Annotated in this window: 52 protein-coding genes and 1 pseudogene (2 of these 53 only partly in view); 34 read left to right on the top strand and 19 right to left on the bottom strand. The window is 56.9% G+C overall.

Annotated elements, in window-relative coordinates; all coding sequences use genetic code 11:
* On the bottom strand, positions 1 to 574 hold the start of the coding sequence (locus tag ACNT1W_RS19825; RefSeq protein ID WP_259191010.1) for a glycosyl hydrolase family 18 protein. The gene continues 926 nt to the left of window position 1, outside the view; the window shows 574 of its 1,500 coding nt (coding positions 1–574); its start codon is at positions 572 to 574; the stop codon falls past the left edge of the window.
* Positions 575 to 870: 296 nt separating this feature from the next.
* Between ACNT1W_RS19825 and ACNT1W_RS19820 the strand changes: the two genes are divergently transcribed.
* The 5 genes from ACNT1W_RS19820 (at position 871) to maeB (ending at position 4,732) form a co-directional block, all read left to right on the top strand.
* Entirely contained in the window at positions 871 to 1,197 is a 327-nt protein-coding gene (locus ACNT1W_RS19820; protein ID WP_012146187.1) for a phage holin, lambda family, read from the top strand.
* Positions 1,187 to 1,588, top strand: coding sequence for a M15 family metallopeptidase (locus ACNT1W_RS19815; protein ID WP_012146186.1), 402 nt, complete (start codon positions 1,187 to 1,189; stop codon positions 1,586 to 1,588). Before ACNT1W_RS19820 ends, ACNT1W_RS19815 begins: the two co-directional genes overlap by 11 nt.
* Positions 1,585 to 1,968: a hypothetical protein gene (locus ACNT1W_RS19810; RefSeq protein ID WP_419246047.1), complete on the top strand. Its 384-nt coding sequence runs from the start codon at positions 1,585 to 1,587 to the stop codon at positions 1,966 to 1,968. Before ACNT1W_RS19815 ends, ACNT1W_RS19810 begins: the two co-directional genes overlap by 4 nt.
* Entirely contained in the window at positions 1,949 to 2,122 is a 174-nt protein-coding gene (locus ACNT1W_RS19805) for a hypothetical protein (RefSeq protein WP_037424075.1), read from the top strand. The genes ACNT1W_RS19810 and ACNT1W_RS19805 overlap by 20 nt, the downstream gene beginning before the upstream one ends.
* Positions 2,123 to 2,452: 330 nt before the next feature.
* Entirely contained in the window at positions 2,453 to 4,732 is a 2,280-nt protein-coding gene (gene maeB, locus ACNT1W_RS19800; RefSeq protein WP_012146184.1) for an NADP-dependent oxaloacetate-decarboxylating malate dehydrogenase, read from the top strand.
* Positions 4,733 to 4,785: 53 nt separating this feature from the next.
* Here the strand turns inward: maeB and mmuM are convergent, their stop codons facing one another.
* Positions 4,786 to 5,724 (bottom strand): homocysteine S-methyltransferase, encoded by a 939-nt coding sequence (gene mmuM, locus ACNT1W_RS19795; RefSeq protein WP_112362331.1) that lies wholly within the window; start codon positions 5,722 to 5,724, stop codon positions 4,786 to 4,788.
* A complete protein-coding gene (gene mmuP, locus ACNT1W_RS19790; RefSeq protein WP_012146182.1) occupies positions 5,714 to 7,123 on the bottom strand; it encodes an S-methylmethionine permease in 1,410 nt (469 codons plus the stop codon). Before mmuP ends, mmuM begins: the two co-directional genes overlap by 11 nt.
* 192 nt (positions 7,124 to 7,315) lie before the next feature.
* Between mmuP and ACNT1W_RS19785 the strand changes: the two genes are divergently transcribed.
* The 5 genes and pseudogenes from ACNT1W_RS19785 (at position 7,316) to ACNT1W_RS19765 (ending at position 13,656) form a co-directional block, all read left to right on the top strand.
* A complete protein-coding gene (locus ACNT1W_RS19785) occupies positions 7,316 to 8,167 on the top strand; it encodes a ChaN family lipoprotein (RefSeq protein ID WP_261131848.1) in 852 nt (283 codons plus the stop codon).
* Between the two features lie 102 nt (positions 8,168 to 8,269).
* Positions 8,270 to 9,070: a TonB family protein gene (locus tag ACNT1W_RS19780; protein ID WP_419246046.1), complete on the top strand. Its 801-nt coding sequence runs from the start codon at positions 8,270 to 8,272 to the stop codon at positions 9,068 to 9,070.
* Between the two features lie 75 nt (positions 9,071 to 9,145).
* On the top strand, positions 9,146 to 11,281 hold the full coding sequence (locus ACNT1W_RS19775) for a S9 family peptidase (RefSeq protein WP_419246045.1): 2,136 nt from the start codon (positions 9,146 to 9,148) through the stop codon (positions 11,279 to 11,281).
* A 195-nt stretch (positions 11,282 to 11,476) separates the two neighbouring features.
* Positions 11,477 to 11,494: pseudogene (locus ACNT1W_RS19770) on the top strand (hypothetical protein).
* Between the two features lie 32 nt (positions 11,495 to 11,526).
* Positions 11,527 to 13,656 (top strand): TonB-dependent receptor domain-containing protein, encoded by a 2,130-nt coding sequence (locus tag ACNT1W_RS19765; protein ID WP_375190671.1) that lies wholly within the window; start codon positions 11,527 to 11,529, stop codon positions 13,654 to 13,656.
* Positions 13,657 to 13,673: 17 nt separating this feature from the next.
* Here ACNT1W_RS19765 and ACNT1W_RS19760 read toward each other — a convergent pair whose 3' ends face one another.
* The 3 genes from ACNT1W_RS19760 to amiA form a co-directional block, all read right to left on the bottom strand.
* Positions 13,674 to 14,129: a YaiI/YqxD family protein gene (locus tag ACNT1W_RS19760; protein WP_004947732.1), complete on the bottom strand. Its 456-nt coding sequence runs from the start codon at positions 14,127 to 14,129 to the stop codon at positions 13,674 to 13,676.
* Positions 14,129 to 15,049, bottom strand: a complete 921-nt coding sequence (gene hemF, locus ACNT1W_RS19755) for an oxygen-dependent coproporphyrinogen oxidase (RefSeq protein WP_115184108.1) — start codon at positions 15,047 to 15,049, stop codon at positions 14,129 to 14,131. Before hemF ends, ACNT1W_RS19760 begins: the two co-directional genes overlap by 1 nt.
* A gap of 69 nt (positions 15,050 to 15,118) precedes the next feature.
* A complete protein-coding gene (gene amiA / locus ACNT1W_RS19750; protein WP_419246044.1) occupies positions 15,119 to 16,018 on the bottom strand; it encodes an N-acetylmuramoyl-L-alanine amidase AmiA in 900 nt (299 codons plus the stop codon).
* A gap of 205 nt (positions 16,019 to 16,223) precedes the next feature.
* Here amiA and ACNT1W_RS19745 point away from each other — a divergent pair, with 205 nt between their 5' ends.
* Positions 16,224 to 16,649, top strand: coding sequence for a GNAT family acetyltransferase (locus tag ACNT1W_RS19745; RefSeq protein ID WP_012146174.1), 426 nt, complete (start codon positions 16,224 to 16,226; stop codon positions 16,647 to 16,649).
* 43 nt (positions 16,650 to 16,692) lie between these two features.
* Here the strand turns inward: ACNT1W_RS19745 and ACNT1W_RS19740 are convergent, their stop codons facing one another.
* Positions 16,693 to 17,091, bottom strand: a complete 399-nt coding sequence (locus tag ACNT1W_RS19740) for a YgiW/YdeI family stress tolerance OB fold protein (RefSeq protein WP_419246043.1) — start codon at positions 17,089 to 17,091, stop codon at positions 16,693 to 16,695.
* A 175-nt stretch (positions 17,092 to 17,266) separates the two neighbouring features.
* Here ACNT1W_RS19740 and ACNT1W_RS19735 point away from each other — a divergent pair, with 175 nt between their 5' ends.
* From ACNT1W_RS19735 to ACNT1W_RS19690, 10 genes are all read left to right on the top strand, one after another.
* Positions 17,267 to 17,731, top strand: a complete 465-nt coding sequence (locus ACNT1W_RS19735) for a DUF2919 domain-containing protein (RefSeq protein ID WP_261097781.1) — start codon at positions 17,267 to 17,269, stop codon at positions 17,729 to 17,731.
* 133 nt (positions 17,732 to 17,864) lie between these two features.
* Positions 17,865 to 18,449 carry an RpoE-regulated lipoprotein gene (locus ACNT1W_RS19730; protein WP_012146171.1) on the top strand — a complete coding sequence of 195 codons (585 nt, stop codon included), beginning with the start codon at positions 17,865 to 17,867 and terminating at the stop codon, positions 18,447 to 18,449.
* 167 nt (positions 18,450 to 18,616) lie between these two features.
* Entirely contained in the window at positions 18,617 to 19,516 is a 900-nt protein-coding gene (locus ACNT1W_RS19725; RefSeq protein ID WP_012146170.1) for a Dyp-type peroxidase, read from the top strand.
* 201 nt (positions 19,517 to 19,717) lie between these two features.
* Positions 19,718 to 20,740, top strand: a complete 1,023-nt coding sequence (locus ACNT1W_RS19720; protein ID WP_419246042.1) for a sulfate ABC transporter substrate-binding protein — start codon at positions 19,718 to 19,720, stop codon at positions 20,738 to 20,740.
* Positions 20,740 to 21,573, top strand: coding sequence for a sulfate/thiosulfate ABC transporter permease CysT (gene cysT, locus ACNT1W_RS19715; protein WP_012146168.1), 834 nt, complete (start codon positions 20,740 to 20,742; stop codon positions 21,571 to 21,573). The genes ACNT1W_RS19720 and cysT overlap by 1 nt, the downstream gene beginning before the upstream one ends.
* On the top strand, positions 21,573 to 22,448 hold the full coding sequence (cysW, locus tag ACNT1W_RS19710) for a sulfate/thiosulfate ABC transporter permease CysW (RefSeq protein ID WP_112362322.1): 876 nt from the start codon (positions 21,573 to 21,575) through the stop codon (positions 22,446 to 22,448). The genes cysT and cysW overlap by 1 nt, the downstream gene beginning before the upstream one ends.
* Positions 22,438 to 23,526: a sulfate/thiosulfate ABC transporter ATP-binding protein CysA gene (gene cysA, locus ACNT1W_RS19705; protein ID WP_012146166.1), complete on the top strand. Its 1,089-nt coding sequence runs from the start codon at positions 22,438 to 22,440 to the stop codon at positions 23,524 to 23,526. Before cysW ends, cysA begins: the two co-directional genes overlap by 11 nt.
* Before the next feature lie 504 nt (positions 23,527 to 24,030).
* Positions 24,031 to 24,912 (top strand): cysteine synthase CysM, encoded by an 882-nt coding sequence (gene cysM / locus ACNT1W_RS19700; RefSeq protein WP_261131531.1) that lies wholly within the window; start codon positions 24,031 to 24,033, stop codon positions 24,910 to 24,912.
* 209 nt (positions 24,913 to 25,121) lie between these two features.
* Positions 25,122 to 25,802 carry a response regulator transcription factor gene (locus tag ACNT1W_RS19695; protein WP_012146164.1) on the top strand — a complete coding sequence of 227 codons (681 nt, stop codon included), beginning with the start codon at positions 25,122 to 25,124 and terminating at the stop codon, positions 25,800 to 25,802.
* 5 nt (positions 25,803 to 25,807) lie between these two features.
* Complete coding sequence (locus tag ACNT1W_RS19690) at positions 25,808 to 27,130, top strand: ATP-binding protein (RefSeq protein ID WP_112362337.1); 1,323 nt, start codon at positions 25,808 to 25,810, stop codon at positions 27,128 to 27,130.
* 75 nt (positions 27,131 to 27,205) lie between these two features.
* Here the strand turns inward: ACNT1W_RS19690 and crr are convergent, their stop codons facing one another.
* The 5 genes from crr to cysZ form a co-directional block, all read right to left on the bottom strand.
* Positions 27,206 to 27,715 carry a PTS glucose transporter subunit IIA gene (gene crr / locus ACNT1W_RS19685; protein WP_012146162.1) on the bottom strand — a complete coding sequence of 170 codons (510 nt, stop codon included), beginning with the start codon at positions 27,713 to 27,715 and terminating at the stop codon, positions 27,206 to 27,208.
* A 49-nt stretch (positions 27,716 to 27,764) separates the two neighbouring features.
* Positions 27,765 to 29,492: a phosphoenolpyruvate-protein phosphotransferase PtsI gene (ptsI, locus tag ACNT1W_RS19680; protein WP_012146161.1), complete on the bottom strand. Its 1,728-nt coding sequence runs from the start codon at positions 29,490 to 29,492 to the stop codon at positions 27,765 to 27,767.
* Positions 29,493 to 29,538: 46 nt separating this feature from the next.
* Positions 29,539 to 29,796 (bottom strand): phosphocarrier protein Hpr, encoded by a 258-nt coding sequence (gene ptsH / locus ACNT1W_RS19675; protein WP_004936458.1) that lies wholly within the window; start codon positions 29,794 to 29,796, stop codon positions 29,539 to 29,541.
* A gap of 395 nt (positions 29,797 to 30,191) precedes the next feature.
* Positions 30,192 to 31,160: a cysteine synthase A gene (cysK, locus tag ACNT1W_RS19670; RefSeq protein ID WP_012146160.1), complete on the bottom strand. Its 969-nt coding sequence runs from the start codon at positions 31,158 to 31,160 to the stop codon at positions 30,192 to 30,194.
* A gap of 184 nt (positions 31,161 to 31,344) precedes the next feature.
* Positions 31,345 to 32,106: a sulfate transporter CysZ gene (cysZ, locus tag ACNT1W_RS19665; RefSeq protein WP_419246041.1), complete on the bottom strand. Its 762-nt coding sequence runs from the start codon at positions 32,104 to 32,106 to the stop codon at positions 31,345 to 31,347.
* Positions 32,107 to 32,327: 221 nt separating this feature from the next.
* Between cysZ and zipA the strand changes: the two genes are divergently transcribed.
* From zipA to ACNT1W_RS19650, 3 genes are all read left to right on the top strand, one after another.
* Entirely contained in the window at positions 32,328 to 33,326 is a 999-nt protein-coding gene (gene zipA / locus ACNT1W_RS19660) for a cell division protein ZipA (RefSeq protein ID WP_012146158.1), read from the top strand.
* Between the two features lie 78 nt (positions 33,327 to 33,404).
* On the top strand, positions 33,405 to 35,426 hold the full coding sequence (gene ligA / locus ACNT1W_RS19655; protein WP_115184114.1) for an NAD-dependent DNA ligase LigA: 2,022 nt from the start codon (positions 33,405 to 33,407) through the stop codon (positions 35,424 to 35,426).
* Positions 35,426 to 35,641, top strand: coding sequence for a DUF3820 family protein (locus ACNT1W_RS19650; RefSeq protein WP_012146156.1), 216 nt, complete (start codon positions 35,426 to 35,428; stop codon positions 35,639 to 35,641). Before ligA ends, ACNT1W_RS19650 begins: the two co-directional genes overlap by 1 nt.
* Before the next feature lie 34 nt (positions 35,642 to 35,675).
* Here ACNT1W_RS19650 and ACNT1W_RS19645 read toward each other — a convergent pair whose 3' ends face one another.
* Positions 35,676 to 36,668 carry a bile acid:sodium symporter family protein gene (locus ACNT1W_RS19645; protein ID WP_017893581.1) on the bottom strand — a complete coding sequence of 331 codons (993 nt, stop codon included), beginning with the start codon at positions 36,666 to 36,668 and terminating at the stop codon, positions 35,676 to 35,678.
* Between the two features lie 95 nt (positions 36,669 to 36,763).
* Between ACNT1W_RS19645 and ACNT1W_RS19640 the strand changes: the two genes are divergently transcribed.
* Together ACNT1W_RS19640 and ACNT1W_RS19635 are read left to right on the top strand one after the other, a co-directional pair.
* Positions 36,764 to 37,684: a LysR family transcriptional regulator gene (locus ACNT1W_RS19640; protein WP_012146154.1), complete on the top strand. Its 921-nt coding sequence runs from the start codon at positions 36,764 to 36,766 to the stop codon at positions 37,682 to 37,684.
* Between the two features lie 120 nt (positions 37,685 to 37,804).
* The gene (locus ACNT1W_RS19635) at positions 37,805 to 38,566 is read left to right on the top strand and encodes an integrase (RefSeq protein WP_261408610.1); all 762 of its coding nucleotides are present in this window, start codon (positions 37,805 to 37,807) and stop codon (positions 38,564 to 38,566) included.
* 80 nt (positions 38,567 to 38,646) lie between these two features.
* On the opposite strand, the gene ACNT1W_RS19630 is transcribed toward ACNT1W_RS19635, so the two are convergent.
* Entirely contained in the window at positions 38,647 to 39,123 is a 477-nt protein-coding gene (locus ACNT1W_RS19630; protein ID WP_012146151.1) for a FlxA-like family protein, read from the bottom strand.
* Positions 39,124 to 39,182: 59 nt separating this feature from the next.
* Positions 39,183 to 39,731: a nucleotidyltransferase family protein gene (locus ACNT1W_RS19625; RefSeq protein WP_261137244.1), complete on the bottom strand. Its 549-nt coding sequence runs from the start codon at positions 39,729 to 39,731 to the stop codon at positions 39,183 to 39,185.
* Between the two features lie 140 nt (positions 39,732 to 39,871).
* Between ACNT1W_RS19625 and ACNT1W_RS19620 the strand changes: the two genes are divergently transcribed.
* On the top strand, positions 39,872 to 41,257 hold the full coding sequence (locus ACNT1W_RS19620) for an ethanolamine ammonia-lyase subunit EutB (protein ID WP_012146149.1): 1,386 nt from the start codon (positions 39,872 to 39,874) through the stop codon (positions 41,255 to 41,257).
* Complete coding sequence (gene eutC, locus ACNT1W_RS19615) at positions 41,254 to 42,045, top strand: ethanolamine ammonia-lyase subunit EutC (protein WP_419246040.1); 792 nt, start codon at positions 41,254 to 41,256, stop codon at positions 42,043 to 42,045. The genes ACNT1W_RS19620 and eutC overlap by 4 nt, the downstream gene beginning before the upstream one ends.
* Here the strand turns inward: eutC and ACNT1W_RS19610 are convergent.
* A complete protein-coding gene (locus ACNT1W_RS19610; protein ID WP_259190996.1) occupies positions 42,024 to 42,983 on the bottom strand; it encodes a LysR family transcriptional regulator in 960 nt (319 codons plus the stop codon). The genes eutC and ACNT1W_RS19610 overlap by 22 nt on opposite strands.
* Positions 42,984 to 43,362: 379 nt before the next feature.
* Here ACNT1W_RS19610 and budA point away from each other — a divergent pair, with 379 nt between their 5' ends.
* The 3 genes from budA (at position 43,363) to ACNT1W_RS19595 (ending at position 47,602) form a co-directional block, all read left to right on the top strand.
* Positions 43,363 to 44,142 (top strand): acetolactate decarboxylase, encoded by a 780-nt coding sequence (budA, locus tag ACNT1W_RS19605; RefSeq protein WP_012146146.1) that lies wholly within the window; start codon positions 43,363 to 43,365, stop codon positions 44,140 to 44,142.
* 39 nt (positions 44,143 to 44,181) lie between these two features.
* Positions 44,182 to 45,867, top strand: coding sequence for an acetolactate synthase AlsS (gene alsS / locus ACNT1W_RS19600; protein ID WP_012146145.1), 1,686 nt, complete (start codon positions 44,182 to 44,184; stop codon positions 45,865 to 45,867).
* Positions 45,868 to 46,006: 139 nt separating this feature from the next.
* Complete coding sequence (locus tag ACNT1W_RS19595; RefSeq protein WP_419246039.1) at positions 46,007 to 47,602, top strand: ABC transporter substrate-binding protein; 1,596 nt, start codon at positions 46,007 to 46,009, stop codon at positions 47,600 to 47,602.
* Between the two features lie 52 nt (positions 47,603 to 47,654).
* Here the strand turns inward: ACNT1W_RS19595 and ACNT1W_RS19590 are convergent, their stop codons facing one another.
* On the bottom strand, positions 47,655 to 49,934 hold the full coding sequence (locus ACNT1W_RS19590; RefSeq protein ID WP_261408612.1) for a TonB-dependent siderophore receptor: 2,280 nt from the start codon (positions 49,932 to 49,934) through the stop codon (positions 47,655 to 47,657).
* 348 nt (positions 49,935 to 50,282) lie between these two features.
* Between ACNT1W_RS19590 and fes the strand changes: the two genes are divergently transcribed.
* Genes fes through ACNT1W_RS19575 form a run of 3 tightly spaced genes read left to right on the top strand, consistent with a single transcriptional unit; the run spans position 50,283 to position 55,811 of the window.
* Positions 50,283 to 51,653 (top strand): enterochelin esterase, encoded by a 1,371-nt coding sequence (gene fes, locus ACNT1W_RS19585; protein WP_037410468.1) that lies wholly within the window; start codon positions 50,283 to 50,285, stop codon positions 51,651 to 51,653.
* Positions 51,628 to 51,834, top strand: coding sequence for an MbtH family protein (locus ACNT1W_RS19580; protein ID WP_017893570.1), 207 nt, complete (start codon positions 51,628 to 51,630; stop codon positions 51,832 to 51,834). Before fes ends, ACNT1W_RS19580 begins: the two co-directional genes overlap by 26 nt.
* Before the next feature lie 32 nt (positions 51,835 to 51,866).
* Positions 51,867 to 55,811 (top strand): enterobactin synthase subunit F, encoded by a 3,945-nt coding sequence (locus ACNT1W_RS19575; protein ID WP_419246038.1) that lies wholly within the window; start codon positions 51,867 to 51,869, stop codon positions 55,809 to 55,811.
* Between the two features lie 75 nt (positions 55,812 to 55,886).
* Here ACNT1W_RS19575 and ACNT1W_RS19570 read toward each other — a convergent pair whose 3' ends face one another.
* Both ACNT1W_RS19570 and fepG read right to left on the bottom strand, forming a co-directional pair.
* Positions 55,887 to 56,690 carry an ATP-binding cassette domain-containing protein gene (locus tag ACNT1W_RS19570; protein WP_017893568.1) on the bottom strand — a complete coding sequence of 268 codons (804 nt, stop codon included), beginning with the start codon at positions 56,688 to 56,690 and terminating at the stop codon, positions 55,887 to 55,889.
* A protein-coding gene (gene fepG, locus ACNT1W_RS19565; RefSeq protein ID WP_419246037.1) for an iron-enterobactin ABC transporter permease crosses the window boundary here: on the bottom strand, positions 56,687 to 57,084 show its 3' end. The gene runs 628 nt beyond the window's last position; only the last 398 of its 1,026 coding nucleotides appear in the window; the start codon falls outside the window, past its right edge — the gene reads right to left on this strand; its stop codon occupies positions 56,687 to 56,689. Before fepG ends, ACNT1W_RS19570 begins: the two co-directional genes overlap by 4 nt.

The following is a 57,084-nucleotide window of genomic DNA, read 5'->3' as shown; positions in this document are numbered from 1 at the left end:
GGAAGAAAGCGCCGCCGGCCCCGGCAATGGTCAGTTGGTAAGGCAGCGCCTGACGACCGTCAGCCAGGGTTTGCTGGTTAAGCAGGGTGCGGATCTCCTGCAGCGCGGCGACAAAGCCGTCCACCTCGCTGCTTTGCGGATATTCCCAGTCAATGTCTACGCCGTCAAAACCGTAATCTTTCATGATGCGGACGCAGGATTGAGCGAATTTGGTACGTGCCGCCGGGGTTTTCACCGCGTTGACATAGTTGGCATGGGAAACGCCCAGATCGTTGGAGTAATACCAGCCACCGATGGAGAACATGATCCGCAGGCTGGGGTTGTGTGCCTTCAGCGCGGTTAACCGGCTGACCACGTCGCGCGCCTTGGCGTCGTTAGTCGCCGGGTCCCAGGCGCATTCCAGATTGCTGTTAATGTCGAGGAACGAGAAATTAATGTGGGTCAGCTGTTTGGCCTTGGCCGGTGTGATGTTGGATACCGGGAAGGGCACGATTGAAGTATCAGACTCGGTATAGTTATTAATTTGGTTGGTCGGAATAAAATAATAACCAATAACGGCTTTACGTTCGGACATGGTATTTCTCCAGGGTTGAGGTTTGTTGTTATTGAGAGCAATTCTCTCGCCGCTATTAATGTTTATTTTTCCAATAAAGAGAAGTCGAAAAAAATCACAGTAAAGATGAATTTTTTATCGCTCGACGCCGTTATTTCCCACGAGTTGTTGTGCCATGGCTGAGCATGAATCAATTTGAACTTAGAGACTGTATTTATTCATTTGCTTTGTTATAGCATCCTTAACTAGATTCTGAATGTACCGATACCCCACCGGCCGTGATTGGCAGTTAATTAAAATAAAATAGGAGTTCAGCTATGTCCAGTTTAGAGCCAGACGCTGTTGGCTTAATTATCCAGCGAGCATGTGAATATCTGCAGCCGGTGATGAATGCCATTTTGGCGGGCATCATGGCGTTATTGCACGGAGCTTACCGCAACGTAGGTATGCGGCGCCGATTATTAAATGCCGGCATGTGTGCATTATTGGCCTGGACGGTACGCGATGCATTAGCGCTGGCCGGGTTGGAATTAAAGTGGGCGAATCTTGCCAGCGTACTGATTGGCTTTCTTGGGGCCGATTATATCAGCGCATTAATTAAAAAAATCATAGGAAAAAAAACGGGGCTTAAAAATGATAAATGAAATTGAAGATATTCGGTTTACCGCCCGCAGTGAGGCGAATTTAATTGGCGTTCACCCGGATCTGGTACGGGTGATACGGCTGGCACTGCATTACTCGTTGGTGCCGTTTTCCATCACCGAGGGGCTGCGTACCATGGCGCGTCAGCGCGATCTGGTACGCGGTGGTCAAAGCCAGACGCTAAAAAGCCGGCATTTGACCGGTCACGCGGTGGATGTGGTGGCGATGCCGGCGGGCGTGGTGTCGTGGGAATGGGACTATTACGCGCAAATCGCGGTGGCGGTGCGCCGTGCGGCACGCGAATGTGCGGTTAACGTTGAGTGGGGGGGCGAATGGAAAACGCTGAAGGACGGGCCACACTTCCAGCTTTCCTTCAGGGATTACCCGGCATGAGCGGCTGGCTGAGCCGGTTGGCGCAGGGGGGATTGTTGCTGCTGCTGTTGGCAGCCATCAGCCTGGCCGCTTATAGCTCGCTGTTGTCGCATCGGCTGGATCTGATGCGACAGCAGGCGAGCGAACAGCAGAAGACCCTGGCGCAGCAGGCGGGGTTGATTGCCACGCTGCAAACCCAGGATGCACAGAACCGGGCGCTGATGGCGGCTCAGCAGCAGCAGGAACAGCAGTTGCGTCAGCAAAGCGACGTCTACCAGAGGAAATATCGTGAAGCGATTAAAAATGATGCCTGTGCTGGGCAGCCTATGCCTGGCGCTGTTATTGAGCTCTTGCGGCCAACCCCCGCAGACGGCAGCGCCGGTGGTGCTGTTGCCCCCTGAGTCGGTGTTTACCCCGTGCGAGCAACCGCAGCTGCTGGGTAACACCTGGGGCGATGCGCTGAGTTACACGCTGGCACTACAAACCTCGTTACAAATTTGCGCAGGCCGGGTGGCGACGCTCAATGCCTGGCGAGCCCAACTGCCGTCGCACTGACGGTATTCAGACTACTGATGATGCCCGATATTAGGGAGAGCGTGCCGAAGGGGTCGTAGCAGCCTTGGCTGCCGGAGCGCCCCTCGGTGCGCTAGGCCCGGGTATCTCGAGCTAAAAAACAACTTTGTTATCAAACTCACTATCAGTCGCACTGACGGAGTGTTTTTCTTTTCCCTCCTGTGGTACTTCTTTTTTTACTTTTAAAAAACTATTTCGATCAAGGTTATGGCCCGCTTCAAAGTTTGTGACGTTTCTCTCACTATACTGGTCTAGCCTTAAAGGTTTACAAGTCTTACCTCAACATAAAAGCAAAAAGCATAGGAACCCATAATGGACGAACAGCTCAAACAGAGTGCGCTTGATTTTCACCAGTATCCGACCCCAGGGAAGATCCAGGTATCTCCAACCAAACCGCTGGCAACGCAACGCGATCTGGCGCTGGCCTACTCGCCGGGCGTCGCAGCCCCTTGTCTGGAAATTGCTGCCGATCCTCTCGCGGCCTACAAATACACCGCACGCGGCAACCTGGTGGCGGTGATTTCCAACGGTACGGCGGTGCTGGGGCTGGGTAATATCGGTGCCTTGGCCGGTAAGCCGGTAATGGAAGGGAAAGGCGTCCTGTTCAAGAAGTTTTCCGGCATCGACGTGTTTGATATCGAAGTGGATGAGCTAAACCCTGACAAGCTGATCGACATCATCGCCGCGCTGGAGCCCACCTTTGGCGGTATCAACCTGGAAGACATCAAAGCGCCGGAGTGTTTCTACATCGAGCAGAAACTGCGTGAGCGCATGAAAATCCCGGTATTCCATGACGATCAGCACGGTACCGCCATTATCACCACCGCCGCAGTGCTGAACGGCCTGCGGGTAGTGAAAAAGAATATTTCCGACGTGCGACTGGTGGTTTCCGGTGCCGGCGCGGCGTCGATCGCCTGTTTGAACCTGCTGGTGGCGCTGGGGTTGCGCCAGCAGAACATTACCGTCTGCGACTCCAAAGGGGTGATCTACAAAGGTCGCGACGCCAACATGGAACAGACCAAAGCGGCCTACGCCATCGAAGACAACGGCCAGCGGACGCTGGGGGATGCTATCCCGGATGCCGATATCTTCCTCGGCTGTTCCGGTCCGGGCGTGTTGACCCAGGATATGGTGAAAACCATGGCCAGGGATCCGTTGATCATGGCGCTGGCCAACCCGGAACCGGAGATCTTGCCGCCGCTGGCGAAAGCCGTGCGTCCGGATGCCATTATCTGTACCGGCCGTTCCGACTACCCGAACCAGGTCAACAACGTCTTGTGCTTCCCGTTCATCTTCCGCGGTGCGCTCGACGTGGGCGCGACCACCATCAACGAAGAAATGAAGCTGGCCTGCGTGCATGCGATTGCCGATCTGGCACTGGCAGAACAGAGCGACGTGGTGGCTTCGGCCTATGGCGATCAGGACCTGTCATTTGGCCCCGAATACATCATTCCCAAGCCTTTCGATCCGCGCCTGATTGTTAAAATCGCCCCGGCGGTTGCCAAGGCGGCGATGGAGTCCGGCGTGGCGACACGTCCGATCGAAGACTTTGATGCCTATGTCGAAAAATTGTCCGAGTTCGTCTACAAAACCAACCTGTTCATGAAGCCGATCTTCTCCCAGGCGAAGAAAGAAATGAAGCGCGTGGTGATGGCGGAAGGGGAAGAGGAAAGGGTACTGCATGCGACTCAGGAACTGGTGTCGCAGGGGCTGGCCTATCCAATCCTGGTTGGTCGTCCGAGCGTGATTGAAATGCGGCTGCAAAAACTCGGCCTGCAACTGACGCCGGGTAAAGACTTTGAAGTGGTGAACAACGAGTCCGACCCACGCTTTAACGAATACTGGGGCGAGTATTACCAGATCATGAAGCGTCGTGGCGTATCTCAGGAACAGGCGCGTCGTGCGGTAATTGGTAACCCAACGCTGATCGCTGCCATCATGCTGCATCGCGGCGAGGCGGATGCGATGATCTGCGGCACCATCGGCAGCTATCACGAGCATTACGACGTGGTCGAGAAAGTGTTTGGTTTCCGCGAAGGGGCGCACGTTGCCGGGGCGATGAATGCGCTGCTGCTGCCAAGCGGCAACACCTTTATTGCCGACACCTATGTCAATGACGATCCGACGCCGGAGCAACTGGCAGAAATCACCCTGATGGCGGCGGAAACCGTGCGCCGTTTCGGGATTGAACCCAAGGTGGCGCTGCTGTCTCATTCCAGCTTTGGCTCTTCCGATAACCCGGCGGCCTGCAAGATGCGTAAAACGCTGGAGCTGGTGAACAAGATGGCACCGGAGCTGGAGATTGACGGTGAGATGCACGGTGACGCCGCGCTGGTGGAAAGCATCCGTAACGATCTGATGCCGGATAGCCCGCTGAAAGGGGCGGCCAACGTGCTGATCATGCCGAATATGGAAGCGGCGCGTATCAGCTACAACCTGCTGCGCGTATCTTCTTCCGAAGGCGTTACCGTGGGGCCGGTGCTGATGGGGGTATCGAAACCGGTACACATCCTGACGCCAATCGCCTCGGTACGCCGCATCGTCAACATGGTCGCGCTGGCCGTGGTGGAAGCGCAGACCACGCCGTTATAAGCCTTAAGTGACTACAAGCCTCCAGCGTTTCGGCGCCGGAGGATTTTTTTATTTTATGCCCTGCAGCGCGTGGCGATCTGGTGGATATCCTGCGGTGTCGTGCGGCAACAGCCGCCAATCAGCCGGGCGCCGATGCGTTGCCATTCGCCGATTTGATCAATCAGACTGCCGTGCGCCCCCCCACAGGCATGCCAGGTTTTGCTCACAGCGTCGTAGTGTTCACCCGAGTTCGGATAGACCAGCAGCGGCTTGTCAGCCAGTGCGGCAAATTGCTGCAGCGCCGGGGCCACATTTTCCAGCGCAATGCAGTTAATGCCAATCGCCAGCACCTGTGGATTCGCCTGCAGCGCTGCCATGACCTCGGTCAGCGGCGTCCCGTCGCTGAGGTGTTGACTGTCGCGCAGGGTGAAAGCGAACCAGGCACCCAGGGTTGGGAACTCTTCCAACAGCGTCAGCAACGCCTGCAGTTCGCTGAAGGATGGCAGAGTCTCGCAGGCCAGTAAATCCACCCCGGCCTCGGCCAGTGCGCTGATGCGCGGGCGGTGGAAGGCGATCATCTCTTCCTGCGGCAGCGAGTAATCACCGCGATATTCAGACCCATCGGCCAGATAAGCGCCATAGGGGCCTACCGAGCCGGCAATCAGCAGCGGTGCGGCCTGCGGGTGTTGTGCCAGATAATCGCTGCGCGCCTGCTGCGCCAACTGCACGCTTTTGGCGATCAGCGCCAGTGACTGCGCTTGATCCAAACCACGGCGCAGAAAGCCCTGCGGTGTTGCCTGGTAGCTGGCGGTGATGGCGCACTGCGCTCCGGCGTTGAAATAGTCGAGATGCACCTGATAAATCAGCTCAGGGTTTTCAATCAGCACTTTTGCCGACCACAGCGGATCGCTCAGATCGCAGCCGCGGGCTTCCAGTTCGGTGGCCAGTGCGCCGTCTAAAATCAGCGTAGGGTGGGCGCTCAAGAGTGTGGCGACAGGGTTGTTAACCGACATGATTCTCTCCCAGAGAGGTTTTTTGCCCGGCACGGCGGGTCAGGTAATAGGCGATGTAGCACAGGGCGACAAAGGGCAGCCCGCAGTAAAGCGCGATGCGCTGCTCCGGATCGAACGCCAGCCCGACGCAGGCCAGCAGGCACAGGGTGAAACCAACGATCGGCGTTAGCGGGTAACCCGGCGCGCGGTATTTCAGACCGGAAATGGGCTGGCCGCTGCGGACATAATGACGGCGGAAAGCGAAGTGCGAGGCGCAGATGCTCAACCAGACCACCACCACCGCAAAACCGGAAATTGCCGACAGCGCCACGAACACCGTGTCCGGGGCGATCACGCTGGTCAGCAATGCCAGTACGCCGCCGAGCATGCTGAAGGTCAGCGCGTTGATCGGGATACCGCGTTTATTCACGCGGGAGAAATAGGCCGGCAGGGTGCGCTGGTTGGCCAGCGACCACAGCATGCGGCCCGACGCGTACAGGCCCGAATTGGCTGCCGACAGGATGGCGGTCAGGATCACGAAATTAAAGATATCGGCGGCATAGGGCACCCCGATGCGTTCAAACACCAGCACAAACGGGCTTTTGACAATCCCGGCCTGATCCATCGGGATCAGCGCCGCCAGAATAAATACCGTCCCGATAAAGAACAGCATCAGGCGGATCACCGTGGTACGTATCGCCCAGGGCACCACCTTTTCCGGGTTCTCGGTTTCACCGGCGGCAATGCCGATAAGCTCAGTGCCGGAGAATGCGAAATTCACGGCCACCATGGTCATCAGGATCGGCAAGGTGCCGTTTGGCAGCCAGCCGGAGGCGGTCAGGTTATGCAGGAAGGGGGCTGGCGTGCCGTCTTTCATCGGCAACAGGCCGAACATGGCCGCACCGCCGAGGATGATAAACGCCAGAATGGTAACGACCTTGATCAGCGAGAACCAGAATTCGCTCTCAGCAAAGAAGCGGGTCGTGACCACGTTAAGCAGGAAAATCGCCGCGCAGAAGATCAAACACCACAGCCACACCGGTGATTGCGGGAACCAATACTGCATGCAGAAACCGGCGGCGGTCAGGCTGGAACCCAGCGCGACCGTCCAGGTCAGCCAGTACAGCCAGGCGACGGTGTAACCGGTGGCCGGGCCAAGATAGCGTGATGCGTAGACGTGGAAGGCGCCGGTTTCCGGCATCGCCACCGACAGTTCACCCAGGCACAGCATCACCAGATAGACCACCAATGCGCCGATCAGATAGGCCAACAGGGTGCCGAGAGCACCGGTAGTGGAAATGATATAGCCGGTGTTGAAGAACAGCCCGGTACCAATCACGCCGCCCAGCGACAGCATCACCAGATGTCGGGCCTTCATGGTGCGTTTGAACTGCCCTTCGGCGGGAACGGCTGAGTGCATAATATTCTATCCGTATAGACGTCTAAACAGCTAAATGGCTATCAGTTATACCCGCAATACTTCATGAAATCAATGTGTGAGCGGAAACCATAAAGCAAAAACCGTTATCAGCGTCTCAGGACAGGTGGCTTTCTATATGCAAATGATAATTATTATCTATAATGTCGCCACTTTTATTACAAGGGCAGCATGATGAGATTTTTGATTTTATTGGCCGCGCTGACACTGGGCGCCTGTAGTCAGGCACCGGTTTCCTCGCCGAAAAACAGCCTTGATAACCTGGGGAAAATTACCGACTTGCGCAGCGGCGAAAGTTTGTCCCCCGAGCAACTGCTGACCCGATTGGCCGCTCAGCCACGGGTTATCGTCGGAGAAAAGCATGACAACCCATACCACCACCAGATTGAACTGTGGCTGGTGGAAAACTTACCGCAGCAGCGGCCGCAGGGCAGCGTACTGATGGAGATGATTAACCCGAATCAGCAGGCCAAAGTGAGTCAGGTGAAACAGTGGCTGCAGGGTAATCCGAGAGTGCGTGATGAGCGCGTGGCGGAGTTGATTGACTGGCAACCAGGCTGGAAATGGCCGCTGTACGGGGATTTGACGATGGCGGCGATGCGCGCACCGTACCCGCTGTGGTCGGCCAACCTGGATCGCGATGAAATCATGGCGTTTTATCAGCAGCCGGTTTTCCCGCAGGGCCAACTGTCAGTGCGTCCGGCGGTGCAGAAAGCGCTGGAAGAAACTATCCGCACTTCGCACGGTGGGAAAATTGAGCCTCAACAACTGCATGCCATGCTGGCGATCCAGCAGCAACGCGATCGACGTATGGCCGAACGTTTACTGGCCGCGCCGACGCCGACGCTGCTGATTGCCGGCGGTTATCATGCTTCCAAATCGGTGGGGGTGCCGCTACACGTGCAGGATCTGCAGCCGACAGCGTTGCCAACCGTGTTGATGCTGGTTGAGCCCGGTGTACAGGTCGATAAGCAGGTGGCGGATTACCTGTGGGTTACCCCAGCGGTTAACCCTGAGGGTAAATGATTAGGTTAAGACGGTGAAAAGAACTGTTAATACAAATTACAAATGATTATCATTAGCAAATGAGATCTAAAATCATTCGTAATTAAGCAATCTAATATCCCTATGCCGAGTCCGTCTTTATCTTATCCGCTCGCCTCCATGCCACAGCCGCGCTGGGCGCGCGGATTTTTATGTGCGATAGCGGCACATGTGGCGCTGGTACTGCTGTTTTATTGGCCACCCCAGCCGCTGCCGCCAATGCCGTTAGCGCCACCGGCGGTGATGATGAGTTGGGCGACGCAGATTGAAGCACCGGAAAGCCCCAAGCCGCTGCCGTTGGGTGTGCAACAGGCCGAGTCTGCAGCGGCACAACCGGCCGAGCCGCAGGATCAACCCGATTTGCCCAAGTTGGCGCGGGCCGAAAAGACCAAAATCAGCGTGGCTGAGAAAAAGCGAACCGAACACCAGCCACCGCAGAAAGCCCAGCCGAAGCCGGAACAGCAGGTGAAAGAGATCAGGCACGCCGCTGCATCCAGCGCTGCCGCACCGAAAGCCTTGAGCATAGCCAGGCAGACGGCCGCACCGCTGAACAGCGATTCCGCAAGCAGCGAACAGGTCAGGCTGTCGTGGGAAAGCCGGGTAAAGGGAATGCTAAACCGCATCAAGCGTTATCCGCCGGATGCGCAGCGCCGCCGCCGTACCGGTATGCTGCAGGTGTCTTTTTCCGTGGATGCACAGGGACGGGTTTTCGATCTGACCTTGCATGCCCCGTCGGGTACCGCCTCGCTGGATCGTGAGGCACTGGCCGTGGTCATGCGGGCGCAGCCACTGCCGCCACCACCGGTCGAAATGCTGCGGCAGGGCAACGTTCAGGTAACGATGCCCATAGATTTTAATCTGGCGGCGCTGGACGCCAGCCAATAATTTATTTCGTGAGCCGCGTTCTTTTGTTTACCCAAACAAAAGGGAGCTGCTGATGCCAAACTATCGTGAGGGACCATGAAACAAACACTTCTGTCGGGCCGCCAGCGTTGGCGTGCGGCCACCTATGCCGTGATTTCATTGAGCTTATTGGGCCAGGCCGCCTGGGCGCAGCCGTTGGCGCCCAGCGCCGAGATTATCCCGCACCCATTAACCGCCCAGGGGGAAACCCGGGTGGATGATTATTATTGGCTGCGTGACGACAGCCGGCAAAATAAAAAGGTGCTGAATTATCTGACGGCGGAAAACCGTTATACCGAGCAGATGATGCAGCCGTATAAAAAACTGCGCGATAGCCTGTATCAGGAAATGCTGGGCCGCATCAGCCCGGAAGATCGCTCGGTGCCCTACCAACTTAATGGGTATCGCTATCAGGAAAGTTACGCGGCGGGCAAAGATTTTGCCCTGTATCAGCGACAAGCCCTGACTGCCGATGCGCCGTGGCAAACCTTGCTGGACGCCAATCAGCGTGCGGCAGGGCAGGATTATTATCGTCTGGGCGGGATGGCGATCAGCCAGGATAACCAGCAAATGGCGATTGCTGAAGATCTGCAGGGGCGCAGGCAGTACCGGATTTCGCTGCGTGAGATAGATAGCGGAAAATGGGCGCCGGAAGTGATTGAAAACACCTCCGGTGACATGGCGTGGGCCAATGACGGCAAGACGCTATTTTATATTCGCAACCACCCGCAGACCCTGTTGCCATATCAGGTTTATCGCCATCAGGCCGGCACGCCGGTTGCGGACGACAAGCTGGTCTATCAGGAAAATGATGGCGGGTTCTATTTGAGCCTGGGTCGTTCTTCTTCACGTGACTACGTCATTATTACCATCAGCGGCAATACCACTTCCGAGGCGCGGCTGATTGACGCTAATCAGCCTCTGAGCACGCCGGTGTTGTTTGCCGCGCGCAAGAACGGCCACGAGTATTATGTAGACCACTATCGCGGTGAGTTCTATCTGCGATCCAACCACCAAAGCCCGCATTTTGGCCTGTACCAGACAGCGGCAGTCGGCAAGCCATGGCAAACGCTAATAGCACCGCAGGAAAAGCGTGAAGTGGAAGACTTCACGGTGTTCCGCGACTGGCTGGTAGTGAAGGAACGTGCTGATGGCCTGGTACAGCTACGGCAAATCAGTTGGGACGGTAAAACCCAGCGCAGTATTCCGTTCGACGACGCCAGCTATATGGCCTGGCTGGGCTATAACCCGGAGCCGGACAACCAGCAGCTGCGCTATGGCTATTCGGCGATGACTACCCCGACCCGCACATACCAATGGGATCTCAACAAAGGCGAGCGCACCCTGCTAAAACAGCAGGAAGTGAAGGGAGTGGATCCCAGCCAGTACCACAGCGAACGGGTGTGGATTAACGCGCGTGACGGTGTGAAGGTGCCGGTCTCGCTGGTCTACAACAAAGCCTTGTTTAAACCGGGGCACAGCCCGCTGCTGGTGTACGGTTATGGTGCCTATGGCATGAGTATGGATCCGGCCTTTAGCGCCAACCGCATTAGTTTGCTGGATCGCGGTTTCGTTTATGCGCTAATCCACGTGCGCGGTGGCGGTGAGCTGGGGCAGAACTGGTACCAACAGGGCAAGTTGACTCATAAGCCAAACACCTTCAGTGACTTTATCGACGCCACCCAGGCATTAATCCAACAGGGTTATGGTCAGCCGGGCCGTATTTACGCCATGGGGGGCAGTGCCGGCGGGCTGCTGATGGGGGCGGTGATTAATCAGGCACCACAGTTGTATAACGCGGTGGTGGCGCAGGTGCCTTTTGTTGATGTGCTGACCACCATGCTGGACGACAGCATTCCGCTGACGGTCGGTGAATACGAAGAGTGGGGCAATCCGAATCAGCCGCAGGCCTATGCGTTGATGAAGTCCTATAGCCCGTATGACAACCTGGCTAAACAGGCCTATCCGAACCTGCTGGTCACCAGCGGCCTGTATGACTCGCAGGTGCAATATTGGGAACCGGCCAAATGGGTAGCCAAACTGCGTCGTTTTAAACAGGGTGATTCAGTGTTGCTGCTGGCGACCGATATGACGGCCGGCCACGGCGGAAAATCGGGCCGCCTGACGCGGCTGGAAAATAACGCGCTGGAATACAGTTTTATTATGGCTATGGATCAGAAAACACAGAAATAACCACTATCACCGTCGGGTAATAAGCCCGGCGGTTTATTAAAACTATAAAAAATAAATTTACCGTCGATTTCGGCGGGTTTTTTGCTGGGCATTGTCGGCCATAAAATCTTTTTGGCAATTTCTGGGGATATATGAAAATCAAATTAATAGTAAGCCTGATCGGCGCGGGAATAGCGCTGAGCGGGGCGGCGACGGCTGCGCAGAATGGGGTAGAAGAGGGAAAGGGCAAGGTCGTTTTCAGCCCGTTGAATGTTTCGGCGGCAGATAGCAGTACCAGCAGCAGTGAAAAAGAAGCGTTGGAAAAGCCCGGCGCTTTCAGCTCGCGCGGGGAAAATAAAAATCTGGAGTCGGTGGACAGCATTCTGCGCAGTATGCCTGGCACTTATACCCAGATCGACCCCGGCCAGGGTTCGGTCAGCGTCAATATTCGTGGCATGAGCGGTTTTGGCCGCGTTAATACCATGGTTGATGGCATTACCCAGAACTATTATGGCAGTTCACCCAGTGACGCGGCGCATGGCGGTTTGCCAACCAGCCAGTTTGGTGCGCTGATCGATCCTAACTTTATCGTCGGCGTTGATGTGGCACGCGGTAATGCGACGGGATCCGCCGGTGTCAATGCGCTGGCAGGCAGCGCCAACTTCCGCACCATTGGCGTGGATGACGTAGTGTTTTCGGATAATCCTTTTGGCGTGCGCACCAAGTTTTCTGTAGGCAATAACGGTATTGGCCGCAGCGGTATGATCGCCGTGGGTGGGAAAACCGACGCATTCGGCGAAGGCGGTAGCCTGGGAGCCATGGCGGCGATCAGTGGCAGTTCGATCACCTCTAATTATAAGAACGGTTCCGGCTTTGACAGTGAAGAGTTTAATGTCGATAAAACCTATCGCCAGAATCCCAAATCTCAGTTATTTAAAGTGGATATTAAACCCGACGCTTTTAATAGTATTGAACTGTCGGCCAGAACTTATCAAAACAAGATCACCCGTCGCCATATCGACAGTAATGACTTCTATATTAAATATCATTACGCCCCGTTTTCAGAGCTGATTGATTTTAATCTGACTGCCAGTACCAGCCGGGGTGAGCAGAAGTTTATGTCCGATAATATGGCGGGATTTAGCGACAGCACCGCAAAAAATATCTCGGACGCGCTGGACGTCAATAACACCAGCCGTTTCAGCCTGCAGGAGGTCGACTTTGCCTTTAGCTATGGCGGCAAGCTGATCCGCAATGAATACAAGAAGCGCGCCTCCGGGCTGGTGACCGATGAGGGCCAGGCGGAAAGTTCGCCGGTGGGCATTGCAGGCAAACAAAATATCGCCAGCCTTTACAGTGGGCTGCAGCTTAATTACGGCATCTGGCAGGGTAATTTTGACCTGAACTACAGCGCCTATGATATTTCCGGTTATAAACCGGCCTGTGATGAACGCGTGGCCTGCTTCCCGCAGGGGGCCAGCAACATCAATTTGAAAGAGCACGGCTTTAACCCGGCGGTGATGTTGTCCGCACAGGTAACACCGTGGTTGCAGCCGTTCGTCAGCTACAACAAATCGATGCGTGGGCCGAATATTCAGGAAGTGTTCTTCGCCAACAGCGGTGGGCAGTCGATGAACCCGTTCCTGAAGGGGGAAACGGCAGAAACCTATCAGGCGGGTTTTAACGCCAATGCTCATGACCTGCTGTTTAAACAGGACAGCTTCCAACTGAAGGCGGTGTATTTTGAGTCGAAAATTAAAAATTACATTTCCAGCCAGAGCTACATGGTGTGCAGTAATCGCCAAAAATGTAATCGTGCCCAGACTAGTCAGGAGGAATGGGATAACGCCGATGTGAATGTCGCCATGACCATGTACAGCAACTCATACGAGCCAGTCAGGTCGCGTGGGGTGGAAGTGGAGGCGATGTACGACGCCGGTTTTGCCTACACCAAACTGTCCCTGAGCAAGGAACACACCAGCCAGCCGACCAATCAGGCCAGCAATGTGTTCGGTGCCGGTGACATTAGCGAGCTGCCGGAATTGTACTTCACGCTGGATACGGGAGTGCGTTTGCTGGATGAGAAATTGACGCTGGGCGGGCTGGTGAAATACACCGGCAAGGCTGTGCGCCTTTCTCCCGATTCTAACGTCGATGAGAATGAGCAGTTGTTGAAAGAACCGGCGCCGCATATCCCGACCGTTATCGATCTTTACAGCACCTATCAGTTCAACCGCAATCTGTTGTTGAAATTCAGCGTGCAGAACCTGATGGACAAAGACTATTCCGATGCGTTGAACAAGATGAACGCCATGCCATCGCAATCAAGAGACTTCTCACCGACCAACACCGCCCGCGGCCGAACCTATATCTTCGGCGGGGAGGTGCGTTTCTAAACGGAATGCGGGCGCAATTACTGCGCCCGTTTTGCCTGCTGCAACCACTTGTCCAGCTCATTGGCGAACTGCTGGCGATCGCGCTGGTTCAGCGTATTCGGGCCGCCGGTCTGGATGCCGCTGGAGCGCAGGGTATCCATAAAGTCACGCATGTTCAGGCGCTCACGAATGGTGTCCGGGGTGTAGCGTTCACCGCGTGGGTTCAGCGCCACTGCCCCTTTTTCTATCACTTCCGCTGCCAGTGGGATATCGGCGGTGATCACCAGATCGCCTTTCTCGCAGCGGCGCACGATTTCGTTATCCGCCACGTCAAAACCGGCCGCCACCTGCAGGGTGTGGATGTGCTTTGACGGCGGCGTTCTCAGCGGCTGGTTCGCCACCAGCGTCACCGACATTGCGGTGCGCTCCGCCGCCCGAAACAGCACTTCTTTAATTACGTTGGGACAGGCGTCCGCATCAACCCAAATCTGCATCATTCCGGCTCCTTCAGCCAATCGCGTACCGGCAGGAAATCACGGTACAGCGCCGCTTCCGGGCTGTCTTCCGCCGGTTGATAATTGTATTCCCAACGCACCAGCGGCGGCATCGACATCAGGATGGATTCGGTGCGGCCACCGGTTTGCAGGCCGAACAGCGTGCCCCGGTCCCAGACCAAATTGAATTCCACGTAGCGGCCGCGACGATACAGTTGGAACTGGCGCTCGTGATCGCCCCAGCTCAGCGTTTTGCGTTTCTCTACGATCGGCAGATAGGCCTCGAGGAAGCCTTCGCCCACCGCCTGGGTAAACGCGAAGCAGGTGGCGAAGTCCGGGGTGTTCAGGTCATCAAAGAACAGGCCGCCGATGCCGCGTGCTTCGTTACGGTGTTTGATAAAGAAATAGTCGTCGCACCACTTTTTGTATTTGGGATAGACCTGCTCACCGAAGGGCGCACACAGCCGTTCGGCGGTGCGGTGCCAGTGAACGGCATCTTCTTCAAAGCCATAAAACGGCGTCAGGTCAAAGCCGCCGCCAAACCACCACACCGGCTCTTCGCCCGGCTTTTCCGCAATGAAAAAGCGCACGTTGGCGTGGCTGGTCGGAATGTAAGGGCTACGCGGATGGATCACCAGCGACACGCCCATCGCCTGGAAACTGCGTCCGGCCAGTTCGGGGCGATGCGCGGTAGCGGAAGCGGGCAGGGTAGCGCCGGAGACGTGTGAGAAGTTGACGCCCGCCTGTTCGAACACCGCACCCTCGGTCAACACCCGGCTGCGGCCACCGCCGCCTTCTTCACGCGTCCAGCGGTCTTCGTTGAAAACGGCGCTGCCGTCGGCCTGGGCCAACTGCGTGCAGATGCGGTCTTGCAGCGCCAGCAGGAAGGATTTTACTTCTGCGATGGTCGATAAACTCATACGGGATAATTCACAGCGTCTGACTGAACAAGGCGCAGAGTATACCTTTATTCACCGCGGCTGGCAGTATCAGCCGGGTTTTCGTTGGTGTGAATCGTAATAGCTGAAGAAACTGATCACGCCGTCGGCAATGGCGCGGGCGATTTTCTCGCGGAATGCGGTGGTGCCCAGCAGACGCTCTTCTGCCGGGTTGGTAATGAACGAGGTTTCGACCAGCACCGACGGGATAGACGGGGATTTCAGCACCGCAAATGCCGCCTGTTCCGTACTGTTGCTGTGCAGGTGGTGTACCGGCCGGATTTGGCCGAGCACGTGGCGGCCGAGCGTCAGGCTGTTGTTGATGGTATCGGTCTGCACCAGATCAAACAGCACCTGTTGCAGATAGTTGTCCTGGTTTTTGTACTTGCCACCGGCCACATCATCGGCGGCGTTTTCACGGTTGGACAGGTAACGCGCCATGGCGCTGCTGGCCCCGCGATTGGACAGGGCAAATACCGAAGCGCCTGAGGCTTCCGGGCTGGTAAAACCGTCGGCGTGAATCGAGATAAACAGATCGGCCTGATGCTGGTGGGCAATCTCCACCCGTTGGAACAAGGGAATAAACTCGTCTTCTTCCCGTGTCAGACGGACTTCGACGTGTTCCTGTTCGTGCAGGATGCGGCGGACGTGGTTGGCAATCTCCAACACGACGTGCTTTTCCTGTGAGCCTTCGCTGCCAACCGCGCCGGAGTCGATACCGCCATGGCCAGGGTCGATCATCACCAGCCTTTTGCTGCCGGAGGGTTTAGGCGCTGGTTTAGCGGTCGGTTTGGGTTGTTGGTTACGCAGCATGCCACCGGACTCGGCTTCGGCGCTTTGGCTTTTGCTGCCGAGCAGCACCAACGCCAGGCCGGAGAGCAGTAATTGACGTCGCGTGGGGGAAACGGAGAGCGGCTTAAAATTGAGGAATTGTTTAACCTGCTTTTTCATAACGCTACGCTCCGTCGACAAATTCTATTTTGCGACGTTATATCGTATTGATAATCATTAATCGACCTGATAACTATGTCCATTTATTACGCGGGTAACCGATCATTTCTGGATAATTGCTGGGGTAAATCGCAGTTTGATATTGCGTAAGTGAATAATCACGCGATAATCAGATAAACATCTTAATTAACAGCGGCGAACATCGATGGAAATTCGCGTATTTCGGCAAGACGACTTTGAAGAAGTCATTACCCTGTGGGAGCGCTGCGATCTGCTGCGCCCGTGGAACGATCCTGAGATGGATATCGAGCGCAAACTGAATCACGATCCGGGCCTGTTTCTGGTCGCCGAAGTGGGCGGCGAAGTCGTAGGGTCGGTGATGGGCGGTTACGATGGCCATCGCGGTTCGGCGTATTATCTGGGGGTACATCCGGATTATCGCGGGCGCGGTATTGCCAATGCGTTAATTAACCGTTTGGAGAAGAAGCTGATCGCTCGTGGGTGCCCGAAGATCCAGCTGGTGGTACGTGAAGACAATGACACGGTGATCGAGATGTACGAAAAACTCGGTTACGAGATCCAGAACGTGACCAACCTGGGTAAACGACTGATCGAAGATCAGGAATATTGAGTCGTCATTCGGGCGGTGAGGCTTCACCGCCCGTTGCTGCGTGTTAAGGCAGTTTTTTGATGTTCTTCACATCCACTTCCACACTGCTCCAGTCTTTATCCACTTTCCCTTCCAACTGCACTTTATCTTTCGGGGTGATGGTCTGGCCGTTCCAGCGTTTTCTGTCGATCTCCACCGTCAGGGTGCCGCTGGCGTCGCGGAAGGTATAGGTGTCGTCGCCGACGCGCTGCTCGATGTTGCCTTGCAGCATCACCCAGGTGTCATCACTCATCGACTTCACCTTGTCTACCGTAGTCAGCGCCGCGCTTGGGCCGGAGAAGCCGCCCTGTTGGGTATTTTGCGTTTGTGCCTGCGGTGCGGCAGGATCGATAAACCCGCCTTGCTGTGCCAGAACCGGTGCGCTGCACAGCGCGAGTAATGCGGCCAGGGTATATTTTTTCATCTTAAGCTTCCTTATCTCAATCGCGAATTAAAGCCCTGCCAATCAGGACTGCTGGTTTGATGGGGTTAAGTAAAGCATGAAAATCTTAAGGGGTTCTTAAGCGAGCACATTGAAAACAATAAATCTGGCTCCCATTTGAAGGAGTAATAATAATGAAATTGGCAAGGAATCGACGTTGAAGCCACTCCCACACCGTTTTTCCCCCGACGATTACGATCATCATGGCGCGCTGCGTTTGCCGCTGTGGTTTTGGGGCGTGCTGGTTTTACAGGCCCGGACCTGGATTTTGTTCGTGATGGCCGGTGCTTCGCGCCAGCAGGGTGAAGGGCTGCTGCAGCTGTTTTACCCTGACACCCAAAGATTCTGGTACGGCATCATGCTGGGGTTGCCGGCGGCGTTGGCATTTCTGTTGGCTCCACGGCGTCACCAATGGCCACGATTGTGGCGCGCCTGGCGTTGGGTGCTTTGTCTCTCGCTACTGGCGGCACTGGGCGGTTCGCTGTTCAGCCTGTGGCAGCAGGCCGACAATCAGCCACCGCTGGATGCTGTCCTGATACTGCTTGATGCGCTGGCCCTGACCTATCTGTTGCTGAACCAGCGGCTGAAAGCCTGCTTTACCGTACAGAACGAAGCGGGGTAATTGCCACCTGCGGCGGCACTTTTCCTATTTTCTGCACTCCAAGCTCGCAACCGATGGCGAAGCGTGGGCAGTTGTGAGAGGCTGGCACGCAGCAAAACGCCGGGCCCATGCCTTTGATGTTAAGGAGCTAGAGATGAATATTCGCCCACTATTGTTAGGGCTCCCGCTGTTACTGACCGGCTGTTCGACGATGTCGAACTTCTCCTGGTCGAGCCTGTCGCCGCTTAACTGGTTTGGCAGCAGCCTTGAGGTCAGCGCCAAGGGCGTTGGCGATTTGAACGCCGGCACCCCGATGTCGGAAAGCGCCATCAACGACGGGTTGAAAGGCGATTACCGCCTGCGCGGCGGTATGGCTACCAGCCAGGGCCAGATAGTTTCTTACTATCAGGCGATGGACGGCAATGACGTGAAACTGGTGATCACCGGTGAACCCAAGGGCCACGTGCAGCGTGTGGACGTGATGGACAGCAAGGTGGCGACCGAGTGGGGCAGCAAACTCGGCACGCCGTTCAGCGACCTGTACAGCAAGGCGTTCGGTGCCTGTAAACCGGCCGATGGCGACGATGCCGGCAAGGTGGAATGTGTGGCGGAGCAGAGCAAGTACGTGACTTACATTTTCAACGGCAAGTGGGCCGGCCCGCAGGATATCATCCCACCGGATGACACGCTGAAAAGCTGGACGGTCAGCAAGATCATCTGGCACGCCAAACCTCAGTAAACCCTTCTTTTGGGGCGTCCGATCTGCGGCGCCCCAGCTTCCTTCATCTTGACGGATATCCTTATTTTCTTTGCGTTCGGGCAAGGCAAATACCCCTGCTTGCGGTATGATGCTGCGCATTCGTAACAGGCTACTGTTACCCGATTCTGCTATTGAGGATAACGACAATGACACAGGTTCAGAGCGGCATTTTGCTGGAACACTGCCGTTTCGCCATTTTTATGGAAGCCACGGTACAGGGCGAATTTGCCGAACTTCGTCAGGGCTGCAAGCAGTTTTGCCAGACGTTGACCGAGCTGCAACAGCAGTTCCCCGATGCGCATTTGGGCGCGGTGGTTGCCTTTGGCTATGACGTTTGGCATGACCTGTCCAGCGGTCAGGGCGCCAAAGAGCTGAAGCCATTCACCCCGCTCGGCAAAGGGCTGGCACCGGCCACCCAGCGTGACCTGCTGATCCATATTCAATCCCTGCGTCATGATGTTAACTTCACGCTGGCCCAGGCCGCGCTGGCGGCATTCGGTAACGCCATCAAAATTGAAGAAGAAACCCACGGTTTCCGCTGGGTGGAAGAGCGTGACCTGAGCGGCTTTATCGACGGCACGGAAAACCCGCAGGGCGACCAACGTCCGGAAGTGGCGGTGATTGCCGAAGGCGAAGAAGACGCAGGCGGCAGCTACGTGCTGGTGCAGCGTTACGAACACAACCTGCGTCAGTGGCAGCGTTTCACCACTGAACAGCAGGAGCAGATTATCGGACGTACCAAACATGACAGCGAAGAACTGCCTCCGGAGCAACGCCCGGACACCTCGCACGTCAGCCGCGTTGATCTGAAAGAAGACGGCAAGGGGCTGAAGATCCTGCGCCAAAGCCTGCCTTATGGCACCGCCAGCGGCAAGCACGGACTGTATTTCATCGCCTACTGCGCACGTCTGCATAACATCGAAAAGCAACTACTGAGCATGTTTGGCGATCTGGACGGCAAACGCGACGCGATGCTGCGTTTCAGCCGTGCGGTGACCGGCAGTTATTACTTTGCGCCATCACTGACGCGCCTGCTGTCGCTGTAACACCTCTACCGGGGCTGGCTACGTCGGCTCCGGTTTTACTTCCCCCCTCTGCCATGCCGCTCCGCTCCTGCCTTATAGCGTTTGATGCTTGAAAATCACTAAACGGTATATAAAAGCGTTACAGCTCCGCACCTAGTTATAAATACACTGGTCAACATCAGGGCGAAAGCCCGACGGATTGACTCAGTGATAAGGTGCACAATGAAACAAACGCGGGTTAAAAATATCGTACTGAAAGGATGGTTGGCGGCGGCGCTGTTAGCCAGCGGCCCGCTGTCGGCAACCGAATTGCTGAACAGCTCCTATGACGTTTCCCGTGAATTGTTTACCGCGCTGAACCCAGGTTTTGAGCAGCAATGGAACCAACAGCACCCTGGCGACAAACTGACTATCAAACAGTCCCACGCCGGCTCCTCCAAGCAGGCGCTGGCGATCCTGCAGGGCTTGCGCGCCGACGTAGTGACCTACAACCAGGTGACCGACGTGCAGATCCTGCACGATCGCGGCCAACTGATCCCGGCTGACTGGCAGACCCGTTTACCGAACAACAGCTCTCCTTTCTATTCCACCATGGCTTTCCTGGTGCGTAAGGACAATCCAAAGGGCATTCATAACTGGAATGATTTGGTGCGTGGCGACGTGAAGCTGGTGTTCCCGAACCCGAAAACCTCCGGTAATGGCCGTTATACCTATCTGGCCGCCTGGGGCGCTGCCAATCAGGCGGATGGCAATGATCAGGCCAAAACCCGCGCCTTTATGACCCGTTTCCTGAAAAACGTTCTGGTGTTTGACACCGGTGGCCGTGGCGCGACCACCACCTTCGTCGAGCGTGGCCTGGGCGACGTGCTGATCAGTTTTGAGTCGGAAGTGAACAATATTCGCAAGCAGTATGGCGAAGACAAATACGAGGTGATCGTGCCGCCGGTCGATATTCTGGCGGAGTTCCCGGTGGCCTGGGTTGATAAAAACGTGGCAAGAAACGGCACCGAACAGGCGGCCAAAGACTACCTGAATTATCTCTACAGCCCGGCAGCACAGCAGGTGATCACCAGCTACTACTATCGCGTTTACGACAAACAGGCGATGGCCGCGGCCAAAGGTCAGTTCCCGGAGACCAAGTTGTTCCGGGTGGAAGATCAGTTTGGTGGCTGGCCGCAGGTGATGAAAACGCATTTCTCCACCGGTGGCGAGTTGGATCAGCTGTTAGCCGCAGGGCATAAGTAATGTTGTCGTTGACCAGCAAGCGGGTTTTACCTGGGTTTGGCCTCAGCCTGGGGAGCAGCCTGTTTTATACCTGCCTGATCCTGCTGTTGCCGCTCAGCGCGTTGGTGATGCAGTTGGCGCAGATGAGCCTGGCGCAGTATTGGGAAGTGATTTCCAACCCGCAGGTGGTGGCGGCTTATAAGGTCACGCTGCTGGCGGCGGGCGTTGCCAGCCTGTTTAACGCGGTGTTCGGCATGCTGATGGCCTGGATCCTGACTCGCTATCGTTTTCCCGGTCGCACGCTGCTGGACGGTCTGATCGATCTGCCGTTTGCACTGCCGACGGCGGTAGCCGGCCTGACGCTGGCGGGGCTGTTTTCCACCACTGGCTGGTATGGCCAATGGCTGGCGCATTTTGACATTAAGGTGACGTTTACCTGGCTCGGCATTGCTGTGGCGATGGCCTTTACCAGCTTGCCGTTCGTGGTACGCACCGTACAGCCGGTTCTGGAAGAGCTGGGGCCGGAATATGAAGAGGCGGCAGAAACCCTGGGCGCGACTCGCTGGCAGAGTTTCCGGCGCGTGGTGATCCCTGAGCTGGCACCGGCGTTGTTGGCCGGTACGGCGATCTCCTTTACCCGCAGCCTGGGCGAGTTTGGCGCGGTGATCTTTATCGCCGGCAACATCGCCTGGAAGACGGAAGTGACCTCGCTGATGATTTTTGTTCGTTTGCAGGAATTTGATTATCCGGCGGCCAGTGCGATTGCCTCGGTGATCCTGGCGGCCTCGCTGCTGTTGCTGTTCAGCATTAACGTTCTGCAGAGCCGCTTTGGCCGACGTATCGGGGGGCACTGATGACGGATATCTCTGAGTTTAACGGTGTTGAACGCCCGCGCGTCAACTGGGGCAAGTGGACGCTGATCGGTATCGGCGTGCTGTTTTCGGTACTGCTGCTGGTGGTGCCGATCATTTCGATTTTCGCCGAGGCCTTTTCCAAAGGTATTGGTGCGATGTGGGGCAACCTGGTCGATCACGACATGTTGCACGCTATCTGGCTGACGGTGCTGATCGCCTTGATTACCGTGCCGTTCAACCTGATTTTCGGCACGCTGTTGGCCTGGCTGGTGACGCGTTTTACCTTTCCGGGGCGTCAACTGTTACTGACGCTGATCGACATCCCGTTCGCCGTTTCGCCGGTGGTAGCGGGGCTGATTTACCTGTTGTTCTACGGCAGCAATGGCCTGCTGGGCGGTTGGCTGGATGCGCATAATATCCAGCTGATGTTCTCCTGGCCGGGCATGGTGCTGGTGACCATTTTCGTGACCTGTCCGTTCGTGGTACGTGAGCTGGTGCCGATGATGCTCAGCCAGGGCAGTCAGGAAGACGAGGCCGCCATTTTGCTGGGCGCTTCTGGTTGGCAGATGTTCCGCCGGGTGACCTTGCCAAACATTCGCTGGGCGCTGTTGTACGGCGTGGTATTGACCAACGCGCGCGCCATCGGTGAGTTCGGCGCGGTATCGGTAGTGTCCGGTTCTATTCGCGGCGAGACTTTCAGCTTGCCGCTGCAGGTGGAGTTGTTGCAACAGGATTACAACGCGGTCGGTTCCTTTACCGCCGCCGGTTTGCTGACCCTGATGGCGATAGTGACCCTATTTTTGAAGAGTGGCCTGCAATGGCGTCTGGAACGTCAGAATGCACGTCTCGAGCGGGAGGAAAATCATGAGCATTGAGATTAACGGTATCAATAAGTTTTTCGGTCGTACCAAGGTATTGAACGATATCTCGCTCGACATTGCCTCCGGTGAGATGGTGGCGCTGCTGGGGCCGTCCGGCTCCGGTAAAACCACGCTGCTGCGTATTATCGCCGGGCTGGAAAGCCAGAGCGGCGGCAAGCTGGGCTTCCACGGCACCGACGTCAGCCACGTGCATGCCCGCGATCGTCGAGTGGGCTTCGTGTTCCAGCATTACGCGCTGTTCCGCCACATGACGGTGTTCGACAACATCGCCTTTGGCCTGAGCGTGCTGCCGCGCCGTGAGCGCCCGAATGCCGCGGCGATCAAACAAAAAGTGACCCAGTTGCTGGAAATGGTGCAGTTGGCCCATTTGGCTAACCGTTATCCGTCACAGCTTTCCGGTGGTCAGAAGCAGCGCGTGGCCCTGGCGCGTGCACTGGCGGTCGAACCGCAAATTCTGCTGCTGGATGAACCCTTCGGCGCGCTGGATGCGCAGGTGCGTAAAGAACTGCGCCGTTGGCTGCGTCAGCTGCATGAAGAACTGAAATTTACCAGCGTGTTTGTCACCCACGATCAGGAAGAGGCAATGGAAGTCGCCGATCGTATCGTGGTGATGAGCCAGGGCAATATTGAGCAGGTCGGTTCGCCGGAAGAGATTGTACGTGAACCGGCCAGCCGCTTCGTGCTGGAATTTATGGGCGAAGTGAACCGCCTGAGCGGCGAGATCCGCGGTTCGCAGCTGTTCGTCGGTGCGCACCAGTGGCCGTTGTCGTTCCAGCCAATGCACCAGGGCCGCGTGGACTTGTTCCTGCGCCCGTGGGAAATGGAAGTCGGTACCGAGAGCAGCGACCGCTGCCCGCTGCCGGTGCAGGTGCTGGAAGTCAGCCCACGCGGCCATTTCTGGCAGATGACCGTGCAGCCGATTGGCTGGCATCAGGAACCTATCAGCGTGGTGCTGCCGGAGGGTAACGAACCGCCGGTACGAGGTGGCCGCTACTACGTTGGCAGCCTGAATGCGCGCCTGTACGCCGGTGATCAACTGCTACAACCTGTTGCGTTAGCTAAAAGCGCCTGATAATTTAGGCTGTTTCCCGCAATAGTTCGTGGTGCCGTCGCAGACCCAAAAGCCCGTAATCAAGGCGAAGGGGGCAGGGCATAGCGGGCCTACGTTCAAGCCCGACAACGCAGAGTACGGGCTTTTGGGGCGCGACCCGAAGGGCTGGGGCCATTTGAACGCGCACCTGTGTTACGAGCCGCTTATTTGGCCCACCAAACCTCACGACTCGCGCCTTGCTGCGCGCTCAAATGACCGCCAGCGGCGCTCACGAACTATTGCGGGACACAGCCTTATAGTCCCCAACAGCATTTTAAAGGCAACCCTGGGGTTGCCTTTAAGTTTGATGGCAAAGTTGTCTTTGAATCCGAGATACCCGGGCCTAGCGCACCGAGGGGCGCTCCGGCGGGCAAGCCGCTACGACCCCTTCGGCACGCTCTCCCTAATAACGGGCTTTGTCAGTAGTCTGAAAGGTAACCCCGGGGTTGCCTTTTTACTTTTCGCACTTCAACACAGGCAAAGATCGTGACAACGCTTGAACAATGCATCGGTAATACCCCGCTGGTAAAATTACAACGACTGGCTGCAGGCCTGGGCAGCGAGGTTTGGCTCAAACTGGAAGGCAATAACCCGGCGGGTTCGGTAAAGGATCGCGCCGCGCTGGCGATGATCCAGCAGGCGGAGCTGCGCGGTGAGATAAAGCCCGGCGATCGGTTGATCGAGGCCACCAGCGGCAACACCGGCATTGCACTGGCGATGATAGCGGCGCTCAAGGGCTATTCGATGACCCTGCTGATGCCGGAGAACATGAGCCTGGAACGTCAGGCGGCGATGCGTGCCTATGGCGCAGAGTTGATCCTGGTCAGCCGCGAAGTGGGGATGGAAGGCGCACGCGATCTGGCGCTGGAAATGCAGAATCAGGGACAGGGCAAGGTGCTGGATCAGTTCAATAATCTGGACAACCCTTACGCCCACTTCACCACCACCGGTCCGGAAATCTGGCAGCAGAGCCATCAACGGGTGACCCATTTCGTTTCCAGCATGGGCACCACCGGCACCATTACCGGAGTGGGGGGCTACCTGAAGAGCCAAAACCCGCAGGTGCAGATTATCGGCCTGCAGCCGGCAGAAGGCAGCAGTATTCCCGGCATTCGCCGCTGGGCACCGGCTTATATGCCGGGGATCTTCCGGCCAGACCTGGTGGATCGGGTGCTGGACATTGAGCAAACCGACGCTGAACAGACCATGCGTCAGTTGGCGCAGCGCGAAGGTATATTCTGCGGCGTCAGCTCCGGCGGGGCAGTAGCCGGTGCGCTACAGATTGCGGCGGCCAATCCGGGCAGCGTGATCGTGGCTATCATCTGCGATCGCGGCGATCGTTATCTCTCCACCGGTGTTTTTGCTTAAGGGTTATCCCCTTTCCAACGCCTGTATCAGGTCCATCCCGGCGGCGCGTTTCGCCGGGAAGAAATCATCCCCCCAATATCTCTTCTTTAACGCGCCGTCGGCCGGGCTGTGGTTAACTGGCGTTCAGGAATATGTAAGGATTGAGTAAAACCGGCTGCGAAGCAGACAAATAGGCGTGAAAATGACGAAAATCCGCGAAGGAGCAAGGCATGAAAATTTTATTGGTCGATGATGACCTCGAACTCGGCACCATGCTGAGCGAATACCTGACCGGCGAAGGCTTTAACGCCACGCTGGTGCTGACCGGCAAGGCCGGGGTGGAAGGCGCGCTGTCCGGTGATTACACCGCAATGATCCTCGACATCATGCTGCCGGACATGAGCGGTATCGACGTGCTGCGCGACGTGCGTAAAAAAAGCCGCATGCCGATCATCATGCTGACGGCCAAGGGCGATAACATCGATCGGGTTATCGGTCTGGAAATGGGCGCCGACGACTATATGCCCAAGCCGTGCTATCCCCGCGAACTGGTGGCGCGCCTGCGTGCGGTACTGCGCCGCTTCGACGAGCGTCCGGATGAGGTGGATGACGAGATTGCGATTAATTTCGGCGAACTGACCCTTAACCCGTCGACCCGCAGCAGTGAATGGCGCGGCAAGGCGTTTGATCTGACTGCTTCCGAATTCAACCTGTTGGAGTTACTGCTGCGCGCGCCGGAGCGGGTGGTATCAAAAGACGAGCTGTCAGAAAAAGGTTTAGGCCGCCCACGAGAAGCCTATGACCGCAGCGTCGACGTGCATATCAGCAATATCCGCCAGAAGCTGGGGGCGTTGACGGACAACGCGCTCAGCATTGAGACGGTGCGCAGCATCGGCTATCGCATCCGATAATGCCTATGCGTGGAAGACTGTTCTGGAAAATCCTGCTCGGCTTCTGGCTGACCTTTATCATCATGACCCAGGCGTTGTGGGTCGCTTTTTCCTTGTATGGCGATCGCTACGAACCGCCGGAAAGTTCGATGGCCCGACGGGTGATTGGGCTGCAGCTGACGTCGGCCGCCACGCAGCTGCGCAGCGGAGGGATGCCGGCGTTGGACGCGATGCTGAAAGACTGGTCGGATGATGACCGGCGCTTGCTTTCCGTGACCCCGCTGGCTCAGCCACCGGCACCGGTAACTGAGGAGCCGGCGTTTGAAGGCCGTCGGATGCCGAAAGCAATCACCACATGGGTGGCAGGTGAGGGCGGCAAGGGCTATTTGCTGAGTTATGACATGCGCAGCCTGCGGGACGAGTATCGCCCCAAAAAACGCTCGCATTTTTTCAATATTCCCGAGCCAATGATTTGGGTGGGCGGGTTAGCCGGGCTGTTGTTCAGTGCGGTACTGGCCTGGAACCTGACCCGGCCGATGCGCAAACTGCGTGATGGTTTTGATCGTGTGGCACAGGGCGACTTGTCGGTGCGCCTGTTCCCGGCGATGCGTCGGCGGCATGACGAGCTTTCTGAGGTGGCACGTGACTTTGACAGCATGGCGGAAAGGCTGGAGCTGTTGGTCAGCGCCCGCGAGCAGTTGCTGCATGACGTTTCGCACGAACTGCGTTCGCCGCTGGCCCGCTTGCAATTGGCAATTGGCCTGGCGCGGCAGAATGCGGGTAACGTAGAGAATTCGCTGCAGCGCATTGAGCACGAAGCGGGGCGGCTGGATAAAATGATCGGCGAACTGTTGGCGCTGTCGCGTGCCGAGAGCAACAGCCTGCCGGATGAAGAGTATTTTGACCTGTACGGGCTGGTGGATGCGGTGGTGAGCGATGCGCGCTACGAAGCACAGATACCCGGCGTAGACATCGTGCTGCAGGCCAGCTCGGACGTGGATTACACCGTCAAGGGCAATGCTGAACTGATGCGGCGTGCGGTGGATAATATCGTGCGTAATGCGTTGCGCTTCTCCAGCCACGGGCAGCGGGTGACGGTGGTGCTAACGCGTATCGAGCAGTTGTTCCAGATTGAGGTCAGCGATCAGGGGCCGGGTGTGGAAGAGTCAAAAATTTCCAGCATTTTTGATCCGTTCGTCAGGGTGAAATCGGCAATGTCAGGCAAGGGCTACGGGCTGGGCCTGGCGATCACCCGCAAGGTGGTCCTGGCGCACGGTGGTCAGGTTGAGGCGCGTAACGGCGAACGGGAAGGGCTGGTGATTACCCTGCGAATTCCACGCTGGAGTTAATTGCCGTTGCGATTGGCTTGAATGACAGACATAAAAAAACGGCGCCGAGGGCGCCGTTCTTGCGTTCATCCGCTATTACTTCTTGATGCGGATGATCGGGGTCTCACCAACGGTGACGTTACCGGTCAGTTTGATCAGTTCTTTGATCTCGTCCATGTTGGAGATAACCACCGGCGTCAGGATAGACTTGGCTTTCTCTTCCAGCAGGGCCAGATTGAACTCGATAACCACATCACCTTTCTTGACGCGTTGGCCTTCTTCAGCGATGCGTTTGAAGCCTTCGCCTTTGAGTTCAACGGTGTCGATACCGAAGTGGACAAACAGCTCGATGCCGCTGTCGGATTCGATAGAGAAAGCATGGTTGGTTTCGAAAATTTTACCGATGGTGCCGTCAACCGGAGCAACCATTTTGTTGCCCGTTGGTTTGATGGCAATACCGTCGCCAACGATTTTTTCAGCGAATACTACGTCAGGTACATCTTCGATATTAACGATTTCGCCAGAAAGTGGAGCTACGATCTCGATAGTGCCCGTGTCTTTCTTGTCATCAGAAACCAGAGATTTCAATTTATCGAACAAACCCATGATCTTCTCCTAAGCATTAAATTGGGCGGCGTTCCAGTGTCGTGGAAGTTTAGCAGAGCGTCTTTTCTTCGATGAATTTATTCACGCAATTCATCAGATCTTGCGCCGTTGGCTGTGCCAAGGCTTGCGCTGCCAACGCCTTCACATCTTCGAAATTAGTATTACGTATAATTTTCTTGATGCGCGGGATTGAAATCGCACTCATGCTGAACTCATCCAGCCCCATGCCCAATAACAACAGTGTAGCACGCTCATCGCCAGCCAGTTCACCGCACATACCGGTCCACTTGCCTTCTGCATGAGATGCATCAATAACCTGTTTGATCAGGCCAAGCACTGATGGGGACATCGGGTTATAGAGATGAGAAATCAGCTCGTTGCCGCGATCTACCGCCAGAGTATACTGGGTTAGATCGTTTGTCCCAATACTAAAGAAGTCGACTTCTTTCGCCAGGTGATGAGCAATCACCGCCGCGGCTGGTGTTTCCACCATTACGCCCACTTCAATTGTTTCGTCAAACGCCTTGGCTTCTTCACGCAATTGCGCTTTCAGCGTCTCGATTTCGCCTTTCAGATCGCGAACTTCTTCTACCGAAATGATCATCGGGAACATGATGCGCAATTTACCGAACGCGGAGGCGCGCAGGATGGCACGCAGCTGGGCGTGCAGGATTTCTCTGCGATCCATGGCGATACGGATGGCGCGCCAGCCGAGGAACGGGTTCTCTTCTTTCGGCAGGTTCATGTACGGCAGGTCTTTGTCGCCGCCGATGTCCATGGTGCGTACGATCACTGCCTGTGAGCCCACGGCTTCCGCAACGGCTTTATAGGCCTGGAACTGCTCGTCTTCGGTCGGCAGTGAGTCGCGGTCCATGAACAGGAATTCGGTACGATACAGGCCGACACCTTCAGCGCCGTTGCGCTCTGCACCTGCGACGTCGCGCACGGTGCCGATGTTGGCACAGACTTCAACCTGATGCCCGTCCAGCGTAATCGCCGGCAGGTCTTTCAGCTTGGCCAGATCGTTTTTCTCGGTCACGTACTGGTTCTGTTCGGCTTTCAACTGATCGATAACGTCAGCGGTTGGGTTAACGTAAATTTTATTGTTAACCGCGTCCAGAATCAGGTAGTCGTCGTTCTTCACCTGCTTGGTCACGTCGCTGGTGCCCACGATTGCCGGCAATTCCAGGGAGCGCGCCATGATGGAGGTGTGTGAAGTACGGCCGCCGAGATCGGTGATGAAGCCCAGAACCTTGTCCAGGTTCAACTGCGCGGTCTCAGACGGGGTCAAATCGGTAGCAACCAGGATCACTTCGTCCTGAATTGAGCTCAGATCGACGATTGCCAGGCCCAGAATGTTCTGCAGCAGGCGTTTACCGATGTCACGTACGTCGGCCGCACGCTCTTTCAGGTACTCATCGTCGAGTTCTTCCAGCGCTTTCGCCTGGCCTTCGATGATGGTGTAGGCAGCCGCGTCCGCAGAAGCCAGATCGTCTTTGATTAGGGCTATGATTTCCTGCTCAAGCTCTTCGTCTTCCAACAGCATGATATGGCCTTCGAAGATAGCTTCTTTCTCTTCGCCGAAGGTTTCGCCAGCTTTGGTCTTGATCGCTTCCAACTGCACGGATGCCTTGGCGCGGCCATCAAGAAAACGTTGGACTTCCTGCTCTACAGCGTCTGCAGAGATTTTCTTCCGGTTGATGACAATTTCATCTTCTTTCAGTAGGAGAGCCTTACCAAAAGCGATACCCGGTGATACTAAAATGCCTGAAATCATAACCCTACCTTACTCTTGACTGGTGTTAACTAAGAAGACGGGCCGATTACTCAAGCTCTGCCATCAGTTTTACCAAGTGTTCAACGGCTTTCTGCTCGTCTTCACCTTCAGCGGAGATGGTCACTACGGTCCCTTGAGTCAGCCCCAGAGTTTGCAGTTTGAACAGGCTTTTGGCGCTGGCGCTTTTACCGTTAGAAGTCACGGTGATGTCAGACGTGAAGCCTTTGGCTTCTTTCACGAACTGAGCGGCAGGGCGAGTGTGCAGACCATTCGGAGCGGTAATAGTAACTTCTTGCTGGAACATTGATGTTTCCCCAACTTATTGGTGTGTTGTGGAGCTAAAGTTTAGCCCAAGGGTATGACTTTAGCTTGTCTGGTTAGCGCCTGACTATGGTACAGGGGCGAGCATTGATGCAACAGAAAACGACGAGTTTGGCACTTCAGATCAAAAAAACCGGCTTCTGCTGTCGTTTAAATCCGCTCTCCATTATGCCGTGTTTACCGCATCCGCGACAAACGAGTAAATCGATTCAGCCTAAACAACGAATGGAGGGTGATTAATTTCGCGCATCGAAATAATGCACCGTTAAATACTAAAGCTGGCGGGTAAAATCAATCTTCGACTGCTATAAACTTTGATCCAGTCCACAAAAAAGCACCCCGTAAGGTGCTTTTTTAGCGATTAGTGCGCGGCTGGCACTACTGTTGCAATTCTTGTTCGGTGAACAAATCGGCGAACAAGGCGGTGCTCAAATAGCGCTCGCCGGAGGAAGGCAATATCACCACGATGGTTTTGTCGGCGAACTCTGGTTCTTCAGCCAGTTTCACCGCTGCGGCTACGGCGGCCCCGGAGGAAATGCCTGCCAGAATCCCTTCTTCGTCCATCAGGCGGCGTGCCATGCTGATGGCTTCGTCGTTGGTGATTTGCTCGACGCGGTCAACCAGGTCGAGATCCAGGTTGCCAGGGATAAAACCTGCGCCGATGCCCTGAATCTTGTGCGGGCCCGGTTTGATTTCTTCACCATTCAGCGCCTGGGTGATCACCGGTGAGTCGGTAGGTTCGACCGCCACGGTGGTAATCGCCTTGCCTTTGGTGTTCTTGATATAGCGGCTGACACCGGTCAGCGTACCGCCGGTACCGACGCCAGAGATGAAAACGTCGACTTCGCCATCGGTATCTTCCCAGATTTCCGGGCCGGTGGTTTGTTCGTGGATCGCCGGGTTGGCCGGGTTGCTGAACTGCTGCAGGATCAGGTAGCGGTTGGGATCGGTGGCGACAATTTCTTCCGCCTTGGCGATCGCGCCTTTCATGCCTTTAGCGCCTTCGGTCAGCACCAGGTTGGCGCCCAGCGCCTTGAGCAGTTTGCGGCGTTCGATGCTCATGGTTTCCGGCATGGTCAGTGTCAGCTTATAGCCGCGTGCGGCGGCGACGAACGCCAGTGCGATACCAGTGTTGCCGCTGGTTGGCTCCACCAGTTCTTTGCCGGCGACCAGGACGCCGCGTTTTTCTGCGTCCCAAATCATATTGGCACCGATGCGGCACTTGACGCTAAAGCTCGGGTTGCGTGATTCAACCTTGGCCAGAATGCGTCCGTTGCCGATACGGTTCAGACGAACCAGCGGCGTATGGCCGATCGTTAATGAGTTGTCTTCATATATCTTGCTCATAGCCCGTCCTTTAACTCTATGAAAAATGTGGGGAACGTCGAAAGCATACGCTAACAGTACCGGCAGGGAAGTAAAGAATTGGTATATCTATATGTTATTAGGAAATAAGTTTTAAGCACAAGGATAAGGGCGCAAATTGCGCGCCCTGTCGAAGAATTAATCGTAATGTGGCCGATAAAACGGCTCAGGAACGAACGAATTGTGGGCGATAACGATCAACCCACATCGCCGTGGCACCGCAAACCGCGACCGGCAGGATCACCAGATTGAGGATCGGGATCATGGTGAACAGGCTGACCATCGCGCCAAACTGCAGATTGTCGGTCTTATGCTGGCGCAGTGCGCGGCGCATATCGGCGAAGCTTACCTTGTGGTTATCGAACGGATAGTCGCAATACTGGATGGCCAACATCCAGGCGCTGAACAGGAACCACAACACCGGTGCCACCGTCTGGCCAATGCCCGGAATGAAATAGAGTATCAGCAGCAGTAGCGCGCGCGGCAGGTAATAAGCCAGCTTGCGCCATTCACGCGCCATAATGCGCGGTAAATCTTTCACAATGCCGAAGATGCCGGTGTCCGGCAGCGGCTTGCCGGTCAGGCTGCCCTCGAGGTGTTCGGCCAGCAGGCCGCAGAAGGGGGCGGCAATCAGGTTGGTGATGGTGCTGAACAGATAGCTGAACACCAGCAGCACGGAAATGACCGCCAGTGGCCACAGCAAATAGCTAAGCCACTGCAGCCAGGTGGGCACATGGCTCATCATGCTGGGGATCCAATCGCCGAGCTGGCGGAACAGCCACCAGAAGGCGGACCCCATCAGCAGTACGTTGACCAGTAACGGCAATACGACATAGCGTTTAATCCCCGGGCGCGAAATCAGGCGCCAGCCTTCGGCAAAATAATGCAGGCCGCTGGTGGAGTGAGAAGGTGACTGCGTATAGGACATATCTTAAGTTATCTCTTTGTCTGAACAGGCTTAGCTATCATATCGGGATGATTTTCTACTGGCTAGGGTGACATTGGCTGAAAAAACAGCAAAAAAAGGCAGTATAATCATCTTTATTGGCATAAAGTTCAGCACGGACTTGCACTTGTGTGCTCGGGCAAATAGAGTTAAAGAGTGAATGTTTGCCGCGGTGGCAATGTATTGGAACAACAGAGATAGCAATGATGCAGGATTTGCGTCTGATATTAATCGTTGTTGGCGCGATCGCCATAATAGCGTTGTTATTGCACGGTCTTTGGACCAGTCGTAAGGAACGCTCATCGCTTTTTCGCGATCGCCCAGCCAAACGTTCCAAAAAGGAACGTGAACAATCCCCGATCGACGAACTCGATGAAGGTGTGGGGGAGGTGCGTGTACGCTCCGCTCACCCGGAAGACGAGCCGTCCTTTGGTCATTTCGATGCCGCTCGCGAAGAACCCGTGGTTGCGCCCAAGCCCGCTCCGGCGGCTGAGCCAGCACCGCGTGCCGTTCAACCGGCTGCCCATCAGACTCCGCCACCGCTGTCTCAGCGGCCGGATTATGATGACATCCTGTTGGACAACTACGCGCAGGAAGAAGACGACGAGCCGCAGCAGCCTGCGCCGCGCCGTGAACCGCGCGTTGACGATCTCCCGCCTGTGGCACCTGCAGCGGAGCCGGCGTTCCATGCCGAACCTGCTCATCAGCCGCAGCCGGAAGTGAAACCAGCGGTGGCGCACGAGCCTCAGCCTGCTCCAGCTGCCATCAAACCGGCAAAACTGAAAGAAACCGTACTGGTGCTGCACGTTACCGCACATCAGGGTGGCGTGATCGGCGGCGAAATTCTGCTGCAGAGCGTGCTGCAGGCGGGCTTCCAGTTTGGTGAAATGGGTATCTTCCATCGCCATATCAGCCCTGCGGGCAGCGGTCCTGTGCTGTTCAGCCTGGCGAATATGGTTAAGCCAGGGTCCTTTGATCCTGAGATGATGTCCGATTTCTCTACGCCGGGCGTGTCGATGTTCATGATGGTGCCGTCTTATGGCGACGCTAATCAGAACTTCAAGCTGATGCTGCAGTCGGCACAGCGAATCGCCGACGATGTGGGCGGTGTGGTGCTGGACGATGAGCGCCGCATGATGACCCCGCAGAAGCTGGAAACCTACAAAGCGCGCCTTCGTGAAGTGTTGGAAAACAACGCCTGACCGACGGCCACGCGCACTGAACATCCGTAACAACAAAGCCCCCGCCTGCCGGGGGTTTTTTATCTTTGATGGTGAGCCATGGAATCGATAATCCAACAAATCAATCAACTACGAACCTCACTGCGCCATCACGAATATCAATACCATGTGCTGGACGCGCCGGAAGTACCGGATGCGGAATACGACCGCCTGATGGGGGAACTGCGTGCCCTGGAAAGCGCACACCCGGAGCTGATCACCGCCGATTCACCGACCCAGCGCGTGGGTGCCGCCCCGCTGGCGGCGTTCGATCAGGTACGTCATGAAGTGCCGATGTTGTCACTGGACAACGTTTTCGACGAAGAAAGCTTCCTGGCATTCTACAAACGAGTGCAGGATCGCCTGAAGAGCAGCGATCCGCTGACCTTCTGCTGCGAGCTGAAGCTGGACGGTCTGGCGGTCAGCCTGCTGTACGAAGATGGCGAACTGGTTCGCGCAGCAACGCGCGGCGACGGCACAACCGGTGAAAACATTACCTCTAACGTGCGCACCATCCGCGCCATTCCACTGCGACTGACCGGTGACAATATCCCGCGCCGGCTGGAAGTGCGCGGCGAAGTGTTTATGCCGCAGGCCGGTTTCGAGCAGATGAACGAAGAGGCGCGTCGCAAGGACGGCAAGATCTTCGCCAATCCGCGTAACGCCGCCGCCGGTTCGATTCGTCAGCTCGACCCGCGTATTACCGCCAAACGCCCACTGACCTTTTTCTGTTATGGCGTTGGCCTGCTGGAAGGCGGCGAATTGCCTCGCAGCCACTGGCAGCGCCTGATGCAGTTCAAAGACTGGGGGTTACCGGTTAGCGATCGCGCCAAACGTTGTACCGGCAGCGACGAAGTGCTGGCGTTCTACCGCCAGGTGGAGCAGGACCGCACGCAACTCGGGTTTGATATCGACGGCGTGGTAGTAAAAATTGACGATATCGACCTGCAGGAAACGCTGGGCTTTGTGGCGCGTGCGCCGCGCTGGGCGACAGCATTCAAATTCCCGGCGCAGGAGCAGATTACCCAGGTGCGCGAGGTGGAGTTCCAGGTTGGCCGTACCGGTGCGATCACGCCGGTGGCAAGACTGGAGCCCGTGCTGGTTGCCGGGGTGATCGTCAGCAACGCCACGTTGCATAACGCCGATGAAATTGAACGTTTGGGCCTGCGCATCGGCGATACGGTGATTGTGCGCCGTGCCGGCGACGTGATCCCGCAGGTGGTGGGAGTGATAGCCGAACGTCGTCCAGCGGACGCGCGTGAAATTTTGTTCCCGCAGCATTGTCCGGTATGCGGTTCCGACGTTGAGAGAGTGGAAGGCGAAGCGGTAGCGCGTTGCACCGGCGGTCTGATCTGCGCTGCACAACGCAAAGAAGCGCTTAAGCACTTTGTTTCCCGTCGGGCGTTGGACGTCGACGGCATGGGTGACAAAATCATCGAGCAGTTGGTGGAAAAAGAGTACGTGAAGAATCCGGCCGATCTGTTCCGTCTGTCCGCCGGGATCCTGACCGGGCTGGATCGCATGGGGCCGAAATCGGCGCAGAATCTGGTCAACGCGCTGGAAAAATCCAAGCAGACCACCTTTGCCCGTTTCCTGTATGCGCTTGGCATCCGTGAAGTCGGCGAAGCCACAGCGGCCAATCTGGCTGCACACTTCGGTACGCTGGAAAAACTGTTAGCCGCCGATATCGAGGCGTTGAAAGAAGTGCCGGAGGTCGGTGAAATCGTGGCGAAGCACACGCGTCATTTCCTTGACGAAGAGCTCAACCAACAGGTGATCCAGGAGCTGGTCAGCGACGAAATCGGTATTAACTGGCCGGCCCCGGTGGTGATAGTAGCGGAAGAGATCGACAGCCCGTTTGCCGGAAAAACCGTGGTGCTGACCGGCTCGTTGAGCCAGCTATCACGTGACGAGGCCAAAGATCGTCTGACGGCGCTGGGCGCCAAGGTCAGTGGCAGCGTATCGAAGAAAACCGATCTGGTGATTGCAGGTGAAGCCGCCGGTTCCAAACTGGTGAAGGCGCAGGAACTGGGCATTGAGGTCATCGACGAAGCGGAAATGATCCGCCTGCTGGGGGCCTGATGGAAAAAGAGAATCTGTTGGAAATTGCCAATACGGTAATGCCATTCGGCAAGTATCAGGGGCGGGTGCTGATTGACCTGCCCGAAGAATACCTGTTGTGGTTTGCCCGTAAGGGGGAGTTTCCCCAGGGCAAGCTTGGTATGCTGATGGAAATGACGTTGGCGATTAAAATTGAAGGGCTCGACCACCTGGTCAAGCCGCTGAAGAAAAGTTGAGTTGCCGGGTGCGGTATCCGCCGCACCCATTTTCCTATCCTCGCGCGGTTTCCACTTTGGGCGCCGCCTGTTGTTCCTGCTGTTTCTTCTGATAGCGTCGTGCCAATACCGCGCAGGTCATCAGTTGCACCTGATGGAACACCATCAGCGGCAGCACCATAATTCCCACGGTTGAGGCCGGAAACAGGATATTGGCCATCGGGATACCGTTCGCCAGGCTTTTCTTCGAACCGCAGAACACGATGGTGATTTCGTCGGCTTTGCTAAAGCCCAGCCAGCGAGCCATATAAGTGTTCACCACCAGCACAATCGTCAAAAGCACCAGGCTGCCCACCACAATAAATACCAGCGAACCGATGCCGACCTGATGCCAGATGCCATGCGTCACCGCTTCGCTAAAGGCGGCATACACCACCAGCAGAATTGAGGTCTGGTCGGTCTTGCCGATCAGCTTGCGGTTGCGTTCAATCCATTTGCCGATCAACGGTCGTGACAGATGACCGGCGACAAACGGCACCAGCAGTTGCAGCACGATGGAGCCTACCTGTTGCAGGCTGCCGGTTTCCCCGTGCACATTCATCAACAGCCCCACCAGCAGTGGCGAGACGAAAATCCCCAGCAGGCTTGAAGCCGAAGCGCTGCACACCGCAGCGGCCACGTTGCCGCCCGCCAGCGAAGTAAAGGCGATGGCCGACTGCACGGTGGCGGGCAGAATGCACAGGTAGATAAAGCCGGAATACAGCTCGGGGCTGACGTTGACCGGCGACCACCATTTAAACAGCACGCCAAGCGTCGGGAAAATAATAAAGGTGCTGAACATCACCCACAGGTGCAGCCGCCAGTTATTGCTGCCGGCCAGAATGGCTTCGCGCGACAGCTTGGCACCGTGCATAAAGAACAGCAGGGCGATGGCGGCGATGGTCAGCGCGTTCAGCCAGCCGACGAACTCGCCGCGCGCCGGCAGAAACGAAGCCAGCAGCACGGTGGCGATCAGCGTCAGGGTAAAGCGATCGGGCAAAAATCTCATGGCGGCGTACTCGAAGAAAAATCAATGCGCCCATTGTCGCGCGACCGGATATAATAATTAAATTGATTTATTTAATTCATATATGAATAAAAAACATGAATTACTCGATTAAACAACTCAAAGTCTTTGTCGCTATTGCCCGGCACCGCAGTTTCAGCCGGGCCGGCGAGGCCATTGGCCTGACACAGTCGGCGGTCAGCCACAGCGTGAAAGAGCTGGAGGCGGAGGTCGGCGTTCGCCTGCTCGATCGCACCACCCGTGAAGTGCTGCTGACCGACGCCGGGCAACGGCTGGCCAACCGGGTTGAACGTTTACTGGATGAGTTGCAGTCGTCATTGTTGGATGCGCGCAGCTTTGGCGTGCTACGCAGTGGTACGGTGCGGGTGGCATCGAGCCAGACCATCTCCGCGCACCTGATGCCGCAGTGCATTGCCGCCGGGGAAAAGCAGTATCCGGATATCCGCATCATGCTGCGTGACCAGGCGCAACAGCAGGTGCTGCACAGCATTCGCAACGCCGAGGTCGATTTTGGCATCGTGGTCGATCCGGTGCAGGCGTTGGATCTGGACTGTGAACCGATCCTGCACGAACCTTTCCTGTTGCTGTGCCGCAACGATCATCCGTTTGCCGAATTGCCCGAAGTGCACTGGTCGGCGCTGAACGGCAGCCGTTTGGTGTTGCAGGATTATGCTTCAGGTAGTCGGCCACTGATTGACAGCGCGCTGCGCCAACAAGGGGTGGAAGCGACGGTAGTGCAGGAGATCGGCCACCCGGCTACGCTGTTTCCTATGGTGGCGGCGGGTATCGGCATCAGTATTTTCCCCGCGCTGGCCTTACCCTTACCGGAGGGTGGCCAATTGAAGGTTCGCCGATTGGTGCCGGAAATCAACCGTGCGCTGATGCTGGTACGGCGTAAAAACCGCTCGCTGACACCGGCAGCAGAGGTCATCTGGCAGGTGGTGGGGCAGCAGGCGGCCTTGTTGCAACAGCAGCGTCAGCGGCAGGCAGATTACTGAGTCAAATATACACATCCACGGCGTTGTGCGCGGTAGCCTGTTTATTGAACAGCATTGACGGTCGGGTTAATCGGCGTACTATAACGAATATAAGCGATATCACGATATTCAGGCGGTAATATGGTCATTAAACAGCGGACACGTCACGAAGTACAAACGTCATTGAACATTCAGACGATTAGCGGGGCTGAGCTTCGCAAGCTTGAAACCAAATCAAATGCTGAGTATTTGGTGGTAGAGCTTGGCGATTTTACAGGACATATTCCGCATTTTACTGACGCCATCAAAGCGGCGATGAAAGCGGCTATTACTTCCCTGGCGACGGCATTCTCTGGCTGTGCAGATGATACATCATCTTCCCTAACGCCCCGAAAAGCGGAGAATAGCACCGATAAAACAGCCAAATTAACAACAGTGGCGAAAGATAAAACGCCGACTGTTCAAGCAAGAACCCGCCAAGATGAAAAAACTGAACGTCAACGTCGTCATGCAGAACGCTTAGCGAAGCACAATGCCGCCATCATAGAAGATTCGGTGTGGTTAACTGCGCATGATTTGTCGCAAAAAACGGGTTTTACATCAGCAAATCCTAGCGCGGGCCCGCATCGTTGGAAATCATCAGGTAAAATTTTTGCCATTCAGTTGCAGGGGAAGGATTTTTATCCGGAATATGCTTTGGATGAAGGGTATCGCCCGCTGCCGATAATTAAAAAAATAATCCTGATGTTTGGTGAAAGGAAAACATCATGGGGGCTGGCCACCTGGTTTGGGGCTGACAATAGCTGGTTGGGTGGCCGTAAGCCCAAAGACATGTTGATCAGCGCGCCGGAACAGGTGTTGCTTGCGGCCAGAGAGGAAACGTTGAGGGGAACTCATGGATGACAGTAAGGGTACTTATGGATGACGGTGATGAGCCTGATATGGCAGGCTCAATCAAGTGATTTATCAGTGTAAAAAGCCTGTCAAATATACACATCCACAGCGTTGTGCGCGGTGGGGCGGTTGATGCCATCGCCCTTGGCCGGCGCGATACTAGCGGCAGCTTTAGCCGTTTGCTCTGCCTGCTGTTTTTCCATCTCTTCTTTCTGAATGCGCGCGATCTCGGCCTGCAGCATTTTGATCTGTGCCTGAATCAGCTGTTTTTGTTTTTCAATTTCTTTGGGATCGGCGTCCGAGTCTTTCAGGTCTGCCAGTTTCTGTTGCAGCCCCTGGATTTGCTTGTTCAGCGACTTGATACGCGCTGAAGCGCTGCTGTCGGCCACGTTCATCTGATCGTTACCCTCAGCCTCCCTGGCTTCTTTCATCTTGCCGCCTTCCGGCTGCTGGTTGACCGGCTTGGCCATCAGCAACTGCCCTTGGTTACCGGGGGCGCTAAAAACGTTGCTGATGCCGGGTACGGTGTTTTTCACCGGGACAATCATGGTAATGCTGGTCGACATAACACTCTCCCTGAGTTTGGATTTCGCTGCTCAGGGTATCGGCAGAATGGGGTAAAACTTTACCCGCGGATTTGCCGCAGGCGTGGCCAGCGCTGCAACCAGCCTTTGCTGGCCACCCGTTGTTCATAGGCGTCGAGGTCGCCGTTTTTGGCATTGAAGGTGATGGTGTTATCGAACAGCCCGTCGAGGCCAAAGGGAGCCACCAGCTGTAGGCTGTCATCCGCATTCAGCCGCACGCCCACCGCCGTTTCCAGCTCGGTCCAATAGCTGATGGCGTCTTCGCTGTTAAGGTAGGGCACCCGACCGCTGCGCAGGTGCATGCGCGCCTGATTTTTCACTGACCAGGGCTGCGGCAACCATTCTTGTAACCGTGCTTCCAGCATCTGGTCACGCTCCGCCTCCGGGCGCTGTGCGTCAAAATGGATCACGTCGATGTCGTTGAGCGGCGTTGGCATTGCGTAATCGTGCAGCCGATCCCATACCAGATTACGCACAAAGCCGGCACCCAGGCACCAGTCATTCAGACCGAGCCGACGGGCGGTGCGCAATATCGTCATCCTTTCACTATCTTGCTGTAACCATTGGATAATTTTTTGTTGCCGGGTCATTACCTCTCCTTTGTTGCGGCTACTGTAACCTGAAGCGGCCGTGGGCGAAACCGCAGGAGAATATATTCGCCGGTCGACTGACTACACTTGGTACAGGGTTTGCAACTTCAGGTAAACATTCAGGCAGAACAGGGGACGCTATGTATCAGGCAACGCTTAGCCGGCGCAGCTATCGTTTCAGCGATTTACGTCAGTTGATGGCCAAGGCATCACCGGCCCGTTCCGGCGACTATCTGGCGGAAGTGGCGGCGGATAGCGCAGAGGAACGTATGGCGGCACGCATCGCGCTGGCGGAGGTGCCACTGAAGACTTTCCTTCAGCAGTTACTGGTGCCCTACGAACAGGATGAGGTCACTCGGCTGATTATCGACAGCCACGATGCATTGGCCTTTGCGCCGATTTCGCACCTGACGGTGGGGGATTTTCGTGACTGGCTGCTGAGTGAACAGGCGGACAGTGCGATGTTGGCGCAGGTAGCCCCCGGCATTACGCCGGAAATGGCGGCGGCAGTGAGTAAGTTGATGCGCAATCAGGATCTGATCCTGGTGGCCAAAAAATGCCGGGTGATCACGCGTTTTCGTAACACTATTGGCCTGCCGGGCCACCTGAGCGTGCGGCTGCAACCGAACCATCCCACCGACAGCTTACAGGGCATTGCGGCCAGCATGCTCGACGGCCTGCTGTACGGCAGCGGTGACGCGGTGGTGGGCATCAACCCGGCCAGCGACAGCCTGCCGCTGCTGGAAAAACTCAATCATATGCTGGACGACGTGATCCAGCGTTTTGCCATACCGACCCAATCCTGCGTGCTGACGCACGTCACCAATACGCTACGCCTGATCGAACGCGGTGCACCGGTGGATTTGGTGTTCCAGTCGATAGCCGGAACCGAGGCGGCCAATAGCGGTTTCGGCATTAATCTGGCGCTGCTGGCGGAGGCTCAGCAGGCGGCGCTGAGCCTCAATCGCGGTACTCTGGGCAATAACGTTATGTACTTTGAAACCGGGCAGGGCAGCTGTTTGTCGTCCAATGCGCACCATGGCGTCGATCAGCAAACCTGCGAAGCACGTGCTTACGCGGTGGCGCGACATTTCTCCCCGTTGCTGATCAACACCGTGGTCGGGTTTATCGGCCCTGAGTATTTGTATGACGGTAAGCAGATTATCCGTGCCGGGTTGGAGGATCACTTCTGCGGCAAGCTGCTCGGCCTGCCGCTGGGTTGCGATGTGTGTTACACCAATCATGCAGAGGCGGATCAGGACGACATGGACACGCTGTTGACGCTGTTGGCCACCGCCGGGCTGACCTTCCTGATTGGCGTGCCGGGAGCGGACGACATCATGCTCAATTACCAAAGCACTTCATTCCATGATGCACTGTACATCCGCGAACTGCTGGGCTTGAAGCACGCGCCGGAGTTCGCCGACTGGCTGACGAAAATGCAGATCACCGACGATCTGGGCCGGCTGCGAGACACCGCGGCCAATCACCCGTTGTTGCTGGCGTTACAGGGAGAGCAACCATGAGCAAGCAGGTTCACGTTAACCGTTGGGATGCGCTGCGCGCCTTTACCGATGCGCGCATTGCGCTGGGGCGCACCGGCTCCAGTCTGCCAACCGAGGAGTTGCTTAAATTTGGTCTGGCGCATGCGCAGGCGCGTGATGCGGTGCACCAGCCGTTCGACAGCGATACGCTGGCCAGCGCTTTGCAGCAGCAGGGCTGGCCAACCTTGACGGTGCACAGCCAGGCTGCCGATCGTACCGCTTATCTCAGCCGACCGGATCTGGGGCGTCGGTTGGCCGCGGACAGCCGTAGCCTGCTGTTGGGCTTGCCTGACAAGCCGGTGGATTTATTGCTGGTGGTGGCAGACGGTTTGTCCTCCAAGGCGGTACATCGGCAGGCACTGCCGCTGTTGCAGGCGCTGCGGCCTTATCTCGAATTATTGGGGCTTTCAGTCGCACCGGTGGTGTTGGCGCATCAATCGCGGGTGGCGTTGGGGGATGATATTGGCGAATGTTTAGGGGCCAGAGCTGTGGCGATGTTGATTGGTGAGCGACCGGGCCTGTCATCCCCGGACAGCCTGGGGATCTACCTCACCTGGGGACCAAACACCCAGCGGCGTGAGTCGGAACGCAATTGCATCTCCAACGTGCGTCCGGAAGGGCTGAATTACCCGCAGGCGGGGTTCAAACTGGCGTGGCTGCTGGAACAGGCTTTCCAGCGTCGCCTGACCGGAATAGACCTGAAAGACGAAAGCGACAACCCGGCGTTGTATGGCCGGGTATCACCGCTTCACTCCCAGCTCGGGGGCTGACCGATACTTTGCTTGAGCAACGTGATGAACAGGTTAAGCCGTGCCGACACCTTTGCCACCGGGCGCAGCAGATAAATCCCCTGTTGCTCCTGACGCGGATCCTCGAGCACCGGCAGCAACCGACCGGCCTGTATATCCGGCCCGACCACCCAGTTGGGTAAAAAGGTGATCCCCAACCCCAACAGCGCCGCCTCGCGTTGAGCGGTAAAGTCGTCACAGCGCAATACCAGATTGCAGCGGTCCATCAAAGGGGCGCTGAGAATTTGCGCCCAGCAGGCCGGTTGTTGCTTGTGGTAGCGGGCAATCAGCCGATGCTCCGGCAACGCGTTCAGATCGGCAGGCCTGCCATAACGGGCGAGATAAGCCGGGCTGGCGCACATCACCCAGCGCTGGGTGGCTATCCGGCTGGCGTACAACCCACTGTCTTTCTGCTCGCCGATGCGAATGGCGGCATCCAGCAATTCCTGCGTCGGATCGGTCTGGCGCTCCGTCAAATCCAGTTCAACAAACAGCTGCGGATAACGTTCGGCAAGCAGAGGCAACAGCGGCAGGATATAGGTTTTGCCGAAGGTCGGCAGACAACTGATGCGTAGCGTGCCTTGCGGCCTGTCGCTAAGTGAAGCCAGCTCGGCGCGGATATCGCTGATGTCCGAAAGCAGCGTTGCCGCGCGCGCCTGCAGCATTTCTCCGGCGTCCGTCAGCATCAGGCCACGGGTTGAACGGATAAACAGCGTTGCGTCCAGGGCACTTTCCAGCGCATCGACGTGGCGCACCAGTGAAGAAGGCACCATTCCCAGTTTGCGGGCGGCGGCGGAGAAGCTGCCCAACAGGGCCACCTCGAGAAATATCGGCAGATGTTCAACATAACGGGCGTCATTCATTTTTGCATTATATGCAAAAGCGTTTCTTATGAATACCAGGTTCTCCGTCTGGCGCATTACGGCTACTCTTTTTGGGAGCTTACGGCGAGTAACAACGTGCCGTGATCTCACCGCGCAGAGCAATAATGCATAAAGCACGCGGTTTTTAGAACGTTAGAACACTTGTTTTTCCCAGGCCTTGCTGTGTGCCTGCGGTATTGATCGCTGCTTCAACACCAGATTAACCGTTCAATTTGGCGTCCTGTTTAACAATAATGGTTAGTGAAACTAAACCGTTGTTGACATTGGGCGCCGCCGGCCTGCCGTGCCGGTTTTTTTGTCGCCGATGGCTGAATCGTTCCAACAGGACGGGTTGCCGGCGACATCTTTGCTCACTCTCTGGTGAGCATTTTGAACGCACGGGGCATTTCACTCCGTGCTGGTGGAGGAGTAGGTTATGAACGAAGATCACGGGTGTGCCTGTGCGCAGCATTTGGCGCAGGGCTTTGCCAGGCAGTCGCTGAGCGTTGGGGAGGGCGAGATCTACCAAATCTCGCTGATGAGCGCGTTAATCAGCGGTGTTTACGAAGGGGAGGTCACCATTGCCGAGTTACTCAGGCACGGCAATTTTGGCCTGGGGACTTTCAACCACCTGGACGGTGAACTGATCGCCTTCGACAAGGAAATACACCAGTTGCGTGCCGACGGTAGCGCGCGACCGGCCAGTCTGCAGCAGAAAACCCCATTTGCCGTCGTCACCTTTTTCCAACCCAGCGTCACCCAACATTTCGATCGTCCAATCACCAAGGCGCAGCTGCACCAATGCATTGATGAACAGGTGGCTTCGCCGAATCTGTTCTGCGCGGTGCGCGTCGACGGCGAGTTCAGCCACGTGGAAACCCGGACTGTGCCCCGTCAGGAACGCCCCTATCGCCCAATGCTGGAGGCGATTGAAGAACAGCCCACCTTTGCCTTTCATCACTGCCAGGGCACGCTGGTCGGTTTTCGCTCGCCTGACTATATGCAGGGCGTTGGCGTGGCCGGTTATCACGAGCATTTTGTCACCGAAGACCGCAACGGCGGTGGGCACGTGCTGGATTACCAGCTCGACCATGGCCGTCTGCAATTTGGTGTGATCACCCGTCTCAATCTTCAGTTGCCGCATGACGCGGATTTTCTGCGCGCCGACCTCTGTCCAGAGGATTTGGATCGCGCAATTCGTTCTGCCGAGGGTTAATTCCGCGACAGTCTTGGGTTAGTTTTCAGGAGGTATTCCATGAACAAGGCAAAAACAGACAATAACTGGGCATGTGGCGCAGATTTAGTGGTGAAAAATCTGGAGGCGCAGGGGGTTAAGCACGTATTCGGCATTCCGGGGGCCAAGATTGACCGGGTATTTGATTCTCTGGAGGATGCGCCGTCGATAGAAACGGTGGTGGTGCGTCACGAAGCCAACGCGGCATTTATGGCGGCGGCGGTCGGGCGCCTGACCGGCAAGGCCGGGGTGGCGCTGGTGACCTCCGGACCGGGCAGTTCCAACCTGATCACCGGGCTGGCGACGGCGACCTCGGAAGGGGATGCGGTAGTGGCTTTTGGCGGCGCGGTGAAACGTGCCGATAACCTGAAACAGACTCACCAGAGCATGGACACCGTCAGCATGTTCCGGCCAGTGACCAAATACTGTGCCGAGGTGCATGCCGGTTCGGCGATTTCAGAAGTGATCGCCAACGCCTTCCGCCACGCCGAGTTCGGCCGTCCGGGGGCCTCTTTTATCAGTCTGCCAATGGATATCGTCAATGAGCCGGTCAGTGCGCCGGTGCTGGCGGGGTGCCGGTTGCCACGTATGGGGGCGGCGGCGGCCGAGGATATTCGCGCCGCGGTCAAATTGATCCAGCAGGCAAAATGCCCGGTGCTGCTGTTGGGTTTGCAGGCCAGCCGTCCGGAAAACAGCGAGTCGGTACGTCAGTTGCTGCATCGCACCCATATGCCGGTGGTGGGCACTTATCAGGCGGCGGGGGTGATAGACGTTAACCACTTTGCGCGCTTTGCCGGGCGCGTTGGCTTGTTCAATAACCAACCCGCCGACCAGCTATTGCAGAAGGCCGATCTGGTGGTCAGCGTCGGTTATGGCCCAATTGAATACGATCCCTGCATGTGGAACAGCCAGGGCAGGTTGAAACTGGTGCATATCGACGTACTGCCGGCGGATATAGACACCTGCTATCGCCCGGACGTCGAGCTGGTGGGCAATATTAGCGCCACTCTCGACATGATGACCGAAGCCTTTAGCGGAGCGGTGAGCGTACCGACGGAGGTGGAATTGATCCTCAGCGATCTGGGCCGTCAGCGCCATGAACTGGCGGAACGGGCTGCCCGGCGTGGCGGCATGCCAATTCACCCGTTGCGCATCGTGAAAGAGCTGCAGGATATCGTCAGCGACGACGTGACGCTGTGCGTGGACATGGGCAGTTTCCACATCTGGATTGCACGTTATCTTTACAGTTTCCGCGCGCGCCAGTTACTGATTTCCAACGGCCAACAGACCATGGGGGTGGCGTTGCCGTGGGCGATCGGTGCGGCGCTGGTGCGCCCGGGGGACAAAGTGGTCTCTATCTCCGGCGACGGCGGTTTTATGCAGTCGAGCATGGAGCTGGAAACCGCAGTACGCCTGAAAAATAACATCGTGCACGTCATTTGGGTGGATAACGCCTACAACATGGTGGAAATGCAGGAGGTGAACAAATACCGGCGCAAATCCGGGGTGGAATTCGGCCCGATTGATTTTAAAGCCTATGCCGAAGCCTGCGGCGCGGTCGGGTTTGCCGTGCAGTCGGTAGAAGACTTGCGGCCGATGCTGCGTAAGGCAATGGAAATTCAGGGGCCGGTGGTGGTGGCTATTCCGGTGGATTACGCCGACAACTACAAACTGATGGCGCAGATGAACTTCAGCCAGATGATTTAATTTCAGCAAGTCGCTAAACCACGGGGAATGCCGCATGAGGCACTCCCCATTTTTCATGCTCAGAATTTGTGCTTTACATCCCTAACTGCATGATTTATTGGTATCCCTCGAGTCTGTTTTCTACTCTGGGGATGGCACAATGAATAAAAAAGCAATAACAATGACGTTGGGACTATTGGCTCTAACGGTGATGGGCGGCGCTCGCGCCAGCACGCTGGTTTATTGTTCCGAAAGCTCGCCGGAAGGGTTTAATCCGCAGTTGTTTACCTCCGGCCCGACGGTTGACGCCAGTTCGGCGACGATTTACAACCGGCTGGTGGACTTTAAAGTCGGTACCGTCGAGCTGCAACGGAGCCTGGCGGAAAGCTGGCAGGTGAGCGAAGACGGAAGGCAATACACTTTTCATCTGCGCAAAGGGGTGAAATTCCAGAGCAATAAATACTTTACCCCCACCCGCGACTTCAACGCCGACGACGTTATCTTCTCCTTTATGCGGCAAAAAGACGCCAACAACCCCTATCACAAGGTCTCCAACGGCGCTTACACCAACTTTGAGTCGATGGAGTTTGGCACGCTGATCAACAACATTGTCAAAGTGGACGACAACACCGTGCGTTTTGAGCTTTCGCGTGCCGAAGCGCCGTTTGTGGCCGATCTCGGCATGTATTTCGCCACCATTCTCTCGGCCGAATATGCAGATGCGATGCTGAAGGCCGGCACGCCACAGCGGGTGGATAACGATCCTGTCGGCACCGGGCCATTCCAACTGGTGCAGTACCAGAAGGATGCGAAGATCCTCTACAAGGCGTTCGACCAGTATTGGGAGGGCAAACCGAAGATAGACCGGCTGGTGTTCTCGATCACCCCGGATGCGGCGGTACGCTTTGCCAAACTGCAAAAGAATGAATGTCAGGTGATGCCGTTCCCCAACCCGGCGGATCTCAAGCGCATGCGCGAGGACAAAAATATCCAGGTGATGGAGAAATCCGGGTTAAACATCGGGTTCCTGGCGTTCAATACCCAGAAAAAACCGCTGGATAACCTCAAGGTGCGGCAGGCGCTGGCGCTGGCGGTGAACAAGCCGGCAATCCTCGAGGCGGTGTTCCACGGCGCAGGCCAGCCGGCGAAGAACCTGTTGCCACCAACCCAGTGGGGCAGCAATGACCAGATTGAGGACTATCCGTACTCCCCGGAAAAAGCCAAACGGTTGTTGCAAGAGGCCGGGCTGGGGCAGGGGTTCGCCATCGATCTGTGGGCGATGCCGGTACAGCGGCCGTACAATCCGAACGCCAAACGCATGGCGGAGATGATCCAGGCCGACTGGGCGAAAATCGGCGTGAAGGCCAAGATTGTCACCTTCGAGTGGGGCGAATATTTGCAGCGGATAAAAAATGGAGAGCATCAGGCCGCGTTGATGGGCTGGACCACCGCCAACGGCGATCCGGATAACTTCTTCGGCCCGCTGTTTACCTGCGTTTCGGCCAACGGCGGTTCAAACTCGGCCAAATGGTGCTATCCGCCGTTCGACAAGCTGATCCAGCAGGCGCGTGAAGAGAACGATCACGCCAAACGGGTGGCGATGTATCAGCAGGCGCAGGTGATGATGCATGACCAAATGCCGGCGATGATGATTGCCCACTCAACCATTTTTGAGCCGGTACGCAAGGAAGTGAAAGGCTACGAGATTGACCCGTTTGGCAAGCACATCTTCAAACAGGTTTCGCTGGAGAAATAAATAAACGGGGGCTGCATGGCAGCCCCCGTTTCATTACCGGTTTATCCCACGATTAGAAATGGGTATTCACGCTCATATAGTAAGTCCGGCCCGGTTCGTTGTAGGTGGCTGCACCTGCACCGGCGATATTAATCGCGCCGGTGGTCGGGTCACCCACGTTCTGCGAGTTACCTTCACGGAACTGGCGTTTGTCGAACAGGTTGTCGATACCGGCCGTCAGGCTGACGTTCTTGGTCACATCATAGGTGGCGCTGGCGCCCACGACGGCGTAAGGGCTGACTTCCTTGGTTTCGGTGCCGCTAACCGGTTTGCCCTGATAGTTGTACTTCTTCGGCTTCTGACGGCCGTACCAGGTCAGGGTCGACTGCATCGACAGCTCCTCGGTGGCCTGCCAGCTCAGGGTCGAGTTGATGGTGAATTCAGGAATAATCGACAGGTAATCACCGGTAGTCTTATTCTTGTTTTCAATCATATAGGTGGCATTGTTGGTCCAGGAAACGGTCTCGCTGACCGGCACGTTCAACGTGCCTTCCAATCCCTGTACTACCGCTTTAGGCACGTTTTCCCACTGGTAAATGGCGGTACCGGTGCTGCTGGTACCGATTCGGGAGTTACCCGCTTCGATTTTGTTGTGGTAGTCGTTGCGGAAATAAGTCACGCCGGCCAGCCAGCCGTCGTTATGGAACTCCAGACCCACCTCTTTGTTGACGCTGGTTTCCGCCTTCAGATCGTCGTTACCCAGCAGGTAACAGCCATTTTTGACATCGCTGGACGAGCAACCCTGGCCTTTGCTGTAGAGCAAATAGTTTGGGTTGGTCTGGTACAGGTTCGGTGCCTTGTAGGCGCGGGCGATGCCCATCTTCAGGGTGAAGAAGTCGCCCAGTTCCTGTGACAGATTCAGCGACGGGCTCCAGTTGTTACCGGCCTCGGAGTGCAGGTCGTAACGCAGGCCTGGTGTCAGCATGGTGCTGTCGGTCAGCTCCATGTTGTCTTCGGCAAACAGCGAGAAGATATGCGCGGAGGCATAAGGACTGCGGGTACCGTTTGCCTGACCAGGAATGGTGCCGCCCATCAGGGTTTGGCTGGTGGAGGAGCCGTCTTTCATCTTCTGCTGGTTCCATTCGGTGCCCAGCGTCGCGGTTTGTGTCACGCCCAGTTCAAAGGGAACGCTGATTTCGCTGTGTGCCAGGAAATCGTCCAGTTTGGTGGTGCCAAACCCTTCGTTTTTGGTATCGAAGATGCCTTCGGTACCGCCGGCCAGGCCTTCGTTTAGACGGGTATTACGGGTGCGTTCGAACTGAATATAGTTGTTGGTACTAACGCCACTATCCCAGGCACCACGGTGGTTGAGGCCGAAGGTTTCACGGTAAATACGGTTGGTTTCTTTACCGTAGTTGCTTTGCACCAGCGGGTTGGAGTTGGTGTTTTGAGTATCTCCGGCATACAGGTTGCCCTGACGACCGTAGGCATACTCAAACTCCAGTGACTGCAGGTGCGCAAAGTCCCAATGCAGCATGGCATCGATGTTTTTGTCTTCCACGCCCTCACGCCCGGAGGGGGTGCTGTTGGCGTAAGCCGGTGCACGGTAAGATTTATGCGCTTCGTTGATATCCCAGGCGTCGGCCTGAGTTTTGCTGTAGCCACCGAACAGGCGGAAGCTCAACTCGTCGGTCAACGGGCCGGACAGGCTAAAGTCGGTGCGCTTGGTAGAGCCTTCCTGCTTGTGCTGCGGCACGTCGAAGTAGGCATTCAGCGAGCCGTGCAGCTCTTTGGTGTTCTTTTTGGTGATGATATTGACTACGCCGCCGGCGGCGCCATTGCCATAGCGTGCCGCCGCCGGGCCACGCAGCACTTCGATGCGTTCAATCATCTCCGGTGGCACCCAGGCGGTATCGCCGCGGGTATCACGTTCGCCACGCCAGCCCTGACGTACAGAGTTGCGGCTGGTGGCGGGTTTGCCGTCGATCAGGATCAGGGTATTTTCCGGGCCCATGCCGCGAATATCGATCTGGCGGTTGTTGCCGCGCTGGCCGCTGGTGGAGTTACCGGTCAGGTTAACGCCCGGCATGGTGCGGATCAGTTCGCTAATATCGCGTGCCGGTGGGCGTTTTTTGATTTCGTCGGCGGTAATGGTCGAAACCCCGGGCGCCTGCAGGTTCTGCTTGGCGGCGGTGACAACAATGGTGTCCTCGGCGGCTTCTTTTTTATTTTTGGCGACGGAGTCTGTTTCTGCGGTGGTTTCTGTTTGCTGTGCGGCGTGCGCAAAGGCGGACGCGCCTAATCCTAACCCGATGAGTGTGGCTAAGGAATAACGAGATAATTTGCGGTTCATGTGAGAGTTCCTACCTTGCTGCCTTTCCCGGAGCACCGAAAGCAGGCCTCCGGCAGTAGAGAAGGGCGGTTGTAGTTTTTGTGTTTTCGGAAATAAAAATCCAACCGGTCGGATGCGACATCACCGACATTGGATCCAGCGTTATACCCCGCAACTTGAAAGATGACGGGTATAAAATTCGGTATCCATCCCTGTTGAACATACCTGCCCGGTTTGCGAGCCTACACACACTATTGCAAACGCAAATAATTATCAATAGTATTCGGTTTACCGTTTTCTTGGGCAGCGCCTCGCGCCGCGAATTTACCGGCTTTCCTGAAGCTGCCAGCTAAATAGTGAATAGGCGTTTTGAAAACAAAATCCGAGTCAGAAAGCAGCAGATTATTATCGAGCAAGCACGCAGGGCGCCATGGATGGTGGCTGACTATCGCCAAACGCGGCACGCCGCTGGTGGAACTGCAGGGGGATGGGCGAGGGAAGGTCACATTTTTATGGCGCGATCCGCAGGGATGTGAACTCACTTCAGCCTATCAACGCGTCTGGATCCACATCAATTGCCTGACCGACCACCACCAGTCGTCGCCGCCGCAGAGCCTGCAACGGCTGGAAGGGACCGACGTCTGGTACTGGCAAACCGAACTGAGCGCCGACTGGCGTGGCAGCTACTGCTTTATCCCCTGTATGGACGACCGACCGCTGGAACACAGTGGCGACGATGCACACGCCAATATGCATTCGATTCGTCACTGGTGGCATCAGGTGTTTGCCGGTGCCACTCAGGATCTGCTGAATCCCCATCGTTCATGGACCGGTGTTGGCGGCAACGTGCTGTCCGGGCTGCATATGCCGGAAGCCCCAGCGCAAGCGGCCTGGCAGGATTTTGATCGCTACGCCGTGGCCAGTGGACGTTGTACGCCAGCGCCACCGGCCAGACTACAGCGTCACAGTTGGCACAGCGAGCGGTTGGGTAATACCCGCGACGTCTGGGTTTACACCACCGGCGACAGCAACCCGGCGCAGCGACCGCTGGCGGTATTGCTGGACGGCCAGTTCTGGTCGAGCAACATGCCGGTCTGGGATCCGCTGATGCAGTTGACCCGTGAAGGCCAATTGCCGGAAGCGGTTTATCTGCTGATCGACATTATCAGCCTCAAACACCGCAGCCAGGAGCTGGCCTGCAATGAAGATTTCTGGCTGGCGGTGCAAGAAGAACTGCTGCCGCAGGTGGCCGAATGGGCACCTCACAGCCGCGACCCTGCCACGACGTTGGTATGCGGCCAGAGTTTTGGCGGCCTGTCGTCGCTGTATGCCGGGTTGCACTGGCCACAGTGCTTCGGTGGAGTGATCAGCCAGTCCGGTTCATTCTGGTGGCCGCGCCGCGATATGTATCAGCGTGAAGCAATACCGGCCGATGCCGGCTGGCTGCTGCATCAGGTAGAGCAGGGCGTCGGTCAGGGTAAATTGAAGGTATTTATGGAGGCCGGCGTGCACGAAAAAGTGGCGCACCGGGTGAATGACCGAATGGCAGAGTTGCTGCGTGACGCCGGGCATCGGGTGCAATACCGGACGGTGGCGGGCGGCCATGACTACCTGTGCTGGCGTGGCGGCCTGATCGACGGGCTGCAGGCGCTGTGGTCGGATAGCCTTCCTGCCTCTGCGGCCAAACTCACCTTCACCGTCCAGGGAGTCCGTGATGGAAACTCAGAACCCGTTCGATGACGAACAACAAATTTGCCTGATTGTGTGCAATGACCAACTGCAGTACAGCCTGTGGCCCGAATTTAGCGCAGTACCGGCGGGGTGGACGCCGGTATTCGGCCCGGCGGCGCGGCCGCTGTGCGTGCTGTGGCTGGAACAACATTGGCAGGATATGCGGCCCGCATCACTGCGTAAGGCGTGATGGCAATAATACCGAGAACAGGAGTCAGTCCCTTGTCAGACAGCACTTTATTATCGACCGAACAGCCACTCGCCACTGAGTTGCCGTTGGTCGCCGCGCAACCCGGGATCTGGGTTGCCGATCAAATTTCACCGCACGCCAACGCCTATGCGGTTTCCCACTATATCGAGCTCTGCGGGGCGCTGGACCAGGATTGCCTGCTGCAGGCGATCGCGCAGGGGCTGTCCGAAGTGGATACCCTGCAGTTCCGTTTTGAAGAGCGTGACGGGGTGCCGATGCAGTGGCATGACCCGCAACTGGCGATCCTGCCGGTTGAGCTGATTGATCTGCGAGACTCCCCTGATGCAGCAGCGGCAGCGCGTGCCTTGATGCAGCTGGATATGTCCGGTGATTTACGCATCGGCAGCGGCAATGCACTGTATCGCCATATGTTGATCCGCCTGTCGGATCAGCGTTGGTTCTGGTATCAGCGCTATCACCATATTCTGGTGGATGGCTTCAGTTTCACCGCCATTGCCCGCAGAATTTCCCATATTTACACCCGGATGTCGCGCAATGAGCAGCCGGACCCGACGCCGTTTAGTGCCTTCAGTGAAGTGGTTGAAGAATATCAACGCTACGCACAATCGGCGACTTGCCAGCGTGACGCGGCCTTTTGGCTGAACAAGGCAAAGCAGTTGCCTGCGTCAGCCACACTCTGTCCGCAGCCACTGGCCGGCCAGACGCCGACCACCCGCATTCATCGGTTATCACAGCTGTGCGACCGCCAGGACTTTAGCCAACTGGTGAACGCCGGTCAGCAGCAGTTCAGCGTGGCAGATATGGCGTTGGCGCTGGTGGCGCTGTGGGTGTCTCGCCTGAGCGGTCACGCCAGCTTCAGCGCCGGCTTTATCTTTATGCGCCGTACCGGCTCGGCCGCGTTATGCGCCAACGGCCCGGTGATTAACGTGCTGCCGATCGAAATGCACCTCGATCCTCAGGCGACGCTGAGCGAGGTTGCCGGCAATATCGGCCGAGAGCTGAAAAGCGTCCGTCGCCATCAGCGTTACGAGGCGGAGCAGGTGCAGCGTGATCTGGGGCGGATCGGTGATGCCCAGCCGCTGTATGGCACCGTTTTCAACTTTAAGATGTTCGATTTCCAGTTGGACTTTGGCGATATCGAAGGCATTACCCATGAGCTGGCCTCCGGTCCGGTGCGTGACCTGGAGATTGCGCTGTATCTTGATGAGGCCGGCACGCTGAAAGTCGATCTGCTGGCCAATGCCGAGCGTTATCAGCGGGATGAGTTGGCGGCCCATCTGCAACGCCTGCCGTTGTTGCTGCGTCAGTTCGCCGCTCAGCCGCAAATGCCGATCGGCGACGCCGACTTGCTTACCGGGCAGGATCACCAATTATTGGCTCGGGTCAACGACACTGCTTATCCTGTGGCGCCGCAAACCCTCAGCGGCTTGCTGGCGCAGCAGGCGCAGAAAACCCCGGATGCACCGGCGCTGGCCGATGCGCAGTATCAATTTAACTACCGCGAGACCCGCGAACAGGTCAGCGCGTTGGCGCGCCAACTGGTAGCGCAGGGCGTGCAACCCGGAGATATCGTCGCCGTCGCCTTGCCGCGCTCGGTGTTTCTGTCGCTGGCGTTAATGGCCATTGTCGAGGCGGGGGCGGCTTATTTACCGTTGGACACCGGTTACCCGGACGAACGCCTCAGCATGATGCTGGAGGACGCTACGCCGCGTCTGATTATCACCGAAGCCAGCCAGCAGGCACGTTTTGTCGGCAAGGGTGACATTTTTCTGTATGACGCGCCGCTGGCCGCAGACAGCGCGACGGACGTGGTGCTCAGCGGACCCACGCCGCACCATCCGGCCTACATTATCTTTACCTCAGGTTCGACCGGGCGACCGAAAGGCGTGCTGGTGGGGCACCAGGCAATCGTCAACCGTCTGCTGTGGATGCAGCATCAGTATCCAATGGCGGCGGGCGATGTGGTGTTGCAGAAAACCCCCTGCAGTTTTGACGTGTCGGTATGGGAGTTTTTCTGGCCGTTGATGGTCGGCGCCCAGTTGGTGATGGCACCGCCGGAGGCGCATCGCGATCCGGAACAGCTGCTGCAACTGATTGATCGACACCGCGTCACCACGATGCACTTTGTGCCTTCAATGCTGGCCGCCTTTGTCGGTGCGCTGGACAATCGGCAGGCGGTGGCGTGCTGCGCGCCATTACAACAGGTGTTCTGCAGCGGCGAAGCGCTACCGGCCGAACTGTGCCGTCTGTGGCAAAGCCGCACCGGGGTGCGACTGCACAACCTTTATGGCCCGACCGAAGCGGCGGTGGACGTCAGCTGGCACCCTGCCTGGGGTGAGGCGTTGGCCGCCGTCACCGGTGCTAACGTTCCCATCGGTCTGCCGGTATGGAATACCGGATTGCGTATTCTTGACGCGCGCTTACGGCCGGTGCCGCCGGGTGTCGCCGGGGATTTGTATCTCACCGGTGTACAACTTGCACACGGTTATCTGGGGCGACCTGAACTGACCGCCAGCCGCTTTGTGGCTGACCCGGCGGGCGACGGCGGGCGGATGTATCGCACGGGTGATGTCGCGCGCTGGTTACCGGGCGGCGAAGTGGAGTATCTCGGTCGCAGCGACGATCAGCTGAAAATTCGTGGACAACGCATCGAACTGAGTGAAATCGATCATGCGTTGTTGTCATTGCCGGGCATCAAGCAGGCGGTAACCCATGCGCTGGTGCTGGACAATACGCCGACAGATCCGGCCGGTGGTGATGCCCGCCAACTGGTGGGGTATCTGGTAGCGCAGCCGGGTGTACGCCTTGATCTGGAGGTGCTGCGTGCCGCGCTGGCCGATCGCCTGCCGCCACATATGGTGCCGGTGGCGTTAGTCGAAATGGACGCCTTGCCGCTGAGTGCCAATGGCAAGCTGGATCGCAAAGCGTTGCCGCAACCGCAAAGCGGGGTCAGGGCCGCAGGACGCGAGCCTGAAGCAGGACTGGAAACGGCGATCGCGGCGGTATTCGCCCGTTTGCTACAGCGTGAAACGGTGTTTGCCGATGATGATTTCTTTGCCCTTGGGGGTCACTCGCTGCTGGCGATGCGCCTGGCGGCGGAGCTGCGCCGTGAACTGGGTAAGGCGGTTTCGGTCGGGCAGGTGATGGTGGCTTCCCGCGTGGAACAGCTGGCGCAACTGTTGGCGGAAGATCGCACGCAGGAAGAGGCCGATCGGACCGGTTTCGACAGCGTACTGCCGCTGCGCACCACCGAAGGCCCTACGCTGTTCTGTTTGCATCCGGCTTCCGGATTCTCATGGCAGTTCAGCGTGCTGCCGCGCTATATCGACCAGCATTGGTCGCTGGTGGGTATTCAGTCACCGCGCCCCGACGGCCCGCTGGCGCTGAGTGAGAATATGGATCAGGTGTGCGACGCGCATCTGGAGCAGGTATTGCAGGTACAGCCGCAGGGCCCGTATCACTTTATCGGTTATTCACTGGGCGGCACTCTGGCGCAGGGCATCGCCGCCAGATTGCAGGCGCGGGGGGAAGAAGTGGCCTTCCTGGGGCTGCTGGATACCTATCCGCCGGAAACCCAGAACTGGGACGTGATGCTCGACGACAACGTGCTTAAAGAAGTTCAGCGCGAGCGCGAGCAGTTCCTGGCCGTTTCCGAAGATGCGCTTGATCCTGCTTTGGGCGAAACCCGGGTGGCGATGTTCGATAATATCGAAGCCAATTATGCCGACTCAGTGCGCCTGCTTTCAGCCACCCATACGGCGAACTTCAAAGGGCAGGCGACGCTGTTTGTCGCGCGTCAGACATTGCAGGAAGGGATGGACGTGCAGCAAACCTGGTCGCAATACGTCGATGCCTTGCAGGTGCATGAGCTGGATTGTGCGCACGTAGATATCGTTTCACCAGCATCGTTCAAGGTGTTGGGACCGTTGCTGAACCGTATTCTAAGAGCGCTGTAATACCCAGTGACGGGTAGGGGGCGAATAGATTCGCCCCGATTAACGCGGGCCCAGCATGCTGGGCCCCTACAATATTTATGACTTACCCAGTGGTACCACCAACGGCGTATGCGAGACCGGATCGTCAATGATCATGCAGCGCAGGCCGTACACCTCTTCGATCAGTTCCGCGGTCACAATATCCTTCGGCGCCCCTTCGGCCACCACCTTACCGTCGCGCATGGCAATCAGATGCGTGGCGTAACGACAGGCATGGTTGAGGTCGTGCAGCACCACCACCAGCGTATGGCCGTTTTCACGGTTTAGCTGACGCATCAGCTCCAGTAGATCGATCTGATGGCTGATGTCCAGCCAGGTGGTTGGCTCATCCAGCAGCAGCAGCGGCGTTTGCTGCGCCAGCACCATCGCAATCCACACTCGTTGCCTTTGCCCACCGGAGAGGGTATCGACCGGCTGTTCGGCCAGTTCGAATACGCCGGTGGAGCGCATCGCCTGGTCCACAGCCTGCTGATCCGCTTCGCTCCAACGACTGAACAGGCGCTGATGCGGATAGCGACCGCGCGCCACCAGATCAAACACGGTGATATCACCCGGTGCGGTGGAGCTTTGCGGCAGCAGTCCCAACTGGCGCGCCACCTCTTTGGTGGCGTATTCGCTGATGTGTTTGCCGTTCAGCCAGACAGCCCCGGCCTGCGGCTGCATCAGGCGGCTGAGGGTGCGCAGCAGGGTCGATTTGCCGCAGGCGTTCGGCCCGATAATCACCGTCAGTTCGCCGTGCGGGATAGCGACGGAAAGGTCGCTGGCGACAATCTTTTTGTCGTAGCCCAGCGTCAGGTGTTCGGCGCGCAACGGCGCGGACTGCAGGGGTTCAGCATTCATTTTTTACGTGACTCACGGATTAATAGCCAAATCAGATAAATGCCGCCCAGGCTGACGGTCAACACTCCGACCGGCAACTGATAAGGCATAAACAGGCGCTGCGCAGCGACATCGGCGAGCAGCAACAGCAGGGCACCGATCAGGGCCGTCAGCAGCAGCACGCTGCGGTTGGCACACAGGCGTCGCGCAATCTGCGGGGCCACCAGCGCAATAAAGGAGATTGGCCCGGCGACGGCGGTGGCTGCTGCCGTTAGCGTTACGCCGATCAACAGCAGCATGACGCGCGAACGTTCAACCGGGACGCCCAGCGCGCAGGCGGTATCATCCCCCATCTCCAGCAGGCGCATGCGGCGGGTCAGGGTCAGTAACAGCAGACAGCACAGCGCAATCACTG

The organism is Serratia sp. NFX21, from assembly GCF_048517035.1.
Lineage (GTDB): Bacteria > Pseudomonadota > Gammaproteobacteria > Enterobacterales > Enterobacteriaceae > Serratia > Serratia quinivorans.
The sequence above is the reverse complement of the archived record's forward strand: the minus strand, read 5'-3'. Positions and strand labels throughout refer to the sequence as shown.

What these genes read in the sequence shown, in the direction of transcription:
- ACNT1W_RS19820 (WP_012146187.1), top strand. Translation starts at nt 871, where the DNA reads ATGTCCAGTTTAGAGCCAGACGCTGTTGGCTTAATTATCCAGCGAGCA.
- ACNT1W_RS19815 (WP_012146186.1), top strand. Translation starts at nt 1,187, where the DNA reads ATGATAAATGAAATTGAAGATATTCGGTTTACCGCCCGCAGTGAGGCG.
- ACNT1W_RS19810 (WP_419246047.1), top strand. Translation starts at nt 1,585, where the DNA reads ATGAGCGGCTGGCTGAGCCGGTTGGCGCAGGGGGGATTGTTGCTGCTG.
- maeB (WP_012146184.1), top strand. Translation starts at nt 2,453, where the DNA reads ATGGACGAACAGCTCAAACAGAGTGCGCTTGATTTTCACCAGTATCCG.
- mmuM (WP_112362331.1), bottom strand. Translation starts at nt 5,724, where the DNA reads ATGTCGGTTAACAACCCTGTCGCCACACTCTTGAGCGCCCACCCTACG.
- mmuP (WP_012146182.1), bottom strand. Translation starts at nt 7,123, where the DNA reads ATGCACTCAGCCGTTCCCGCCGAAGGGCAGTTCAAACGCACCATGAAG.
- ACNT1W_RS19785 (WP_261131848.1), top strand. Translation starts at nt 7,316, where the DNA reads ATGAGATTTTTGATTTTATTGGCCGCGCTGACACTGGGCGCCTGTAGT.
- ACNT1W_RS19780 (WP_419246046.1), top strand. Translation starts at nt 8,270, where the DNA reads ATGCCGAGTCCGTCTTTATCTTATCCGCTCGCCTCCATGCCACAGCCG.
- ACNT1W_RS19775 (WP_419246045.1), top strand. Translation starts at nt 9,146, where the DNA reads ATGAAACAAACACTTCTGTCGGGCCGCCAGCGTTGGCGTGCGGCCACC.
- ACNT1W_RS19760 (WP_004947732.1), bottom strand. Translation starts at nt 14,129, where the DNA reads ATGCAGATTTGGGTTGATGCGGACGCCTGTCCCAACGTAATTAAAGAA.
- hemF (WP_115184108.1), bottom strand. Translation starts at nt 15,049, where the DNA reads ATGAGTTTATCGACCATCGCAGAAGTAAAATCCTTCCTGCTGGCGCTG.
- amiA (WP_419246044.1), bottom strand. Translation starts at nt 16,018, where the DNA reads ATGAAAAAGCAGGTTAAACAATTCCTCAATTTTAAGCCGCTCTCCGTT.
- ACNT1W_RS19745 (WP_012146174.1), top strand. Translation starts at nt 16,224, where the DNA reads ATGGAAATTCGCGTATTTCGGCAAGACGACTTTGAAGAAGTCATTACC.
- ACNT1W_RS19740 (WP_419246043.1), bottom strand. Translation starts at nt 17,091, where the DNA reads ATGAAAAAATATACCCTGGCCGCATTACTCGCGCTGTGCAGCGCACCG.
- ACNT1W_RS19730 (WP_012146171.1), top strand. Translation starts at nt 17,865, where the DNA reads ATGAATATTCGCCCACTATTGTTAGGGCTCCCGCTGTTACTGACCGGC.
- ACNT1W_RS19725 (WP_012146170.1), top strand. Translation starts at nt 18,617, where the DNA reads ATGACACAGGTTCAGAGCGGCATTTTGCTGGAACACTGCCGTTTCGCC.
- ACNT1W_RS19720 (WP_419246042.1), top strand. Translation starts at nt 19,718, where the DNA reads ATGAAACAAACGCGGGTTAAAAATATCGTACTGAAAGGATGGTTGGCG.
- cysT (WP_012146168.1), top strand. Translation starts at nt 20,740, where the DNA reads ATGTTGTCGTTGACCAGCAAGCGGGTTTTACCTGGGTTTGGCCTCAGC.
- cysW (WP_112362322.1), top strand. Translation starts at nt 21,573, where the DNA reads ATGACGGATATCTCTGAGTTTAACGGTGTTGAACGCCCGCGCGTCAAC.
- cysA (WP_012146166.1), top strand. Translation starts at nt 22,438, where the DNA reads ATGAGCATTGAGATTAACGGTATCAATAAGTTTTTCGGTCGTACCAAG.
- ACNT1W_RS19695 (WP_012146164.1), top strand. Translation starts at nt 25,122, where the DNA reads ATGAAAATTTTATTGGTCGATGATGACCTCGAACTCGGCACCATGCTG.
- ACNT1W_RS19690 (WP_112362337.1), top strand. Translation starts at nt 25,808, where the DNA reads ATGCGTGGAAGACTGTTCTGGAAAATCCTGCTCGGCTTCTGGCTGACC.
- crr (WP_012146162.1), bottom strand. Translation starts at nt 27,715, where the DNA reads ATGGGTTTGTTCGATAAATTGAAATCTCTGGTTTCTGATGACAAGAAA.
- ptsI (WP_012146161.1), bottom strand. Translation starts at nt 29,492, where the DNA reads ATGATTTCAGGCATTTTAGTATCACCGGGTATCGCTTTTGGTAAGGCT.
- ptsH (WP_004936458.1), bottom strand. Translation starts at nt 29,796, where the DNA reads ATGTTCCAGCAAGAAGTTACTATTACCGCTCCGAATGGTCTGCACACT.
- cysK (WP_012146160.1), bottom strand. Translation starts at nt 31,160, where the DNA reads ATGAGCAAGATATATGAAGACAACTCATTAACGATCGGCCATACGCCG.
- cysZ (WP_419246041.1), bottom strand. Translation starts at nt 32,106, where the DNA reads ATGTCCTATACGCAGTCACCTTCTCACTCCACCAGCGGCCTGCATTAT.
- zipA (WP_012146158.1), top strand. Translation starts at nt 32,328, where the DNA reads ATGATGCAGGATTTGCGTCTGATATTAATCGTTGTTGGCGCGATCGCC.
- ligA (WP_115184114.1), top strand. Translation starts at nt 33,405, where the DNA reads ATGGAATCGATAATCCAACAAATCAATCAACTACGAACCTCACTGCGC.
- ACNT1W_RS19650 (WP_012146156.1), top strand. Translation starts at nt 35,426, where the DNA reads ATGGAAAAAGAGAATCTGTTGGAAATTGCCAATACGGTAATGCCATTC.
- ACNT1W_RS19645 (WP_017893581.1), bottom strand. Translation starts at nt 36,668, where the DNA reads ATGAGATTTTTGCCCGATCGCTTTACCCTGACGCTGATCGCCACCGTG.
- ACNT1W_RS19640 (WP_012146154.1), top strand. Translation starts at nt 36,764, where the DNA reads ATGAATTACTCGATTAAACAACTCAAAGTCTTTGTCGCTATTGCCCGG.
- ACNT1W_RS19635 (WP_261408610.1), top strand. Translation starts at nt 37,805, where the DNA reads ATGGTCATTAAACAGCGGACACGTCACGAAGTACAAACGTCATTGAAC.
- ACNT1W_RS19630 (WP_012146151.1), bottom strand. Translation starts at nt 39,123, where the DNA reads ATGTCGACCAGCATTACCATGATTGTCCCGGTGAAAAACACCGTACCC.
- ACNT1W_RS19625 (WP_261137244.1), bottom strand. Translation starts at nt 39,731, where the DNA reads ATGACCCGGCAACAAAAAATTATCCAATGGTTACAGCAAGATAGTGAA.
- ACNT1W_RS19620 (WP_012146149.1), top strand. Translation starts at nt 39,872, where the DNA reads ATGTATCAGGCAACGCTTAGCCGGCGCAGCTATCGTTTCAGCGATTTA.
- eutC (WP_419246040.1), top strand. Translation starts at nt 41,254, where the DNA reads ATGAGCAAGCAGGTTCACGTTAACCGTTGGGATGCGCTGCGCGCCTTT.
- ACNT1W_RS19610 (WP_259190996.1), bottom strand. Translation starts at nt 42,983, where the DNA reads ATGCGCCAGACGGAGAACCTGGTATTCATAAGAAACGCTTTTGCATAT.
- budA (WP_012146146.1), top strand. Translation starts at nt 43,363, where the DNA reads ATGAACGAAGATCACGGGTGTGCCTGTGCGCAGCATTTGGCGCAGGGC.
- alsS (WP_012146145.1), top strand. Translation starts at nt 44,182, where the DNA reads ATGAACAAGGCAAAAACAGACAATAACTGGGCATGTGGCGCAGATTTA.
- ACNT1W_RS19595 (WP_419246039.1), top strand. Translation starts at nt 46,007, where the DNA reads ATGAATAAAAAAGCAATAACAATGACGTTGGGACTATTGGCTCTAACG.
- ACNT1W_RS19590 (WP_261408612.1), bottom strand. Translation starts at nt 49,934, where the DNA reads ATGAACCGCAAATTATCTCGTTATTCCTTAGCCACACTCATCGGGTTA.
- ACNT1W_RS19580 (WP_017893570.1), top strand. Translation starts at nt 51,628, where the DNA reads ATGGAAACTCAGAACCCGTTCGATGACGAACAACAAATTTGCCTGATT.
- ACNT1W_RS19570 (WP_017893568.1), bottom strand. Translation starts at nt 56,690, where the DNA reads ATGAATGCTGAACCCCTGCAGTCCGCGCCGTTGCGCGCCGAACACCTG.